The 56,273-nt window shown below is 61.1% G+C and carries 52 protein-coding genes and 1 pseudogene (2 of these 53 only partly in view); 21 read left to right on the top strand and 32 right to left on the bottom strand.

From position 1 onward, the window contains the following. The 5 genes from HGP14_RS22810 to HGP14_RS22790 form a co-directional block, all read right to left on the bottom strand. Positions 1-748, bottom strand: partial view of a LysR substrate-binding domain-containing protein gene (locus HGP14_RS22810; RefSeq protein ID WP_168832163.1) — the 5' portion only. Its footprint begins 149 nt before the window's first position; 748 of the gene's 897 nt are visible here — the first part of the coding sequence; the start codon lies at positions 746-748; the stop codon falls past the left edge of the window. A 199-nt stretch (positions 749-947) separates the two neighbouring features. Beyond that, complete coding sequence (tcuB, locus tag HGP14_RS22805; RefSeq protein WP_205927285.1) at positions 948-2,084, bottom strand: tricarballylate utilization 4Fe-4S protein TcuB; 1,137 nt, start codon at positions 2,082-2,084, stop codon at positions 948-950. Further along, positions 2,081-3,517, bottom strand: a complete 1,437-nt coding sequence (tcuA, locus tag HGP14_RS22800; protein ID WP_205927284.1) for an FAD-dependent tricarballylate dehydrogenase TcuA — start codon at positions 3,515-3,517, stop codon at positions 2,081-2,083. Before tcuA ends, tcuB begins: the two co-directional genes overlap by 4 nt. A 91-nt stretch (positions 3,518-3,608) precedes the next feature. Then, entirely contained in the window at positions 3,609-4,259 is a 651-nt protein-coding gene (locus HGP14_RS22795; protein WP_312862166.1) for a GntR family transcriptional regulator, read from the bottom strand. Positions 4,260-4,386: 127 nt separating this feature from the next. After that, positions 4,387-5,346 carry a LysR family transcriptional regulator gene (locus HGP14_RS22790; RefSeq protein ID WP_168832162.1) on the bottom strand — a complete coding sequence of 320 codons (960 nt, stop codon included), beginning with the start codon at positions 5,344-5,346 and terminating at the stop codon, positions 4,387-4,389. 357 nt (positions 5,347-5,703) lie between these two features. On the opposite strand from HGP14_RS22790, the gene HGP14_RS22785 reads away from it, so the two are divergent. From HGP14_RS22785 to HGP14_RS22750, 8 genes are all read left to right on the top strand, one after another. Then, positions 5,704-6,567, top strand: a complete 864-nt coding sequence (locus HGP14_RS22785; protein ID WP_168832161.1) for an NAD(P)-dependent oxidoreductase — start codon at positions 5,704-5,706, stop codon at positions 6,565-6,567. Positions 6,568-6,609: 42 nt separating this feature from the next. Continuing rightward, the gene (locus HGP14_RS22780; protein WP_168832160.1) at positions 6,610-7,734 is read left to right on the top strand and encodes a mandelate racemase/muconate lactonizing enzyme family protein; all 1,125 of its coding nucleotides are present in this window, start codon (positions 6,610-6,612) and stop codon (positions 7,732-7,734) included. A 5-nt stretch (positions 7,735-7,739) separates the two neighbouring features. Next, positions 7,740-8,942, top strand: coding sequence for a thiolase family protein (locus HGP14_RS22775; RefSeq protein WP_168832159.1), 1,203 nt, complete (start codon positions 7,740-7,742; stop codon positions 8,940-8,942). Then, complete coding sequence (locus HGP14_RS22770) at positions 8,939-9,400, top strand: Zn-ribbon domain-containing OB-fold protein (protein WP_168832158.1); 462 nt, start codon at positions 8,939-8,941, stop codon at positions 9,398-9,400. The genes HGP14_RS22775 and HGP14_RS22770 overlap by 4 nt, the downstream gene beginning before the upstream one ends. 12 nt (positions 9,401-9,412) lie before the next feature. After that, positions 9,413-11,581, top strand: coding sequence for an acetate--CoA ligase family protein (locus HGP14_RS22765; RefSeq protein ID WP_168832157.1), 2,169 nt, complete (start codon positions 9,413-9,415; stop codon positions 11,579-11,581). Next, on the top strand, positions 11,547-12,641 hold the full coding sequence (locus tag HGP14_RS22760; protein ID WP_168832156.1) for an ABC transporter substrate-binding protein: 1,095 nt from the start codon (positions 11,547-11,549) through the stop codon (positions 12,639-12,641). Before HGP14_RS22765 ends, HGP14_RS22760 begins: the two co-directional genes overlap by 35 nt. Positions 12,642-12,747: 106 nt before the next feature. After that, complete coding sequence (locus HGP14_RS22755; RefSeq protein WP_168832155.1) at positions 12,748-14,436, top strand: ABC transporter permease; 1,689 nt, start codon at positions 12,748-12,750, stop codon at positions 14,434-14,436. A gap of 23 nt (positions 14,437-14,459) precedes the next feature. Next, positions 14,460-15,575, top strand: a complete 1,116-nt coding sequence (locus HGP14_RS22750) for an ABC transporter ATP-binding protein (RefSeq protein WP_168832154.1) — start codon at positions 14,460-14,462, stop codon at positions 15,573-15,575. 247 nt (positions 15,576-15,822) lie between these two features. Here the strand turns inward: HGP14_RS22750 and HGP14_RS22745 are convergent, their stop codons facing one another. Then, positions 15,823-16,806, bottom strand: coding sequence for an NADP-dependent oxidoreductase (locus HGP14_RS22745; RefSeq protein WP_246704536.1), 984 nt, complete (start codon positions 16,804-16,806; stop codon positions 15,823-15,825). Between the two features lie 346 nt (positions 16,807-17,152). Between HGP14_RS22745 and HGP14_RS22740 the strand changes: the two genes are divergently transcribed. From HGP14_RS22740 to HGP14_RS22710, 7 genes are all read left to right on the top strand, one after another. Then, complete coding sequence (locus tag HGP14_RS22740; RefSeq protein WP_168832153.1) at positions 17,153-17,875, top strand: FadR/GntR family transcriptional regulator; 723 nt, start codon at positions 17,153-17,155, stop codon at positions 17,873-17,875. After that, positions 17,872-19,038, top strand: a complete 1,167-nt coding sequence (locus HGP14_RS22735; protein WP_168832152.1) for a PLP-dependent transferase — start codon at positions 17,872-17,874, stop codon at positions 19,036-19,038. The genes HGP14_RS22740 and HGP14_RS22735 overlap by 4 nt, the downstream gene beginning before the upstream one ends. Positions 19,039-19,075: 37 nt before the next feature. Beyond that, entirely contained in the window at positions 19,076-20,335 is a 1,260-nt protein-coding gene (locus tag HGP14_RS22730; protein WP_168832151.1) for a sugar ABC transporter substrate-binding protein, read from the top strand. Positions 20,336-20,519: 184 nt separating this feature from the next. Continuing rightward, a complete protein-coding gene (locus tag HGP14_RS22725; protein WP_168832150.1) occupies positions 20,520-21,452 on the top strand; it encodes a carbohydrate ABC transporter permease in 933 nt (310 codons plus the stop codon). A 4-nt stretch (positions 21,453-21,456) separates the two neighbouring features. After that, on the top strand, positions 21,457-22,287 hold the full coding sequence (locus tag HGP14_RS22720) for a carbohydrate ABC transporter permease (RefSeq protein ID WP_168832149.1): 831 nt from the start codon (positions 21,457-21,459) through the stop codon (positions 22,285-22,287). Between the two features lie 4 nt (positions 22,288-22,291). Then, on the top strand, positions 22,292-23,350 hold the full coding sequence (locus tag HGP14_RS22715; RefSeq protein WP_168832148.1) for an ABC transporter ATP-binding protein: 1,059 nt from the start codon (positions 22,292-22,294) through the stop codon (positions 23,348-23,350). A 70-nt stretch (positions 23,351-23,420) separates the two neighbouring features. After that, the gene (locus tag HGP14_RS22710) at positions 23,421-24,059 is read left to right on the top strand and encodes a class I SAM-dependent methyltransferase (protein ID WP_168832147.1); all 639 of its coding nucleotides are present in this window, start codon (positions 23,421-23,423) and stop codon (positions 24,057-24,059) included. A gap of 22 nt (positions 24,060-24,081) precedes the next feature. On the opposite strand, the gene HGP14_RS22705 is transcribed toward HGP14_RS22710, so the two are convergent. The 13 genes from HGP14_RS22705 to HGP14_RS22645 all read right to left on the bottom strand — a co-directional run bounded on the left by HGP14_RS22705 (position 24,082) and on the right by HGP14_RS22645 (position 37,192). Then, positions 24,082-25,119, bottom strand: a complete 1,038-nt coding sequence (locus tag HGP14_RS22705; RefSeq protein WP_168832146.1) for an MBL fold metallo-hydrolase — start codon at positions 25,117-25,119, stop codon at positions 24,082-24,084. 48 nt (positions 25,120-25,167) lie between these two features. Continuing rightward, positions 25,168-25,830, bottom strand: coding sequence for a peroxiredoxin (locus tag HGP14_RS22700; RefSeq protein ID WP_168832145.1), 663 nt, complete (start codon positions 25,828-25,830; stop codon positions 25,168-25,170). Positions 25,831-25,990: 160 nt separating this feature from the next. Then, on the bottom strand, positions 25,991-27,034 hold the full coding sequence (locus HGP14_RS22695) for a sulfate/molybdate ABC transporter ATP-binding protein (RefSeq protein WP_168832144.1): 1,044 nt from the start codon (positions 27,032-27,034) through the stop codon (positions 25,991-25,993). Between the two features lie 10 nt (positions 27,035-27,044). Beyond that, a complete protein-coding gene (cysW, locus tag HGP14_RS22690) occupies positions 27,045-27,917 on the bottom strand; it encodes a sulfate ABC transporter permease subunit CysW (protein WP_168832143.1) in 873 nt (290 codons plus the stop codon). After that, the gene (gene cysT, locus HGP14_RS22685; protein ID WP_168832142.1) at positions 27,907-28,764 is read right to left on the bottom strand and encodes a sulfate ABC transporter permease subunit CysT; all 858 of its coding nucleotides are present in this window, start codon (positions 28,762-28,764) and stop codon (positions 27,907-27,909) included. Before cysT ends, cysW begins: the two co-directional genes overlap by 11 nt. Before the next feature lie 6 nt (positions 28,765-28,770). Continuing rightward, the gene (locus HGP14_RS22680) at positions 28,771-29,796 is read right to left on the bottom strand and encodes a sulfate ABC transporter substrate-binding protein (RefSeq protein WP_168832141.1); all 1,026 of its coding nucleotides are present in this window, start codon (positions 29,794-29,796) and stop codon (positions 28,771-28,773) included. A 186-nt stretch (positions 29,797-29,982) separates the two neighbouring features. Continuing rightward, positions 29,983-31,041, bottom strand: a complete 1,059-nt coding sequence (locus tag HGP14_RS22675; RefSeq protein ID WP_168832140.1) for a LacI family DNA-binding transcriptional regulator — start codon at positions 31,039-31,041, stop codon at positions 29,983-29,985. 170 nt (positions 31,042-31,211) lie between these two features. Continuing rightward, complete coding sequence (locus tag HGP14_RS22670; protein WP_168832139.1) at positions 31,212-32,276, bottom strand: endonuclease/exonuclease/phosphatase family protein; 1,065 nt, start codon at positions 32,274-32,276, stop codon at positions 31,212-31,214. Next, positions 32,273-33,076 carry a glycerophosphodiester phosphodiesterase gene (locus HGP14_RS22665; protein WP_168832138.1) on the bottom strand — a complete coding sequence of 268 codons (804 nt, stop codon included), beginning with the start codon at positions 33,074-33,076 and terminating at the stop codon, positions 32,273-32,275. Before HGP14_RS22665 ends, HGP14_RS22670 begins: the two co-directional genes overlap by 4 nt. Before the next feature lie 24 nt (positions 33,077-33,100). Next, complete coding sequence (locus HGP14_RS22660; RefSeq protein WP_168832137.1) at positions 33,101-33,982, bottom strand: ABC transporter permease; 882 nt, start codon at positions 33,980-33,982, stop codon at positions 33,101-33,103. Next, positions 33,979-34,833 (bottom strand): ABC transporter permease, encoded by an 855-nt coding sequence (locus HGP14_RS22655; protein ID WP_168832136.1) that lies wholly within the window; start codon positions 34,831-34,833, stop codon positions 33,979-33,981. The genes HGP14_RS22660 and HGP14_RS22655 overlap by 4 nt, the downstream gene beginning before the upstream one ends. Before the next feature lie 14 nt (positions 34,834-34,847). Continuing rightward, positions 34,848-35,867 (bottom strand): ABC transporter ATP-binding protein, encoded by a 1,020-nt coding sequence (locus tag HGP14_RS22650; protein ID WP_168832135.1) that lies wholly within the window; start codon positions 35,865-35,867, stop codon positions 34,848-34,850. 74 nt (positions 35,868-35,941) lie between these two features. Next, complete coding sequence (locus HGP14_RS22645; RefSeq protein ID WP_168832134.1) at positions 35,942-37,192, bottom strand: extracellular solute-binding protein; 1,251 nt, start codon at positions 37,190-37,192, stop codon at positions 35,942-35,944. 261 nt (positions 37,193-37,453) lie between these two features. Between HGP14_RS22645 and HGP14_RS22640 the strand changes: the two genes are divergently transcribed. Continuing rightward, positions 37,454-38,224, top strand: a complete 771-nt coding sequence (locus HGP14_RS22640; RefSeq protein WP_168832133.1) for an inositol monophosphatase family protein — start codon at positions 37,454-37,456, stop codon at positions 38,222-38,224. Between the two features lie 45 nt (positions 38,225-38,269). Here HGP14_RS22640 and HGP14_RS22635 read toward each other — a convergent pair whose 3' ends face one another. The 6 genes and pseudogenes from HGP14_RS22635 to HGP14_RS22610 all read right to left on the bottom strand — a co-directional run bounded on the left by HGP14_RS22635 (position 38,270) and on the right by HGP14_RS22610 (position 43,673). Further along, positions 38,270-39,046, bottom strand: a complete 777-nt coding sequence (locus tag HGP14_RS22635; RefSeq protein WP_168832132.1) for an anti-sigma factor — start codon at positions 39,044-39,046, stop codon at positions 38,270-38,272. Next, a pseudogene (locus HGP14_RS22630) lies at positions 39,043-39,569 on the bottom strand (RNA polymerase sigma factor). The gene HGP14_RS22635 and the pseudogene HGP14_RS22630 overlap by 4 nt, the downstream one beginning before the upstream one ends. A gap of 62 nt (positions 39,570-39,631) precedes the next feature. Then, a complete protein-coding gene (locus HGP14_RS22625) occupies positions 39,632-41,086 on the bottom strand; it encodes a YncE family protein (RefSeq protein ID WP_168832131.1) in 1,455 nt (484 codons plus the stop codon). 13 nt (positions 41,087-41,099) lie between these two features. Beyond that, positions 41,100-41,582 carry a DUF305 domain-containing protein gene (locus HGP14_RS22620; RefSeq protein WP_168832130.1) on the bottom strand — a complete coding sequence of 161 codons (483 nt, stop codon included), beginning with the start codon at positions 41,580-41,582 and terminating at the stop codon, positions 41,100-41,102. A gap of 347 nt (positions 41,583-41,929) precedes the next feature. Then, positions 41,930-42,607, bottom strand: a complete 678-nt coding sequence (locus HGP14_RS22615; protein WP_168832129.1) for a 2-dehydro-3-deoxy-6-phosphogalactonate aldolase — start codon at positions 42,605-42,607, stop codon at positions 41,930-41,932. 127 nt (positions 42,608-42,734) lie between these two features. After that, a complete protein-coding gene (locus tag HGP14_RS22610; RefSeq protein ID WP_205927282.1) occupies positions 42,735-43,673 on the bottom strand; it encodes a hypothetical protein in 939 nt (312 codons plus the stop codon). 112 nt (positions 43,674-43,785) lie between these two features. Between HGP14_RS22610 and HGP14_RS22605 the strand changes: the two genes are divergently transcribed. Genes HGP14_RS22605 through HGP14_RS22585 form a run of 5 tightly spaced genes read left to right on the top strand, consistent with a single transcriptional unit; the run spans position 43,786 to position 48,760 of the window. Beyond that, positions 43,786-45,165: a PLP-dependent aminotransferase family protein gene (locus HGP14_RS22605; RefSeq protein ID WP_168832128.1), complete on the top strand. Its 1,380-nt coding sequence runs from the start codon at positions 43,786-43,788 to the stop codon at positions 45,163-45,165. Between the two features lie 19 nt (positions 45,166-45,184). After that, a complete protein-coding gene (locus HGP14_RS22600; RefSeq protein WP_168832127.1) occupies positions 45,185-46,189 on the top strand; it encodes a carbon-nitrogen hydrolase family protein in 1,005 nt (334 codons plus the stop codon). Then, complete coding sequence (locus HGP14_RS22595; protein WP_168832126.1) at positions 46,177-47,607, top strand: cytochrome ubiquinol oxidase subunit I; 1,431 nt, start codon at positions 46,177-46,179, stop codon at positions 47,605-47,607. The genes HGP14_RS22600 and HGP14_RS22595 overlap by 13 nt, the downstream gene beginning before the upstream one ends. A gap of 5 nt (positions 47,608-47,612) precedes the next feature. Then, the gene (gene cydB, locus HGP14_RS22590) at positions 47,613-48,620 is read left to right on the top strand and encodes a cytochrome d ubiquinol oxidase subunit II (protein ID WP_168832125.1); all 1,008 of its coding nucleotides are present in this window, start codon (positions 47,613-47,615) and stop codon (positions 48,618-48,620) included. After that, the gene (locus tag HGP14_RS22585) at positions 48,620-48,760 is read left to right on the top strand and encodes a DUF2474 domain-containing protein (RefSeq protein ID WP_168832124.1); all 141 of its coding nucleotides are present in this window, start codon (positions 48,620-48,622) and stop codon (positions 48,758-48,760) included. Before cydB ends, HGP14_RS22585 begins: the two co-directional genes overlap by 1 nt. Positions 48,761-48,815: 55 nt before the next feature. Here the strand turns inward: HGP14_RS22585 and HGP14_RS22580 are convergent, their stop codons facing one another. The 7 genes from HGP14_RS22580 to cyoA form a co-directional block, all read right to left on the bottom strand. Beyond that, entirely contained in the window at positions 48,816-49,301 is a 486-nt protein-coding gene (locus HGP14_RS22580) for a DUF934 domain-containing protein (RefSeq protein WP_168832123.1), read from the bottom strand. Continuing rightward, a complete protein-coding gene (locus HGP14_RS22575; RefSeq protein WP_168832122.1) occupies positions 49,288-51,300 on the bottom strand; it encodes a DUF2849 domain-containing protein in 2,013 nt (670 codons plus the stop codon). Before HGP14_RS22575 ends, HGP14_RS22580 begins: the two co-directional genes overlap by 14 nt. A 37-nt stretch (positions 51,301-51,337) precedes the next feature. Next, the gene (gene hemA, locus HGP14_RS22570; RefSeq protein ID WP_168832121.1) at positions 51,338-52,561 is read right to left on the bottom strand and encodes a 5-aminolevulinate synthase; all 1,224 of its coding nucleotides are present in this window, start codon (positions 52,559-52,561) and stop codon (positions 51,338-51,340) included. A 67-nt stretch (positions 52,562-52,628) separates the two neighbouring features. Next, a complete protein-coding gene (cyoD, locus tag HGP14_RS22565) occupies positions 52,629-52,997 on the bottom strand; it encodes a cytochrome o ubiquinol oxidase subunit IV (RefSeq protein WP_168832120.1) in 369 nt (122 codons plus the stop codon). Then, positions 52,997-53,620 (bottom strand): cytochrome o ubiquinol oxidase subunit III, encoded by a 624-nt coding sequence (gene cyoC / locus HGP14_RS22560; protein ID WP_168832119.1) that lies wholly within the window; start codon positions 53,618-53,620, stop codon positions 52,997-52,999. Before cyoC ends, cyoD begins: the two co-directional genes overlap by 1 nt. A gap of 3 nt (positions 53,621-53,623) precedes the next feature. After that, positions 53,624-55,600, bottom strand: coding sequence for a cytochrome o ubiquinol oxidase subunit I (cyoB, locus tag HGP14_RS22555; RefSeq protein ID WP_168832118.1), 1,977 nt, complete (start codon positions 55,598-55,600; stop codon positions 53,624-53,626). Continuing rightward, positions 55,600-56,273, bottom strand: the 3' portion of a protein-coding gene (gene cyoA / locus HGP14_RS22550; RefSeq protein WP_168832117.1) for a ubiquinol oxidase subunit II. Its footprint extends 349 nt past the window's final position; 674 of the gene's 1,023 nt are visible here — the last part of the coding sequence; its start codon lies beyond the right edge, outside the window; the stop codon is at positions 55,600-55,602. Before cyoA ends, cyoB begins: the two co-directional genes overlap by 1 nt.

Raw genomic sequence — 56,273 nt, 5'->3', positions numbered from 1 at the left:
CGACGAAGGCATTGGCACTGATCGGATCGATGATCGAAACGCCGTTGCCTGCGGCGACGAGATCGGAAATGATCGCGCTCGTCTGCGCTTCGATGACGATGTGCGGCTCGATGCCCGCTTTTGCGAACGCCCCGTCCACCTTCTGTCGATGCCGGGTCTCCGGTGCCATGGCGACGAACGGAACTCCATTGAGATCCGACGCCGAGATGCGCTCCTTGCCGGAAAGCAGGTGACCGATCGGCATGATGCAGACGCCGCTCGATCTTGCGAGTTCGGCCGTGGCGGACGCCGGGTAGTCGACCGGATAGTTCGTCAAGGCAATATCGAACTGCTGCGTGTCAAGCCACGACCTCACGTCGCGACTGAGAACCGTTTTGACGCTGACGACGGCGTCGGGTTGCACGGCCATGAACCGATTGATGACGGTCGGCAGCACGCCGTGCGCGATCGGCATCGTCGACAGCGTATTGACCGTGCCCGAATACCGCTTCAGCCCCTTTATGTAATTTCCGAGATAATCGAGCCCGACAAAGGTGCGCTCCAGCTCCCTGAAGAGCATTTCCGCCTCGGGCGTCGGTCGCAGGCGGCCTTTCGATCTTGCAAAGAGGTCGAGGCCCGCGTGATATTCGAGATCGGAGACAAGCCGGCTGACTGCGGGCTGCGTCATGCCCAGCATCGCGGCCGCTTGAACCGTCGTCCCGGTCAGCATCAGAGCGCGAAACGCCTCAAGCTGGCGCAAGTTCAACATATGTTTCTTTCGACCTCCGTCGCTATTCCATGCGGGAGCATAAACGGATTTGCTGTGAGATGAAGGACAATAACGCGCTTGAATGGCTGACACCGGGGCAGTGGTGCGAGGAGGGATTTGTAGCCGGCAAGGAGGTGTGCCACGGCGATCTTGAGACGAACGCGTGAAAATGAAGGGCGCGCTCGCCTCGTTTGCGGCCTCAGTGGCCGGTTTCGAGTTCGCGACGTTCCTTGGCATAGCGAACCAGGGCCAGGAAACGGTAGATGCCATGCATGAACTTGCCGTAAGGCATGGTGAAGAACAGGCTGAAAACCACGCCGAGATGCAACGCAAGCAGCAGTCCCATCGCCGGCGACGCGCGGAAGATCATCAACAACAGGCCGGTCAGACTGGTCAGAAACAGCATGACGATAAACGCGACGTCCATGCCCCAGCGCGGCCGATCGAGAAGGAGCGGATCCCGGCGCAACTTTGCCAGAAGGAGACCGCACGGACCAATGACCAAGCCGATACCGCCGGCGGTACCGAGCAGGACGGGAAGATCGTACCATGGATACGGTGCCTCGATGCCGAGCAGATAGTGGTAGAGGGTTGCCGTCGAGGTCGCCGCGAAGCACAGCAGGAAACCATAGAACGTCATGTGGTGATAAAGCCGACGCCGATCCGTCGGCATGTCGTCATCGTTGACGCAGCCGACGCCGCCACCATCGAGATATCGCAGCGTCCCGGCGTCGCGGATCGCCTGCCACAGCGAGACGGGCTGGCGCAGAGTCGCGGCGGGCTCGCCGATATCTTTCCAGAACGCACGACAGCTCATGATGACGGCAACGACCACGTAAAGCGTCACAGCGATGAAAAGGCCGGCCATGGCGTTGTGTGGCATCAGCCTGTAGAAAGCACCCGCTCCGCCATCCGCGCGGAAAAGCGAGGCTTTATCATTCCAGGCCACAAACCCTGCGATGAATAGAAAAACGCTGAGGGCCGCGATTGACGCGATCGCCAAGCCGTTTCGCTCGAAAAGTCCAGATAATGCGCGCGGCCATGCATAGGCCTGATACGTATCGCCTCGAAGTCTCGCAAGGGTCTGCGGGACATTGACGTTGAATTCGTGCGGCGGGGAAAACTGGCAATCCGGCAGGCAGGCGCCGCAACCGTGACACAGGTTGGCCAGATAATTGAGGTCTCCCTCCGAAAATGCTCGCCGCATTTCCATGGCCGGAAAGACGGCGCAAAGCCCTTCGCAATAGCGGCATGAGTTGCAGACGGTCATGAGGCGTTCAGCCTCCGCTACGGTCTTGCTCATGTCGAGAATATCGATCGTCGTATGAATATTCATGCAACCTCCGCCTGCATCGCCCTTGGCCGGCTATTGGTGGGCAAGCAGGCGGCGGCCGCCGCCTGCCCGGCGATCCGTCCGAAGACGCTGCCGATCGTCATGCCGATGCCGGCCGCGTAACCTTGACCGAGCACATTGCCAGCCATGATTTCACCCGCAGCGAACATATTTTCAGCTTCGCTGCCGTTTGCCATGAGCATGCGCGCTTGCTCGTTCACCTTGACGCCGAGATAGGTGAATGTAATGCCCGGCCGCACGGGGTAAGCGTAGAAAGGCGCCTTCTCGATCCGCCGCGCCCAATGGCTTTTTGGCGGCGCAAGCCCTTCGGTGCGACAGTCGTCCAGAACCGTGTGATCAAACTGGCCCGGCCGAACAGCCGAATTGAATGAAGTGACGGTCTCATCGAGCGCTGCGGGGTCAAGACCGAGTTTTTCGGCAAGTTCCTCGATGCTGCCGGCCTTGATTGCAGGGAAAAGCGACGGCATGAAAAGTTCAAGCGAGCTCGCATCGAAGATGATGTAGGCGATCTGGTCGGGCTGGTTTGCCACGAGCCGCCCCCAGATGGCATAGCGCTTCGGCCAAACATCCTCACCCTCGTCGTAAAAGCGTTTGGCATCTTTGTTGACGACGATACCGAAGACCACACAATCCAGCCGGGTGATGATGCCGCCGTCGAATTTCGGCGCTCGCGCATCGATCGCCACAGCGTGACATTGCGTTGGGTCGCCGATCTGTTTGACCCCTTGATCGATCAGCATTCTTGTAACCGTCCCGCGATTGTAGGGCGTACCGCGGATCAGAAAGTTCTCGGCGATCTCACCCCAGCCCTGTTTGAGCCATTCGATGTCGGCTTCAAAGCCGCCGCAGGCCGCTACAAGTGCCTTTGCAGGCACGGTCACGTCGCGGCCGGCATGGCGAATGGCGGCTGACGAAAAACGACCGCGTTCAGTCTGGAGGGCGACAGCTTCAGCGTCGTAGACGACATCGACGCCCAAGCCTTCCGCGGTCCGATAGAGGGCATTCAGCATCGCCCGCCCGCCGCCCAAGAAGAACGAATTCGTCCGTCCGAGACTCAAGGTTCCGCCGAGGGAAGGCTGAAACCGCACGCCCTGTTCGACGATCCAGTTCAGCATGTCCTTCGATTCGCGGATCATCATGCGCGCAAGCTTTTCGTCGGTGTTCCCACCGGTCACACGCAATAGGTCGTCGAAGAATTCTTCTTCGGGATACGGGCCGGAAAGCGTCTCAGTGGCCGCATCATGGGCACAGCGCATGTTACGGGTATGTCGCGTATTGCCGCCCCGATAGAATTTCGGCGCCTTTTCGACGACGAGCACCTTCGCTCCGTTCCGCGTTGCACTGATTGCAGCACACAGCGCTGCATTGCCGCCTCCGATGACAAGCACATCATAATTGCGGGAAATATCGATCATTGTCGTATCCGTCTGAATACAATTGCATGCAAACGGATACGGCATGATTTGGCGCTTGTCAAATCCGACGCGTTCGTCGGGTTTGGTGATGTCAGCCGGGGGAGATGGTGAGCCTGACCTTCAGGGCTTCCTGAATGTGTTCTGCCGCAAGTGCGCTCGCTCCCTCGCCATCGCGTTTGCGCATCGCCATGATGATCGCATTGTGCTCGCGGGCAGCGGTCGCGGTGCGACCCTCGACGGTAAACGTCGTATCTGGAAGCAGCGCGATATTTTCCTGGAGGTCTTCGACAACCTGACGAAGATAGCGATTGCGGGCAGCCTCGTAGAGGCGGGCGTGAAATTCCCGGTTGAGCTGGGCCGCTCTGCGCGCATCACCGGCGGCTTCGGAGAATTCGCGATTGATGCGCTCAAGATTGGCAATTTCCGCTTCTGTCGCATGATGCGCGGCGTAGCGTGCGACAATCCCCTCCAAGGCCTCGCGGATGGCGTAGAGCTCGAAGATTTGCGGCATGGAGAGCACGGCGACTGCAACGCCTCGACCGGGAGCAGCCTCAAGCAAACCCTTTTCCTGCAATCTACCGAGCGCTTCGCGTACCGGCGTGCGGCTTACCCCAAGACGGGCGGCCACCTCTTCCTCGCGCAACGCGGTGCCCGGCCGATAAATGCCTTCGCGTATTGCCGTCAGGATGGCTTGATACGTGTTCTGACTGCGTGAGACGGATTGGCTGTCGATTCTTGTCACGATTCTTTTCCGCGGGTCGAAGAGTGGCAAATCTTATTACAGGGGCTAACGATTTTACGAAAGCCGGACTATCCAAGGGCCACGCAAGGCGTTCCGGAGGTCAAACTGGCACCGCAGGACGTTGAGATCAGCTTTCAGGCACTGACCAAACCGACGACGTCGGCGCAAAATCATCAGTGCCGCTGCGCGTCGCCGCGATGATCTCCTTGATCAGAGCCTGGCTTGCCACGGGGATCGATACGTCCGATCGGAAGATCAGGCCTACTTTTTGCGGCGGAACGAGCTTGTGAATGTCGAGATGGTTCGACAGGTCCACTTCGACAAGCGAGCCGGTCTTCAGTTCCAGGCGAATTGCATCCTGGCGCACCAAGCCGATAAACTCGCTTCTCTGCAGCACATTCTTGACGAACATCGGCGAACCGCTCCTAAGCAGCGACCGGTTGAAGTCGGCACCGACGAGGTTGCGCAAGGCGCCTTCGAGGTCGCGGTTGCCGGTAAGGACCACCCAGGGATACTGGGCCAATTCGCTGACTTCGACCGAATGGCCGTCGAGCAGGGGATGACCGGCGCGGACCGCGAGGATCATCGAATCGAGATAAAGCTCGCGCTGCTCGATGTCGCGCGGCAGGTCTTCCGCATCGAAGAGCGTCGCGATCAGGAAATCGAGATCGCCGAGCAAAAGGGGCCGAATCAGGTCGCTGCGGGTGCCGTTGGCAATGTTGACGGTGATGCACCGCGCTTCGGTCACAAGGCGCAGAATGGCGAAGGCAAGCGTGCGGCTATCTGGGCCAAGCGGTGCCCCGACATTGATCTCGCCGGATCCGAGCGTCCGGATCGCCTCGATATCGCTCTCCATCTTGCGGGTCTCCGCTGCAATGCGCCGCGCATGGTCGAAGACCGTCTCTCCGAATGAGGTGAGGGTGATCCCGCGTGGCCCGCGGTCGAGCAGAGGCACACCAAGCGCATATTCCAGCATCTGGATGCTTTTCGACAGTGCCGGCTGGGACAGGTTCAGGCGTTGTGCAGCCTTGTTGAGGCTGCCCAGTTCCGCGACTGCGAGAAAACGGCTGACGGAACGCAGATCCATATTTCACCTCCCTGAGAAACCGGATTTGACAGCCGCCGAGTTATAACTTTTAGCTTGAACGCTATCAAATCATTCTTCTTGATTTTAGAACTTCGGGATCGCAGTCTTTCATCATTCCCGGCGGTCAAGGAGTAGGTTCCGCAAGGGGAGGCCGAAGCAAAGGCCCTTTTGGGACGAGCATTCTTCAATGCCGTGAGGAGACGGCGTTAAGGGATCTCAGCCTCGGTCAAGGAGGAGCTTTCCCGGAGAGTATCCGGTTTCATTTTTTTATTTGCCTGATCATGGTTGGCCACAGGAGGCGCTTGCGCTGTCTCCGACGATATCGGCTGGCCTGTTGCGGGCGATGGGAGGATTGCGATGTCGGTCAGGGTTGGATTCGTAGGCGTCGGTGCGATGGGGCTCGCCATGGCCTCGCATGTATTGAAGGCCGGTTTTGCCGTTGCGGCCTATGATCTCAATGCGGAATGTCTCGACGCAGCTTCGGCCGCGGGCATAACGTCGGCCAGGAATCTTGCCGATCTTGCGACGATGGCCGATGTCTTCGTTGCAGTCGTTGCGACCGACGACCAGTCACGCAGCGTCACGAAGGAGCTTGCCCCGCTCGTCAAGAAGGGATCGGTAATTACGATTGCTGCGACCAACAATCCGGGCACCATGCATGAACTCGGCAAGTATTGCGACGGATATGGCGTCCGCCTCATTGATGCTCCTGTTGTCTACGGTCTCGACGGCGCCCGCGAGGGTACGCTTCTGTCGCTTTGCGGCGGCCGCGATGAGGACGTCGAGATGGCCCGCCCGGTGCTGATGAGCTACAGCCGCGATGTGCTGCATGTCGGCGAGCTTGGCTCCGGCCAGCTCGCTAAGGCCTGCAACAACCTGCTGCACTGGATCCATTGCATCGGAAATTACGAAGCCCTGCTGCTTGCCAAGCGCTATGGCGTCGATGCCCAGCGTATGCGCGAAGTCCTGCTGAAGAGCCCTGGTTATAACAATACCCTGGAGCGCTGGGACGGAACCCGCTTCACCTGGCAGGAGAAGGACATGGACGTTGTCCTCGACCTTGCTCAGGCCGGCGGGCTGGTGTTGCCGCTCAGCGGTCAGACGGACCAACTGATCAAGCTGCTTTCCGCAACGGACGTGCGCGACCTGCTCTACGGGGCAGAGGCAAGTTATCTCGGGCGACGCGTGGCTCCCATCAACCGCCAGGCCGGGGCAGCCTGACATTCCGCTCTGCCGAAACCACCTGCAGCGAGAGCATTCTCCATGGAAATCACAGCATTCGATATCGAGCCGGTGATCCTGAAGAAGGAGGATCCGGAGTGGAAATTCGCACTCGGCGCCAATCCGAATACGGAAGGGGTCGTCCTGCGCATCGCCACGGCTGATGCAGAGGGCTTCGGTTATGCCTCGGCGACGGCGCATATGGGATCGATCCAGTCGACGCTGGTCGCCGAACTCAACCATTTTCGGTCCTTGGTGATCGGCAGCCGCGCCGACGAGATCGCCGCGATCATGCAGCACCTCGACAGGCGGCTGCGCGGTGCACCACAGGCCAAGGCGGCCGTCGATTGCGCCTTGCATGACCTTCTTGCACGCGGTCTCGGCATCCCACTCATCACCCTGCTTGGCGGCAAGATCAGAAACGAGGTGCCGATTTTGCGCATCCTCGCCATCAAAACGCCGGAGCAGATGGCCGTCCAGGCGCGGCGCCTGGTCGACGAAGGCTATCGCTACCTGAAGATCAAGGTGCACGGAGAGGTCGAGGAAGATGTCGCGCGTGTCGCCGCGATCCGGGCCGAGGTCGGGCCTACCGTGCATCTGACCATCGATGCCAATCAATCCTATTCCCCGAAGGATGCGGTACGCGCCATCCTCCAGATGGTCGATCACGGGATCGAACTCGTCGAACAGCCCGTTCCTGCCGGGGATGTCGAGGGCCTGTCGCTCGTGACCAAGATGGTTCCCATTGCCGTCGAGGCCGACGAAGCGGCAGGCTCTCTCGCCGAAATCTACGAGCTGGTCAGCAACCGGCGCGTTGATGCCGTCAGTCTGAAGATCCCGAAGCTCGGCGGCATCCGCAATACGCTGGCGGCAGCCGCACTCTGCGAGCAGGCCGGCATCCGCTACCGCATGGGAGCGGCCGTCGGCAGCAGGCTGCTTTCCTCCTTCGCCATTCATCTCGCCTGCGCCATGCCCGGCGCCGACTATGCCTGCGAGCTCGGCGAATTCGAAAGATTGCTCGGCGATCCCTTCACCGGCCTCTCCGTCGAGAAAGGCGTATTGCGGCTGCCGCCCGGTCCGGGAAGCGGCGTCCGCAAGATCAATACTGGTCGCGCCGAAGCCGCGGCGAGAGAAAATTCCGAAGCATTGATGATGACGAAAGGATGACTGAGGTGGGAAAACACGCATCTTCCGGGAAATACGCGATCGTCGGTCTCGGCGTCGTAGCTGGCCAGCAACCGGATCATTCCGAGCGCATGATCGCGGCCGAAGCAACGAGGCTGGCGATCGCCGACGCAGGGCTGACGAGGGCCGATATCGGCGGCGCGATCGATCTGAGGCGCACTGGCGGCGGCGGGGACCGGGCCAGCTACTCCGATGCGTTCACCCGCGTGCTCGGTATCAAGAACAACTTCTATTTCACCTGCGGGCGCGGCGGTGCGCTGGCCGGTCTCGGCATGGCGGCGGCCATGTCCTATCTCGACCGCGGCATTGCCGATTATGTCGTGCTGACAGGCGCGGTGACCGACTGGTCGCAATCGCAGGAGACCCGCAAGAAGGGGTTCCGCGGCATGGCACATACCGAAAAGCGTGGCTACTGGGGCAAGCCGCTCGGCGATTCCCGCGCCGTCAGCCATCATAGCTGGATGGCCGCCCGCCACATGGCCGTCTACGGAACGACAAGCGCCCAGCTCGGTGCCATTTCCGTCGCCGAACGCCAATGGGCCTGCATGAATCCGGAGGCCAAGATGTATGGCCGTCCGATTACGATCGAGGATCACCAGAACTCTCCGCTGGTCGCGGAACCCTATCACCTGCTCGACTTGAGCCAGGTGTCGGACGGCGGCATCTCCTTCATTCTGACGACCGCCGACCGCGCCAGGGATTGCGCCAAGGCTCCTGTCTATGTGCTTGGCCAGGGCTTCGGCGAAGTCTCCGCCGACTTGTGGTGGGAGAAGAAGAACTTCACCCATATGGCTGTCGAACCGGCAAAGAAACAGGCCTTCGGCCAGGCCGACATTACGCTCGCGGATATCGATTGCGCGCAGCTCTATGACTGCTTCACGGCGGAGGTGCTCTTCCAGCTGGAAGATTACGGCTGGTGCAAGAAGGGCGAGGGCGGCGCCTTCGTCGCTGACGGTCATATGGCGCCGGGCGGTTCGATCCCTGTCAATACGAGCGGCGGCCTGCTCTCCTGCTACCATCTCGGCGATCTGACAGGCCTTGCCGAGGCCGTCCGGCAGCTTCGCGGCGAAGCCGGCGCGCGCCAGATCGACGACTGCGACATCGTCATGACCACCGGACATGGCGGCGAGCTTGTTTCGCCCGGCATGTGCTCAATCCACACCTGCACGCTGCTCGGGAGGCACGCATGAACGTCAAGCCGGAATCCTTTACCGTCGATCTGGAATGGAAGAAGCCCTATCCGAGCATCGACCATGACAACGAACCCTTCTGGGATGGCCTGAAAGAGCACAAGCTGCTCGTCTGGAAATGCAAGCAGTGCGGCGCAGTTTACTGGCCGAAGGCCTACTGCCAAAACCACGATAACGAGCCCTTCGCCGCAAACTGTGAATGGACTGAGGCGTCCGGGCGCGGCAAGGTCTTTGCTTTCAACATCCATCACTGGGCTTTCCACCCGGGCTTCAAAGAGGAAATTCCCTATACCTATGCTCTGATCGAACTCGACGAAGGGCCGCTGATCAGCTCCCAGCTCCTGGGCGACAATCTGCCGACCGACATACACGATGTCGGGCAGACTGTGGAGGTCGTTTATGAAGACCATCCGGCGCAAGGCTTCACGCTTCCGAAGTTCCGTATCGTGAGTGAATAGGAAAGAGCGACGATGATCGGCCAGAGCCATTCCCTTCCGACCAGCAGCCTGCTTGCGCCTCGTTCCGTCGCTTTTGTCGGCGTGTCCGCGAAAGGCGGCGCCGGCACCAAGATGCTGAATTCGCTGCTTCGCTCCGGGTTCGGGGGCAAGATCTGGCCGGTCAACGCCAATGCCGCCGAAATTGCGGGCGTTCCGTGCGTGCCGAATCTCGACGTGCTGCCCGCCACCCCCGATTGCATCGTCATTTCCATTCCGGCGGAGGGCGTGCTCCCCGTCGTGGAGGAGGCCGCATCGATCGGCATCCGCGCGGCTCTCATCGTTTCCGAAGGCTTTGCCGATGACGGCACTGCTGAAGGCAAGGCGCGGCAGGAACGCCTCGTCGCGATCGCCAAGGCCTCGGGCATGGCGGTTGCCGGGCCGAACTGCATGGGGATTGCCAGCCTCGGCCATGGCTTTGCAACGACGATGGCGGATATTCCCGAAAAGCTGGGCGCGGGCGGGATATCGCTTGTCTCCCAGAGCGGCGGCCTACTCAACGCCGTCGCCGAGCTCAGCGCCAATCGCGGCATTGGAATGAATTATCTGATTTCGATCGGCAACCAGGCGGTGCTCGATCTTGCGGATTATATCGACTTCCTGGCCGACGATCCGAAGACCAGCGTCATCGCCTGCATCATGGAAGGCGCCAAGGATGGACGGCGCTTCCGTGCCGCTGTGGACCGGGCCTCCAGGATCAAACCCCTGGTCATCCTGAAGCTCGGAAAGAGCGCTGCCGGGCAGGCGGCAACCTTCGCGCATACCGGCACGCTTGCTGGCAAGCACGAAGCCTATGAAGCCCTGTTTTGCGCAAACGGCGTCGCCTCGGTGATGAGCCTCGATGAGCTGGTGGAGACAGCTGCGCTTCTAGCAACGGCACCTTTGCCGAAGGGAGATCGCGTCTGCTTGCTCACCGTCTCTGGTGGGGCCACCTCGCTGATCAGCGATCTTGCGGAGCGCGCAGGCGTGAATTTCGGCCGGATCGACGATGAGACGAGCCGGCGGGTCGGCGAGGCACTCGGCGTCTCGCGCCATTTTGGAAATCCTCTCGATACGGTCGGCATGCCGCGGCTGTGCCGTGACGGCGCGATCGAAGGCGTTGTCGGCGCGCTGCTCGACAATGCGGAGATCGACGTCATCGGCCTTGTGCTCGGCATGCGAATGGAAGGCGCCGAAAATCATGACAAGCTCGTTGGCCGGATGGCCGATATGGCCAGGACGGCCGGCAAGCCGCTGCTCGTGCTCTCCTTCATCTCGAACAGCCTGACCGGGCATTGGCGCGGCTATGCGAGCGCACAAGGTCTGCCGTTGGTGGAAGATGTCGAGCTCGGCCTGCGCGCCATCCGCCACCTCACGGATTACGCTACCTTCCGCAGCAGCGTGCCCATTACAGAGAGCCCGCCGAAAATCGCCAGCACAGTCGGCAAGACAAGCACACGTGGCGTTTTGAGCGAAGCCGACAGCAAGGAGATCCTTGGCAAAGCCGGCCTTCCGGTCACGCGCGAATATCTCGCAGCGACGATCGCGGAAGCAAAGATGCTGGCCGAGAAGATTGGCGGTCCGGTCGCCCTCAAGGTTCAGTCGCGCGACATCCCGCATAAATCGGATGTCGGCGGCGTCCATCTCGGCGCCACCGCCGAGGATGCAGAAATTATGTCAGCCAAGATCTTGAAGAGTGCCAGAACCGCCTGTCCGGACGCTGCCATCGACGGTATCCTCGTGCAGGAAATGGTTGATGAAGGCGCGGAGTTCATTATCGGGATGACGTATGACGAGCAGTTCGGCCCTCTTGTCGTCGTAGGAGGCGGCGGTGTGATGGTCGAGGTGTTCAAGGATGCGAGCGTCGGTCTAGCTCCGCTTACACGCCACCAGGCAATGGAAATGGTTGCCAGGCTCAAGGTTGCCGTCCAGCTTGACGGTTTCCGCGGTGCTCCCCCGCTCGACAGAGATGCCCTGATCGATTGTCTTGTCGCATTCTCGAACTTCGTGGCCGCAACCGACGGCCAGTTCGAAGCGATCGATCTCAATCCCGTTTTCGTTCGCAGCCGGGGGAAGGGCGTGAAGATAGCGGACGCCCTCATCATCACTAGAGGTCCGTGGGAGGAATATAATGAACAGACGGAGTCGCATTACGCATTTAGTTAGTGTCCTTGCAGTTCTCCCGCTCGCGGCGGGATTGGCAACGCCGGTATGGGCGCAAACGCAGGAGGAAATTCTGCACTATACCGGGGCTGACCGCGAAAAAATCCTGGCCGACGGTGCCGCAAAGGAAGGCGAGCTCGTCGTCTATTCGGCGATGATCGTCGATCAGGCGCTGCAGCCGCTTGCCGATGCCTTCATGAAGAGATATCCGTCTGTTACGCTCACTTATTGGCGCGGTGACTCGGAAGACATCGCGCAACGCGTCCTTGCCGAAGAGCGGGCCAAGAACGTGGTGGTCGACGTGGTCGAAGGCACGAGCGTCAGCGAAAATCTCATCAAGGCGAATGTCGTTCAGACCTTCAGCTCGCCCATGCTGGAGCAATATCCAGAATCCTACCGCGACCCCGATCACCTCTGGGCCGCAACGCGTGTCAGCTACTACTGCATGGCCTACAACACCGACATGGTGAAGGCCGAAGACGTGCCGAAGAGCTATGACGATCTGCTCAATCCGAAATGGAAGGGCCAGATCGCCTGGCGCATCGGTAGTGAAAGCGGCACGCCGCTCTTCATCACCAATCTTCGGTCTGCCTGGGGCGAGGACAAGGCGGAAGATTATCTGAAGAAGCTTTCCGGCGAGAAGATCGTCAACTTCGGCGCCGGCAGTGCCCGCACGCTGGTCGATCGCGTGATTGCTGGCGAATATGCGATGGCGCTCAACATCTTCTGTCACCATCCGCTGATCAGTGCCGCCGACGGCGCACCGGTGGCATCGCAGCTGATGAGCCCGGTTGCCTCGACGACGGCAACTCTTTTGATACCGAAGAATATCCGCCACCCCTATGGCGCGGCGCTCTTCACCGACTTCCTGCTGTCGGAAGACGGCCAGAAGATCCTGCTCGGTGCGGATTATTTCCCGGCCCATCCGAAGGTGCTGCCGTCCAAGATGCTGCAGGCGATCGTGCCGCATGCGGCCGGCTTTGACGAAAACCTCGTCCGCCCGGAAACGCTCGTTAACGACGGCGTTCGATCCGACGAACTCTATCAGAAATATTTCCGATAATCCGAGGAGGCCGCCACCCGTGTGGCGACCTCCGTGACCGGCAATAATCGAGAAAGTTCAAGGCGATATGAAAACGCTCCAACTCACTGCAGCAACGATGCCGACAATGAAGAAGATCACCTTCTCGCCCGTTGTATTGATCCTTGCTGCCATTCTGCTCATCGTCATCGTTCCGCCGGCCGCCTATCTGGTCGCCTCCAGTTTCTATACGACGAATTTCGACGGTTCATTTGATCAGTTCACTTTCCAGTTCTTTGCCGATCTCGTCCAGAACCCGTATTTTCTGCGCAGCCTGCTGCATACGGCGATCTATTCACTCGGTTCGGCGGTCGTCGGTATCGTGCTTGGTACCGTTCTTGCGATCATCGTGGAGCGGACCGATACGCCCGGCCGCAAATATGCCTTTCTCGGCGCCGTCATCTCGCTTGCCATTCCGCATGTGCTCTATACGGTCGCCTGGCTGCTGATCCTCGGCAAGTCGGGCCCCTTCAACCAGATCCTGAAGGCAATTTTTGGCGCCTCCGCACCGGTCTTCGACGTCTATTCCCTGCCGGGCATGATCCTCATCGAAGGTGTCGGCTTCGTGCCGCTGACATTCCTGATGATGTCGGCGATCCTGCGCTCCACGGATGCCGCCTTCGAGGAAGCATCGATGATGAGCGGCGCCGGGCCGGTCGCGACCTTCTGGAAGATTACGCTTAGAATGGGCATGCCCGGCGTATTGGCACTGTTGCTCCTCAGCTTCATCCGCGCCTTCGAATCCTTCGAGGTGCCGGCGATCGTCGGCCTGGCAGGCAATATCGAAGTTTTGACCACGAGCATCTACCAGAGTTCGCGGGCAACGACGCCGCCGAATTTCGGACAGGCAGGCGCCTATTCAGTCTGTCTCTTCGCCTTCCTCGCCTGCCTTCTCTATTTCTACGGACGGCTGTCCCGGCATGCGCATCGCTACCAGACAATTACGGGCAAGGGCTATCGGCCGCGCGTCATTCATCTCGGCCGCAGCCGGTATATCAGCACGCTTCTGCTCGTCGCCATCCTGCTCCTCGTCATCGGCCTGCCGCTTGCCATCATCGTCTTCGCCTCGTTCAAGCCCTTCTTTGGCGCCTTCACGCTGGCGAGCTTTTCGCATTGGACGCTGAAAAACTACACGACCGTCGTCGGCCCCGGACTTGTGCGCTCGACCCTTATCAATACGCTGAGCCTTGGGGTCGTCACCGCAAGCATCGTCGTTCCCTTTACAGCTCTCTGCGCCTGGCTGGCGGCCCGGCGCAAGCCAGCCGCCTGGGTTCTCGACCAGCTTGCCACCGCGCCGCTGACCTTTCCCTCGATCGTCATGGGCGTCGCCTTCCTGCAGGTTTTCGTCAACCTGCCCTTTCCGTTCTACGGCACGCTAACCTCGGTCATCCTGGCATCCACAGTCGCTTACCTGCCTTATGGAATGCGTTATGCCTATGCAGGCGTATTGCAGATCCATTCGGACCTTGAGGAAGCCTCGACAGCCTCCGGCGCGCCGCAGATGCGGACTTTCATCAAGATCGTCTTCCCGCTGCTGTCCGCCTCGATGATCAGCTGCTGGCTGTTCGTTTTCCTGCTGGCCGTACGGGCGATGTCCCTGCCGCTACTGCTGGTCGGGCCGGGAAGCTCCCTCGTCGCCGTCAGCCTGTTCGATCTCTGGCAGAACGGCCAAGTGACGGAGCTCGCCGCCATGGGCACCGTCTGGGTCGCTCTGATGACCTGCGTCAGCGGATGTTTCTATCTGGTGGCGCGCCGCTATCGCATCGTCGCCGCTTAAGCCAATTCCAGGGAGGTGGAATCATGCTCAGAGTTGCCAATCTCGTAAAGCAGTACATCAACGAAACTGGGGAACGGAAAGGCGGCGTGTCGAATGTCAGCTTCGACGTCAAGGAAGGCGAGCTATTCACCCTTCTTGGCCCGTCCGGCTGCGGCAAGACGACGACGCTGCGCTCGATCGCCGGCCTCGAACATCCGGAAAGCGGGCAGATCCAGCTCGACGGCCGCGACCTCTTCGACAGCCGTTCGGACATACAGCTGCCGATGTATGAACGCGATATCGGCATGGTCTTCCAGTCCTATGCGATCTGGCCGCATATGAACGTCTTCGAAAATGCGGCCTATCCTCTGCGGACGCGGCGCAATGGCCATGTTTCGCGCGAGGACATCGAAACTCGGGTCATGCGGTCGCTCGAAATGGTCGGCTTGGCGGAATATCGCAATCGATCAGCGACGAAGCTGTCCGGTGGTCAACAGCAGCGTCTGGCACTTGCCCGCGCACTGGTGCGCGAGCCGAAGCTCCTCCTGCTCGACGAACCGCTCAGCAATCTCGATGCGCTGCTTCGCGAACAGATGCGCGCCGAAATCAAGCGGCTACAGAGTGAATGGGGCGTGACGACAATCTACGTGACCCACGACCAGAGCGAGGCGATGGCGCTGTCCGACCGCGTCGCGGTGCTCAACAACGGCATGATCGCACAGATGGGTACGCCGTTCGACATCTATGACAGGCCACGATCGGAATTTGTCGCAAATTTCATTGGCAGGACCAACCTCCTGAGAGGCAGGCTCGCGAGCCGGGTGAGGGCAGGCGATATCGCGCCCGTCGATACGTCGATCGGTTCGATAAGATGCATGTTTTCTTCAGGCATGCCGGCTGGCAACCAGATCTCCTTCGTCATCCGTCCGGAAAACATTCAGCTCCATACAGCCGAAGGAGCGCCCGCAGATGCCATGCCCAACTGCATCGACGGTCTCGTGCGCAACAAGGTCTTCCTCGGGGAGGTCGCTGAATATTCGATCGATATCAACGGCGGTCTCAATATCATCGCTCGCACGCATCCCTCGATCAGCCTGAACCGCGGTGACAGGGTGCGCGCGTCGTTCCCGGAAAATAAGGTGATTGCGATTTGTAGCTAGGTCGGACACTTCGGCCGCGGGAATATCACGCAAATCAAAGGATCCCTCCAGCGGCCATTGTCATGTTGTTCCGCAGGCTGATGCCGCGGATACTGCTTCGCTGGCCGGCGGCGGCAACGGTCGGATGTCGTCCTGACCCCGGTCGAAGCCCATTTCGAGAGGAGGAGGCAACGTCCATCGATCGCCGTCGCCGCTACCGTACTCGTCCGAAGGCTCCATGCGGGTGTTTAGCCGCCCGGCGTCTAATTCAGTCGCGAACCTTGAGAACGATCTTTCCCTTTGGGCGGGGGCGTTGGCCCTCGAGCATCTCATGCGCTGCAACGGCCTCCGAGAGGGGAAGGACCAAGCCGATGTTCTGACGGAGTTCTCCCTTATCGATCGCAGCCGCGATGTCGACGAGGTCCGCAGTGTTGACGGCGACAAGGAAGAAGAACGCCTCGACGCCGGCAGACTTTGCAAGTTCCTGATCAGGTTGAGAAACGGCCGAAACCAGCTTGCCGCCGCGCTTCAGCACACCAAAGGATCTGGTCTGAGTGTCGCCCCCGACCAGATCGATGACGGCGTCCACATTGCTGACGCTGTCCTCAAAACGTTCCCGCTTGTAATCGAAGACCTTGTCGGCGCCTAGCTCCTTCACACGGTCCACATCGTCGCTGGCCGCCGTCGCTATGACGTTCAGATTGGCCTTCCGGGCGAACTGCAGGGCGTAGGCACCGACGCTGCCTGCTGCGCCGTGGATCAGCACGCTATCGCCTGCCTTGAGCTTGCCATGCTGGAACAGAGCCTGGTGTGCCGTGACGGCAATCACTGGAACGGATGCAGCCTCGACATGGTCGATTGTCGTTGGCTTCCGCGCGACCATTCCTGCCGCCGCAATGGCATATTCGGCGTAGGCACCAATGAAACGCGGATTGGTGACGCCGTAGACAGCGTCGCCCGATCTTAGGCTGGTGACGTTTGGCCCGACGGCTTCGACCACGCCGGAAAGATCCGATCCTAAGGTGAGGGGCAGGGGCTGCGGCAATGCGCTCTTGCCCGATCGAATCCAGCCGTCCCAAGGGCCGACACCGGCCGCGAAGACCTTGATGAGAATCTCGTTTTGACCCGGCACGGGCTTTTCGAGCACCTCCGCGCGGATGATCTTCGGCGGCCCGAACTCGTGCACGGTATATGCGGTCATCACCGCATCAGAAGATCTCTCGATGTTCTTGCTATCCTCGGTGGGGTTCATTTGGATGACTCCCTTCTTTCGCGATCGATGCATCGATCTTAGAGGTTGCTCATGCCGCCGTCGATGAAGAACCGCATCGTCAGGGCATCCATGACGCGCACGCGGACGTTCGATGGCGACGTCCCCTAGTGAGCTGATGGCCACCTATTATGGCAAAGCGCCACAGCCTGCCTGGGAAAAGCGGAAGGGCGGAGCTAAGGCGCATCTGGTTCGATCAGCGGGCAGTCAGGAAGATTCTAAAGTGCATCGCTACTGACTGGCAAACTGGCCTTGACGGTTTCCAATCTTTCCGAAATGCTAAGATGTCAGACCAATTCTGGGTCTGCCGGAGGGGAATTGGAAGAGTATGAAGGCAAATGTCAGCGACAGGCCGTTGATCAGGCCGCTTCCGGCGATAGATCGCGCGCGCCAGGTCACCGACGCGCTCGCCCACTATGTCGAGGACGCGAAATTGCAGGCCGGCGACAAGCTGCCGGCGGAGCGCGAGCTGATGGCCGCGCTCGCCGTCGGGCGCTCGACCATTCGCGAAGCAATCCGCCACTTTCAGGCGCTTGGCGTCATCGAATCCCGCAAAGGAAGCGGCACCTATTTGCTGAAGCCCGTTTCGGCGGCAACCATCCACGTGCCGCTTTCCTTCGAGGGTGCCAATCTGCGCGATGCCTTGCTGCAGACGCTGGAGGTTCGGCGCGGGATCGAATGCGAGGCGGCCATGGTCGCGGCCCGCAAGCGGACGGCGAAAGACCTCATCATTATCGAGGAAAAACTCGGCGAGATGGAGCGCGTTCATCACGCGAAAGGCGCCTCTGGTCCGGAAGATCTTGCTTTCCACATGGCCGTATATGACGCGACCCATAACCCGCTGTTCGGACAGCTTCTGGAACAGATGCGTGAAACCTTCATGCGCTTCTGGAGCCATCCGTTCGACCGGCAGGATTTTGCCCGCCGGTCCTTCCCGTTTCACCGCACGCTTTTCAACGCCATCGCTGCCCAGGACACTGAAGCGGCGCGGCGCGAAACATTAAAGATCCTCGACGTTGTCGAGGAAGACATCAAGGAAATGTCCAGATGACTGACGGCCTCGAACCGTTCGAACTCGCTTCGCTGATCACCGCGCATGACGAAGGCAACTTCGCCGAAGCGGTGGTTCCGCCAATTTTTCAGGCATCGCTTTTCACCTTCTCCGATTACGACGACATGATCGCCTCTTATCGCGGCGAAAAAGTACGGCCGATCTATACGCGCGGGCTCAACCCGACGGTGCGCATGTTCGAGGAGATGCTGGCAAAGCTCGAAGGTGCGGAAGACGCGCTCGGCTTTGCAAGCGGCATGGCGGCGATCTCATCGGCGGTGTTGAGCTTCGTCGAGCCGGGCGACCGGATCGTCGCGGTCAAGCACGTCTATCCCGATGCCTTCCGGCTGTTCGGCACGATCCTGAAGCGGATGAAGGTCGAGGTGACCTATGTCGACGGCCGTGACGAGGAGGCGGTTGCCAGGGCGCTGCCGGGTGCCAAGGTCTTCTACATGGAAAGCCCGACGAGCTGGGTGATGGAAGCTCATGATGTCGGCGCGCTTGCGGCGCTTGCCAAGCGGCATGGCGTCGTTACCATGATCGACAACAGCTGGGCGAGCCCCGTCTTCCAGCGCCCCATAACGCTTGGCGTCGATCTCGTCATCCATTCGGCATCGAAGTATCTCGGCGGTCACAGCGACGTCGTCGCCGGGGTGGTTGCCGGCTCGAAAGAGATGATCGCCCGGCTGAAGGCCGAAGCCTATCCTTATCTCGGCGGCAAGCTTTCGCCTTTCGATGCATGGCTTCTGATCCGCGGGCTGCGCACCCTTCCGATCCGCATGAAGGCGCATGAGGCAGCGGCGATGACGATTGCTCAGCGTCTGCAGGCGCTGGATGTGGTGGAGCAGGTCTGCCATCCGGGCCTTACCAACCGTCTGCCCGCAGGCCTCAACGGCACGTCGGGCCTCTTCTCCTTCATCTTCCGCGAAGGCGTTGACGTGCGTACCTTCGCCGATCACCTCAAGCTCTTCAAACTGGGCGTGAGCTGGGGTGGACATGAAAGCCTGATCGTACCGGGCGAGGTTGTGCTTCAGCAGAAAGCGCAGCCGAATTCCGCGCATGCCTTCGGCATCAATCCGCGGTCCGTACGCCTCCATGTGGGCCTCGAAGGAACCGAGGCGCTGTGGAGGGACATCGAAGAGGCGATTGCCGCCGCTTCATAATCTTCAACCGAGAGGACACCAAAAAGGGGAACCGAGCATGAAAAGACTGATAACCGCAACCCTCTTCGCCACGATGATGGCGGGCACCGCCTTTGCCGATACGACGCTCAAGCTCGTCGAGGTGATCACCAGCCCAGAACGCACCGAGACGCTGAAGTCGATCGTCGGCAAGTTCGAGGCGGCAAATCCCGGTACGAAGGTCGAGATCATTTCACTGCCGTGGAACGAAGCGTTTCAGAAATTCGCGACGATGGTTTCGGCCGGCGATGTGCCGGACGTAATGGAAATGCCCGACACCTGGCTGTCGCTTTATGGCAACAACGGCATGCTCGAGAGTCTCGAGCCTTATCTGGAAAAGTGGGAGCACACGAAGGAGCTGACGCCGCGGGCGCTCGAACTCGGCCGTGACGTGAAGAACACCGCCTACATGCTGCCATATGGCTTCTATCTGCGCGCCATGTTCTACAACAAGAAGCTCCTGCAGGAGGCAGGTGTTGCCGAACCGCCGAAGACGCTGGAAGAATTCACGAAGGCTTCCGAGGCTGTCTCCAAGATCCCCGGCAAGTACGGCTACTGCATGCGCGGCGGCCCGGGCGGTCTGAACGGCTGGATGATTTTCGCCGCGTCGATGGCTGGCGACAACAAGTACTTCAAGGATGACGGCACCTCGACCATGAACAGCGAAGGCTGGGCGAAGGGCATCGAGTGGATGGTCGACCTCTACAAGAAGGGCTATGCGCCGAAGGACAGCGTCAACTGGGGCTTCAACGAAGTGGTCGCCGGCTTCTATTCCGGCACCTGCGCCTTCCTAGATCAGGATCCGGATGCGCTGATCGCCATTGCCGACCGCATGAAGAAGGAAGACTTCGGCGTAGCCCCGCTGCCGAAGGGACCGGACGGCAAGTCCTTCCCGACCATCGGTTACGGCGGCTGGTCGATGTTCACGACGAGCCAAAACAAGGACCTTTCCTGGAAGCTGATCGCGACGCTTGAAGGCCCGGAAGGCAACCTCGAGTGGAACAAGAAGATTGGCGCACTGCCGGCTTATACGGCTGCGGAGAAGGATCCCTTCTATGCAGGGGATCAGTTCAAGGGCTGGTTCCAGGAACTCGCCGACAAGAACACAGTTCCGACGGTGATGCCGACCTACCTCGAAGAATTCGCCTTCTTCAAGGATTCTCTGGCGATCAAGACCTCGCAGCAGGCGCTGCTCGGCGACATCTCGCCGAAGGATCTTGCCGACCAGTGGGCCGATTACCTGACGAAGGCGCAGCAGAAGTTCCTGGCCAAGAAGTAAAGCGGACGCAGAGGAAGCAGCCCCCTCATCCGGCCCTTCGGGCCACCTTCTCCCCCAGGGGAGAAGGCACGGAGGCGCCGCGGCACAATCCCTTCTCCCCGCCGGGGAGAAGGTGCCGGCAGGCGGATGAGGGGGTGGCACCTCCTTAGGGCCCCTATAGTCAAAACACGAAAGCCGACCACCGATGACCATGACCGCCGAAACGCTGGATGGGCGTCACGACCGCAGGCCGTGGCTGAAGCGCCTTGCCGATGCCTCGGAACCCTATCTCTACAGCGCCCCCTCGCTGATCCTGATCATCGCGGTGATGCTTGTGCCGTTGGTGGTGGGGATTTCCTATGCGTTTCGCGATATCCAGCTCCTGAACCCGTTTTCTGGCGGGTTCATCGGGCTTGAGCATTTCCGCGTGCTTTCGAAGGACGCGGCCTTTTACGGCGCTCTCAGGAATACGCTCTGGTGGACCGGGGCTTCGGTCATCCTGCAGTTCGTCTTCGGGCTCATCCTGGCGCTGCTGCTCGACAAGCCGTTCTGGGGCAGAGGCATCGTGCAGGCGCTAGTCTTCTTGCCCTGGGCGGTTCCGTCCTTTCTGGCTGGCCTCAACTGGGCATGGCTCTTCAATCCGGTGATCGGCCCGATCCCGCACTGGCTCTTCGGCCTTGGCCTGATGAGCGAGCCGGGCAATATCCTCTCCGATCCGCACTACGCAATGTGGGGGCCGATCATCGCCAATGTTTGGTGGGGCATCCCGTTCTTCGCGATCACGCTGCTCGCCGCCCTTCAGGCGATCCCGCGCGATCTCTACGAGGCGGCCTCGATCGATGGAGCCGGCTGGTTCCAGCGCTTCGGCTCGATCACGCTTCCGTTTCTAGCGCCGACGATTGCCATCACCGTGTTGCTGCGCACCGTCTGGGTTTCGAATTTTGCCGACCTGATCGTCGTCATGACCGGCGGTGGACCGGCGGACCGGACGCAGATCGTCGCCAGCTACATCTTCACCCAGGCGTTCAGAGCGCTCGATTTCGGTTACGCCTCGGCGATCGCTCTGGTGCTGCTCGCGCTGCTGCTCGCCTATTCGATGCTGATCATCCTGCTGCGGCAGACCCTGCTGAAGGATTGAGGCCATGAGACGATCCATCATTCCAACCATCGCGCATCGGCTGGCACTCCTCTGCTACATTGCCTTCGCGCTCTTTCCGCTGTTCTGGCTGCTGAAGGTCTCGGTGACGCCGAACGATCTGCTCTACACCGAAGGTGTGCGCATGTGGCCCTCGCGTACGACATGGGACCATTATGCCTTCGTGCTTCAGCACAGCGCATTCCCGACCTTCTTCAAGAACAGCCTGATCGTGTCGGCCTCGACCGCGATTGCGGTGACGTTCTGCGCCTCGCTGTCAGGTTACGCGCTATCGCGCTTCAATTTCCGGGCGAAGTACTGGATCGTGGCACTGATGCTGCTGACGCAGATGTTTCCGCTGGTCATGCTCGTTGCACCGATCTTCAAGATCCTCTCGCCCTTGCACCTGACGAACAGCCTGACCGGCCTCGTCGTCGTTTACACGGCATTCAACGTGCCCTTCGCGACCTTTCTGATGCAATCCTTCTTCGACGGCATTCCGAAGGATCTGGAAGAGGCGGCGATGATCGACGGAGCGACACAATTCACCGCCTTCCGGCAGATCATCCTGCCGCTGACGCTGCCCGGGATTGCGGCGACACTCGGTTTCGTTTTCACGGCGGCATGGAGCGAGTTGCTCTTCGCGCTCATGCTGATCAACGGCAATGACGCAGCAACCTTCCCGGTGGGGCTGCTCACCTTCGTTTCGAAATTCTCCGTGGATTTCGGGCAGATGATGGCAGCGGGCTGCTTGGCGCTCATTCCCGCCGGCCTCTTCTTCCTGCTCATCCAGCGGTATCTCGTCCAGGGCCTGACGGCCGGCGCGGTCAAAGGGTAATCACATGGCATCGATCGATGTTAAGAACATCAAGAAAGCCTACGGCCACGTGCAGGTGCTGCATGACGTCGACCTGCGCATCAAGGACGGCGAGTTCGTGGTGCTCGTCGGCCCTTCCGGCTGCGGGAAATCGACGTTGCTGCGCATGATTGCGGGACTGGAGGACGTCACCGGCGGTGAAATCCGCATTGCCGGCAACCGGGTCAACGAGTTGCACCCGAAGGATCGCGACATCGCCATGGTGTTCCAATCCTACGCGCTCTATCCGCACATGAACGTCGCCGGCAACATGAGCTACAGCCTGAAGCTTCGGAAGACGGCGAAGGAAAAGATCGCAAGTGCCGTCGCGAATGCGGCCTCGAAGCTCGGTCTCGATCCATTGCTCGAACGCCGGCCGAAAGCGCTATCGGGCGGCCAGCGCCAGCGTGTCGCCATGGGCCGCGCGATCGTGCGCCAGCCGAAGGCGTTCCTTTTCGACGAACCGCTCTCGAACCTCGATGCTCGCCTGCGCGAGCAGATGCGCGCGGAAATCAAGAAACTGCATGGCGACCTGAAGGCGACTTCGATTTACGTCACCCACGACCAGATCGAAGCGATGACGCTGGCAGACCGGATTGTCGCGATGCATGGCGGCGTGGTCCAGCAGGTCGGCAGTCCTCTGGAGCTTTACGATCGCCCCGCCAATCTCTTCGTCGCCGGCTTTATCGGGTCGCCGGGCATGAACTTCCTCGAGGCTACTTATGAAGCAGGCGCCGTGAAGCTGAAGGACGGCACGGTGGTCCCGCTTACCGCGCCCTTGTCGGTCGCCAATGGATCAAAGGTAACGCTCGGCATCCGGCCGGAACATGTGGTCATGTCTTCGAATGGTACCGGCATGAGCGCCGATGTCGAACTCGTCGAACCGACAGGCTTCGGCATCATCCTGCATCTCTCGTTGCACGGCCTGCCGTTCAAGGTCTTCACACTGAACCGCGAGGCGTTGACCGCGGGGCCTCGGGTCAGTGTTTCCTTCCCGGCCCAGAACCTGCATGTATTCGATGGCGAAGGGAACAGGGCCGGGTGATTTCATCAGGAAGCGTCGGTGATCCGCAGTTCGCCCGTGGTAAACTTGCTTGCTGAGCCGAGGTGATTTCATGAATGCGACCGACCGCCAGGCGCATTGGGAGAATGTCTACACCACCAAGGCAGCGACCGAGGTGAGTTGGTATGAGGCCGCGCCGGAATTGTCGCTCGCCCTGATGCGCGAGGCCGGGCTGACGCCGGAAATGTCGGTCATCGACATCGGGGGCGGCGCGTCGCGGCTGGTTGATGCTCTGGAGGCCGTCGGGCAGGCTCATGTGAGCGTCCTCGACCTCTCAGCCGCAGCTCTCGAAACGGCAAAGTCGCGGCTGGCGGACGCCGAACGGGTGCACTGGATCGTCTCGGATGTGACCGCCTGGACGCCCGACCGCCAGTATGATTTCTGGCATGACCGCGCCGCCTTTCATTTCCTGACATCGGAGGCGGATCAGCAGGCCTATGTTCGCGTGCTGTCTCGGGTTCTGAAAGACGGCAGCAAGGCCGTGATTGGCACCTTTGCACTCGACGGCCCGGAGAAGTGCAGCGGCTTGCCGGTCGCCCGTCACGATGCCGAAAGCCTTCAGGCGGTCCTCGGCAGACAGTTCAAGCTCGTCAGGACGCAGCAGCACGAACACATAACCCCATGGGGGGCGGTGCAGAAGTTTCAGTTCAGCACGTTCGAGAAGGTTGCTAACGCGGACTTGCTTCCGTAGCTCCAAGGGTCAGGATCGCCGCTTACCGGATCAGCGGTCCGTCTGCCTTTTTCCAGGCGTCGATGCCGCCCTCGATGTGACAGGCGCTCGTCAAGCCGGCGTCCTGGGCGGCCTGCACGGCCATCGCCGAGCGCTCGCCGAAGGCGCAGTAAAAGACGATCCGCTTGCCGGTCGCGGCTGCCAGTTCGTGCAGCATGCCGCCGAGGCTGATGTTTTCCTGTAAATCCGGATAGGGGGCGTGGATAGAGCCAGGGATAGTTCCGTGTTTTTCCCGTTCTGCCCTCTCGCGGAGGTCGATGATTGCAATGTCGGGGCGACCGTGTAGCGCCAGCGCCTCGGTTGCGGAAACCGCCCAGCCTCTTCGCGCGATTTCGTCCTGATGCAGGCCGATATGAACGTTGGCCGGCACAGCCACATCCATCATCTTCGGGTTGGGAAGGTGCAGGTTGTTCATGAGGTCGACATACTCGTCCACGGAGCTGACCAGCAGGCGCGGATTGAAGAGCTTCTCCTCGCCGATGGTGGAAACGGTGTCGCCCTTGTAGTCGTGCGCCGGATAGACGAGCGTTTCGTCCGGCAATTTGAGGAGCTTGTTGAAGATGGAGTCATATTGCTGGCGCGGGTTGCCATTCTGGAAATCCGTGCGGCCCGTTCCGCGAATGAGCAGCGTGTCGCCCGTGAACACGCGGCCATTCATGAGAAAAGAATAGGAATCGTCCGTATGGCCTGGCGTATAGAGTACATCGAGACTTAGTCCCTCGATCGCGACTCGGTCGCCCTCGGCCACGCGCATGGAGACGACATCGGCAAGCGTCTGCTCGCCCATCACCGTGATGCAGTGGGTGCGGTCACGCAGCGCACCCAACCCGGTAATATGGTCGGCGTGCAAGTGGGTGTCCACGGCTTTGACCAGTTTGAGATCAAGCTCCTCGACGAGCTTGAGGTAGCGGTCGACCTTCTCGAGTACGGGATCGATGATGAGTGCCTCACCGCCCTGCCGGCTGGCAATGAGGTAGGTGTAGGTGCCGGACACGCTGTCGAAGAGCTGGCGGAAGATCATCGGCACCTCCCTTTCACAAATTGTTTCGCGGGTTCCCGGATGTCCTTATCAGCTTTCCGGCTGCGGAACGATCCGGATATAGGGCTTCGGCGAGTTCCATCCGTTAGGATATATCGTTCTGGCTTCGTCGTCGCTCACCGAACCGGCGATGATCACGTCCTCGCCCTGCTTCCAGTTCACCGGAGTCGCCACCCGGTGCTTGGCGGTCAGCTGCAGCGAGTCGATCACACGCAGGACTTCATCGAAATTACGGCCGGTCGTCATCGGATAGACGAGTATCAACTTGATCTTCTTGTCCGGGCCAACGACTAAGACGTTGCGCACGGTCTGATTGTCGGCCGGGGTGCGCTGGGTCGGATCGCCCGAGACCGCCGCAGGCAGCATGCCATAGAGCTTCGACACATTATAATCGGTGTCGGCGATCATCGGGAAGTTCGGGGCGATGCCCTGTGTCTCCTTGATGTCGTCTGCCCAGCCGGAATGACGGTCGAGCGGATCAACCGACAGGCCGATGATCTTTACCCCACGCCTGTCGAATTCGGGCTTGATCTTCGCCATGTAGCCCAGCTCTGTGGTGCACACCGGCGTGAAATCCTTGGGGTGCGAAAACAGGACTGCCCACGAATTGCCGATCCAGTCGTGAAACCGGATCCTGCCTTCCGTCGTTGCTGCCTCAAAATCGGGTGCGGTATCGTTGATCGCGAGAGACATAGCCCCCTCCCACCTGGCATCTGGTTGCCAAAACGTTGTTTCGTACGTTTATTCTACATTTTGCTAATTTAGGCAACGCGAAATCAATGGCGGAACCAACGCTCCCGAACGCTTCCGCAATGATGCTTGCACTTCCAGCCAGTCACCCTTCAGGCGTGCGTCACGCGCTCCTGAACAGCTTCCAGCGGGTCGGACGGAACGCGATCCGGTTGCGGTCGAGACTGTCGACCTGCGCGGGCGGCAGTTCCAGCTCGATCGAAGGATGGCCCTTGCCGATGTCGACCTCGATATGCCGGGTTCCGGCCACGCGGCGGCTGGAGACCAGCAGGCCGGCAATGCAGCCACCGCAGCCGTCACGCAGTTCGATATCGTGCGGGCGGAAATAGAGCTGCGCATCGCCCTCCGGCTCGTTCTCGACCTTCAGGCCGAGCGGGCGGTCTTCGAACCAGATGTCGCCCCCAGCGACGCGCACTTTCAGACAGTTCGACTGACCGACGAAACCGAAGACGAAGGGCGAATTCGGATTGTCGTAGACCTGGTCCGGCGTGCCGACCTGCTCGATCGCGCCCTGGCTCATGACGACGACGCGGTCGGCAAGCTCCATCGCCTCGTCCTGGTCGTGCGTGACGAAGACCGTCGTATGGCCGGTGCGGTCATGGATTTCGCGAAGCCACTTACGGAGATCCTTGCGGACTTGCGCATCCAGCGCCCCGAAGGGCTCGTCGAGAAGCAGTACGTTCGGCTCCACCGCCAGCGCGCGAGCGAGCGCGACGCGCTGGCGCTGGCCGCCCGAGAGCTGGGCCGGGTAGCGTTTCTCGAGGCCGGAAAGCTGCACGAGATCGAGCAGTTCCAGTGCGCGGCTGCGGATCTCGGCCTTCGACGGGCGGCGTGCGGCATCGCGCACCTTGAGCCCGAAACCAATGTTGTCGAGAACCGTCATGTAGCGGAAGAGGGCGTAGTGCTGGAACACGAAGCCGATATTGCGCTGCTGCACGGTCTTCTTCGAAGCATCTTCGTCGCCGAAGTAGATCAGGCCTTCGGTCGGGCTTTCGAGGCCGGCAATCAGGCGCAGCAATGTCGTCTTGCCGGAGCCGGACGGCCCGAGCAGTGCGATCAGTTCGCCGGAGCGGATATTCAATGAAACATCATGCAACGCCGGAAAGCGGTCGAATTCCTTGCGCAAGTTTTGGACGCGAACTTCCATTCTATTTCCTTCAGTGCCGCCGGCTGGCGGAGATTTCTGCGCTGTATCGCAGTTCGAGCAGCGTCTTCAAAACAAGGGTCACAAGGGCAAGCAGGGTCAGCAATGCCGCAACGGCAAAGGCGCCGGTGAAATTATACTCGTTGTAGAGAATTTCCACTTGCAGCGGCATGGTATTCGTCTGGCCGCGGATATGCCCGGATACAACGGAAACGGCACCGAATTCGCCCATGGCGCGGGCGTTGCAGAGCAGAACGCCGTAGAGCAGCCCCCATTTGATATTCGGCAGCGTGACATGCCAGAAGGTCTGCCAGCCGCTGGCACCCAGTGAAAGGGCCGCCTCCTCATTCGCCGTCCCCTGTTCCTGCATCAGCGGGATCAGCTCTCGTGCGACGAACGGGAATGTGACGAACATGGTGGCAAGGACAAGCCCCGGCACAGCGAAAAGGATCTTGATTCCGTTGGCATCGAGCCACTTTCCGAGATAGGCGTTTGCGCCGAAAAGCAGCACGAAGACGAGGCCCGAAATAACCGGTGAAACGGAAAAGGGTAGGTCGATCAACGTCGTCAAGAAGGCTTTGCCCTTGAACTCGAACTTGGCAATCGCCCAGGCTGCAGTCACCCCGAAGATGAGGTTCAACGGCACGCTGATCCCGGCGACGATGAGTGTCAGCCAGATGGCAGAGAGTGTTTCGGCATCTTGCAGCGCCTCGAAGAACGCACCCCCGCCCTTACGGAAGGCCTCGACGAAGACCGCAGCCAGCGGCAGTAACAGCATGAGCAGCAGGAAGACCAGGGACAGGGCGATGAGCATCCAGCGGGCGAACCTGGTTTCGGTGATAACCGAGCGCACCTTGGCCGAGCGAGCGATTGTGTCAAATGCCATCGCCATACCTCCGCCGGCTCCAACTCTGGATGAGATTGATGACAAGCAGCATGCTGAACGAGATGATCAGCATCACCGCGGCAATGCCGGTCGCTGCCGCATAGTTGTATTCTTCCAGCTTAATGACGATCAGGAGCGGTGCGATTTCCGATTTGAACGGCAGGTTGCCGGCGATGAAAATAACCGAGCCGTATTCGCCGACGCCGCGGGCGAAAGCCAGCGAAAAACCCGTCAGCGCGGCAGGCGCGAGACCGGGAAGCAGGACGCGGAAGATCGTCTGGAAGCGGTTGGCTCCGAGGGTCGCGGCCGCTTCTTCCACCTCCTTGTCGATCTCTTCCATCACCGGCTGCACGGTACGCACGACAAAGGGCAGCCCGACAAAGACAAGAGCGACGACGATACCAGCCGGCGTAAAGGCGATCTTGACGCCGAGCGGCGTCAGAAACTGGCCGACCCAGCCGTTCGGGGCATAGAGCGTCGTCAAAGCGATGCCGGCGACGGCGGTCGGAAGCGCGAACGGCAGATCGACCATTGCATCGATCAGGCGCTTGCCGGGAAAGCGATAGCGCACGAGTACCCAGGCAAGGATGACGCCGAAAACTGCATTGATGCAGGCCGCGACAAAGGCGGCGCCGAAGCTGATGCGAAGTGCGTTCAGCGTGCGCGGGTCAAAAGCGATCGACAGGAACTTTTCCCAGCCCAGTTCGCTCGAACGCCAGGCGAGGCCCGAGAGCGGGATGAGGATCAGAAGGGTGAGCCAGGTCAAGCTAAGGCCGAGCGTTATTCCAAAGCCTGGAATGACGCTCGGCTTTCTGAACCGCCACCACGTGGGGCTATGTGCTCTCATGCGATATTATTGGGCCGGCTTGTAGATTTGGTCAAACACGCCGCCATCCGCGAAGAATTTCGGCTGCGCTTCTTTCCAGCCGCCGAAGTCATCGATGGTTGCAAGCTTCAGGTCCTTAAAGCGGGCAATGTCCGCCTTGTCGGCTGCTTCGGGCTTGGTCGGGCGATAGAAATGCTTGGCAGCGATCTTCTGCCCTTCGTCCGAGTAGAGATAGTTGAGATAGGCTTCGGCAACCTTGCGCGTGCCCTTCTTGTCGGCGTTGGCGTCGACGACTGCGACCGGCGGATCGGCGCGGATGGAAAAGGACGGCGTGACGATTTCGAACTGGTCCGGACCGAGTTCCTCCAGCGAGAGATAGGCTTCGTTCTCCCAGGCGAGTAGAACATCGCCCAGACCGCGCTGGACAAAGGTCGTCGTTGCACCGCGAGCGCCGGTGTCGAGAACCGGAACATGCTGCAGGAGTTTCGATACGTACTCCTGGGCCTTGGCGTCATCACCACGGTTTGCCTGCTTGGCCCATGCCCAGGCAGCGAGGAAGTTCCAGCGTGCGCCACCCGAGGTCTTCGGGTTCGGCGTGATGACCTGAACGTCATCCTTGATCAGGTCGCCCCAATCCTTGATGCCCTTGGGGTTGCCCTTGCGAACGAGGAAAACGATCGTGGAGGTGTAGGGCGTGGAGCTATTCGGAAACTTGGTCTTCCAATCGGCGGGGATCTTTCCCGTAGCCTTGGCGATGGCGTCGATGTCGCCCTCGAGCGCCAGCGTCACCACATCGGCCTCAAGGCCATCGATGACCGATCGGGCCTGTGCCCCGGAACCGCCATGCGAAGTCTGGATCGTAAGGGTTTCGCCAGTGTCCTTCTGCCACTTCGCGGCAAACGCGGCGTTGAAATCCTTGTAGAGTTCACGCGTTGGGTCATAGGACACGTTGAGAAGCGTCTGATCGGCCAGAGCCGGGGCGGCGCCGCCGATTGCGACGCTTCCCGCAAAGACCGCGGCCGCGAGGAGCCGGGTAATCCGAATTGACTGCATGGGAACCTCCTTCGTTTCTGCGGAAACTCTATCAACTTAGTCGTATAATGAAACGAAAGTTCTTCCGGTTCCAGAAGGGCCGCTAGAATGCCATGCCATTTGAAGGGCAAATCTGAAATGGACTTCCCGTACCCACGGTTGCCAAGCTAACCACCGGGAAGTCGCTGCGGTCTCAGTTCGAATCCGTCAAGGGGTCGGTTTCGTCGTTGAACGTTGAATGATTTTTGGCAGGCAATAGACGACCCCGTCCTCACCGATCCGGTGAGGACTAGTCGAACAGAAAGCGTCCTGCGGCCTGTTTTGATGCAGGTTAATATAGTGGACCATCCGGCCCACCATTTCGCTGAGCGGCTGTTCGAACGTGGTCAGCTGATAGGGCAGCCAGGAAGAAGCCGCGAGATTGTCGAAGCCAAGGAGCGATAGGTCGGCAGGAATGCCTGTCTGTCCGCGCACGCCATCCATGAAGCCGAGGGCCAAAGCATCATCGGTCGCAAAGACCGCATCCGGCCTTTCATGATGGCGAAGCCCATGAAATGCCGCGGCGCATTCCTTGCCGGCTTCCATCGTCATCGCTTCGTTGTGCCAGATGATCACGGATTCGCCACGTGAACGGATGGCCTCGACGAAGCCCTGAGTACGGAGCGCGCTTGCCCAGTTGTTCTGCGGCCCGCTTAGAACAAGGAATTTTCGCCGGCCCTCGTCAACTAGGAGCGAAGCTGCCATAGCGCCGCCTTGCTGATTGTCGGTCGCCACGGAAAAGGCATCGGGATGGTTGGCGGGGCGGTTGAGGGTTGCCAGAAACTGGCCACCGGAGATAATCGCCTCGGCCCGGCGCGCCCGAATATCACCTGCCATGACAATGACGCCGCGCGTCCGCCATTCCATCGTTTCGCCAAGCAGACGATCCACGTCATCATCATTCTCGGCATAGAAGAGCAGCGGCTTTAGATGCCATGCTTGAATGGATTTCAGCAGATGGGAGAGGACCTGGGCTCTCCAGTCGAAATTCAATCGCGCCGTGACGACGGCGACAAGCGGCGCGTCTCCGGTGACCACGCTGCGAGCCAGCGCATTTGGATGCCAGCCAATGTCTTCGGCTACTTTCAGAATCCTGGCACGTGTTTCGGGCGATATGCGGCCTTTTCCGGAGAATGCCCGGCTAACAAGGGCCTGTGACACGTTCGCCACCCTGGCGACGTCGTGAGAGGTGACAGAGTTGGATTCTTTGTTTTTATTCTGAACCATTGCTTTGCACCCCGGCAGTTATTCCCGTCACCATTCATTGCTGCCGGCAGTCGTCCGCATAACGCTCATTCCCGACAAAGCCGCCGGGCAAGAATCGTCTCATAACGCGTAGAGTACCATGGTTGTAGAGGGATGTCGTGACAACCGTGTCACGACATCCGGTCAGCAACTTAGATCAGCTCGATTTGCACCATCAGGCACTCGTGATCCGAGGAGGGCGTCCCGTCTGCCTTCAGCGCAGGGATGACGGCCGGAAGAGATGCCTTCAGACCGCGACTGAAGAACCAGTCGATCTTGCCGAGCACGCGTTCGGCCGGATCGTCCGGCCGCTCGGTCGGTGCACCCGGAACATTGCATCGCGTCCAGTCATATCCTCGCTGGGCCATCAGCGCGAACAGCGGCTCGTACGGCTCGACATCCACGCGCCGCCGGGGATCGGCGGCAAGCGCTGCCGCAAGCGCCGATGCAGTCTCCCGCCGGGAGAACGTCGACGTGTTGAAATCGCCGCCGATCAGAACCGGGGCACCCGGGTCATAGCGGTCGATCACATCAAGAAGATGTCCAGCCTGAGCGGCTCGATGCTCCGGGTCGGAATGGCTTTCGAAATGCGCCGCAACCAGAGTCACCTTGGTGCCGTCGAGCTCGATTTGCCCACCGATCGCCATCCGGCCCCCGACACGCGGTTCCTCCCGCTCCCAACCGAACCATTTCCCTTCGGCCTCCAGCCTGATCAGGAACGGCCGGCTCAGGGTCAGATCGGTGACGATGCCGTTGCCGTGAAAGCCGAGAAGGTTGGTCTCATGCGCGTGGGTGACCCGCTCTTCCGGGTCGCCGCGATCGAGCTCGATGAATTCGACGCCGTAAGCGTAGCCATGGCCAAATCGGCCCGCGAGCTCCGCGATCCGATGGCCGTTGCCCGATCGCGCCATGCCCTTGTCGATTTCGGTCAACAGCATGACGTCCGGAGCGAGCTGCGCCAGGGTATCGCCGATTGCTTGAAGATGGCGCAGCCGCTCCACGTTCCAGCTTGCCACCTTGAGCGAGCCGCGCGCGGCCGTGCGCTGCGGTGGCTTCCCACCGGTTTCGATCTGGCGCAGTGCAGGAATGGAATCGAAGGCGGCGGCAAAGGTTGCCGCATCGGTGGGGCCATCGCGGAGGCGCTCCCGCTTATCGAGAGGGACCACAGCCAGTTCGGACACCTGTTCGCTCGCGGGAAAGGCGATCCATTCGCTCATTTTGCGACACCTGCTGCCTTGAGCTCTGCCAGAAAACCGACATCGTCACCGGAAATGGTATCGATCACGCCGTCTGCGACATAGGACGAAACCGGTGCAAGCAGATCGACGCCGAGCGCCTTGTAGCGGTCGTAATAGGCCGGCCGCTGCAGGTGGAACCGCACGGCGACGCCGGCCTTGTGCAGGGCGACCCCGTCCTCCGGCCTGAACATCTGATGCTCGATCGAAAGGGAGTCGAGACGCGCTGCTTTCGCGACGCCGACGAAGTCGGCATGGCGGGCATGGGTGATGCCTTCGGTGCGAACGCCGGGCAGGGCATCCTTCATATCCCGCAGGAAAGCGTGGTCAAACGAGATCATGACGAGATGGTCGGCGCCAGCGGTCTCGGCGAGAACCGCGCCGAGGCGCCGGACGAACCGGTCCGTCTGGCGGGCTTCCTTCACCTCGACTACGAGACCGAAATCATAAGTCTTCGCAAATTCAATCGCTTCGGCAAGCGTCGGGATACGTTCGCCGGAAAATCGGCCGTCCAACCAGCTGCCGGCGTCCAGCTTCCGGATGTCGGTGAGGCTTTTGGCGGAGACCAGACCGGTACCGTTGGTGGTGCGGTCGACCGTCTGGTCGTGCATCAGAACAATCTCGCCATTTTCCGTCAGCACGCAGTCGATCTCCGCTGAATCGCCGCCGTGCTCGCGGGTGGCGACGAAGGCCGCGATGGTGTTTTCCGGCGCGCCGATGGAGTGGCCGCGGTGGCCGCAGACATGAACGTCGGCAGCGTTCTGCGCGAGAAGTTTGAACATTGAATTCTCCTGTATGTGAAGGGATTAGAGTTTGCCCATGCCGGCGGCGAGCGCGCTTTCGTTGCGCAAGGCACGTTCGGCAAGCATGAAAATGACGACGGTGGGGGCGAGCAGGATGAAGGTCACCACGGCCGCGTTCGGAAAGATCAGCACCTTCCCGCCGAGGACCGCCCAGAGCTTTACGGTCAATGTCTCGACCTGCGGGGCGCCGACGATGAAGGTCTTCTCGAACTCCTCGAAGCTCGAAATGAAGGATAGAAGGCCGCCGGCGACGAAGCCCGGCCAGGTGAGCGGCACGACGATTCGAAGCGCAACCTTGAGCGGGCTCGCGCCGAGTGTACGGGCAGCATGGATGAGATCCATCGGCAGATTCTCCAGGGTCGCCGCCAGAATTCGGATCATGAAGGGAAGCGTGCCGATGGTTTGCGCAAGGATGACGCCGGGGATGGTATAGGCGAGGCCGATGCGGAAGAAGACAAAGCCGATGCCGATGCCGACAACCAGGCCGGGAACGATCAGCGGCGCCAGCACGAACATCTCGACCGCGCGCTTCGCCTTGAAGGGGATCTTCGCGAGCGCGAAGGCGGTTGGGAGGGCAAGGATGGCCGAGAGGACCATGACCACGGCCGATATCGAAAGACTCGTGAGGATGCTCGCAATCAGGCTGCGGTCCTGAGTGATCGCCTGCCAATGCACGAGGGACAGACCGCGCGGCAGGATATCGGGCGCAAACCATCCGCCCTTGGGATCGACCAGCGACCACAGGAGTGCGACGACCAGCGGTGCCAGCAGCGTCAGGGCGAGAGCGGTATAGAGGCCGACAGACAACCACCATCCCTCTGGGACTCGACTGCGCCTGATAGCTGCCCGATCCAGGCGTGACGGAAGTGAAACGGCAATCGTCATCGGGTCTCTCCGCTGATGCCGGTGCGCATACCGGACGTGATGCGATAGTAGATGACCAGCACGAGGCATGCGACGATCGAGAGCATGATGCCCATCGCCGATGCGCTCGCCCAGTCGTTCTTCTCCAATGCGTTCTGGTACATCCAGATCGACAGGGGCTTCGGATATATCGGCCCGAGCAGGGAAGGCACGGCGAAAGCCCCGGTCGTTCCAACGAAAACAAGCAGCGTAGCAGCTGTGATCCCGGGCAGCGCAAGCGGCAACTCGACCCGGCAGAAGACGGTGAGGCGATTGCCGCCGAGCGTGCGCGCGGCATGCTTCAGATCGTGTGGGATCGCGGCAACCGAGCCGCCGATGATCAGCGTCATGAAGGGGATCGATTTCCAGGCCGTGGCGATGATCACCCCCAGCGCCCAGGGGTCGCGCACCAGCTTCGGCAGCTGCAGGTTAAGGGGCTGCAGCAGCCGCGGGATCTCCCCGCCGCGGTCGAAGAGCGTCATGACGATGAAAGCGGCCACGATTGCCGGTACGACGAGCGGTATCTTGTAAAGTGTCTGGAACAGCCGCTTGCCGGGAAAACTCTCCTGCAGGAGAACGGCGAGCGGCACGGAGATGACGAGGCTGACCAGGGTCGGCGCAACAGAAATATAGATCGAGAACAGCAAACCGTCTCGATAGACGCTGTCGGTGAATAGTGACCGGTAGTGCTCCAGTGTGAAGCCGTTGCTGTCCCCGAGCGCGCCGAGACCGACGCTTGCCAAAAACGCGAGGGCAAGTGGCAGCCCAAAGAAAAGAACAAGAAATCCGACACCGGGCAAAAGCAGCAGCAGAAGGGCAGCCGTACGGTTCATTCCATTGCCTCCCTTTAGGACAGCACGTGCAGATCGTCGGGAAGGCCAATGGCGACGCGCGTCCCGACCGGAAGGATTTTCGCGCCGCGCCCGCTCGCCCGTGCCCGCATCGTCAATCCGCCGACATCGAGCTTGTGTTCGATATCCGCGCCGAGGAAGGTTACGTCGGTCACGACCGCGGGGCCCATGCCTGCCGCTTGGATGGAGATGTCTTCCGGTCGGATCGAGAGGTCGAGCCGGCCGCTCTGGCCGTTCCATCCGGCCTGCTCCTCGCCCCACGGGAAATGGATGGTGCCGTCCGAAGCCGTCGCGGCGAGAATATTTGTCTGGCCGAGAAATTCGGCGGTGAAACGCCGCCTCGGCGTCTGGTAGAGGTCGCGTGGCCCACCTTCCTCGACGATGCGCCCGCCGTTCATGACGACGACGCGATCGGCAAGGGCGAGCGCCTCGGATTGGTCATGCGTGACATAGATCGTCGTGATGCCGAGGCGACGCTGCAGATTTCGAATATCCTCACGCAGGTGCTCGCGCAATTTGGCGTCGAGATTGGAAAGCGGTTCGTCAAGGAGCAGGACATCCGGTTCGGTAACCAGTGCCCGGGCGAGGGCGACGCGCTGCTGCTGACCGCCGGAAAGCTGGCGCGGATGACGCTTGGCGAGTTTTGCAAGATCGACCGTCTCGAGAACGGCCGCAACGCGCCGGCGCATCTCGTCGCGCGGGACGCGGCGCATCTGGAGTCCGAAGGCGATATTGGCTTCGACCGTCATATGCGGAAAGAGTGCGTAGGACTGGAAAACCAGGCCAATATTGCGATGCTCGGGCGGCAGGCCATCGACGCGCCGTTTCCCGATCGCAATCTCGCCGCTGTCGGGTTCCGCGATGCCGGCAATCATCCGCATCACTGTCGTTTTGCCGCACCCCGAAGGCCCGAGAAGGGCAACGAATTCGCCCTCGGCGACATCGAGGGAGAAATTGTCGACCGCCAGCGTGGCGTTGAATCTCTTATGGAGGTTGGCGAGGACAACATGCGCCATGATCTGCAGCTCCAAGGATGAAGAAGGATGGAAGGGCCGCGGTCGGCGGCCCTTCCCTGAGGTTTCGAAGAGAATCAGCTGCCCTGCAGGATGGTCTCGACAAAACGCTTGGCGGCGGCGTCGGAGATCGTGCCGACGATGCGCGGGCGCGCATAGTTCAGATACTGTTCCTGCGGCACGAGGCGGTTGGTCACGTCCGACGTCAGGGCCTTGTCGATATCGAGCTTCGTACGGGCCGAGCGTGATCCGTTGACGGTGAGCTTGTAGAGCTGGATCTCGTCCGACATCAGGAAGTCGAGGAAGAGAAGGCCGCCGGCGACGTGGGTTGCGCCAGACGGCATCATGGCGCCATCGCCGTCGCCGACTTCGCCATCGGTGAGGAGGCGGGCCTTGACGGTCGGCGGCAGCAGACCGCGGCCGGTGAAGTCATAGACCTCGTCTTCCCATACAGTCGCCACTTCAGCCTGGCCGTTTGCCATCAGATTGAGCGAGTCCGTATTGCCGTTGGTGAACTCGACGTTGGGGCGCAGCTCCTTGAAATAGGCAAGGACCGGGTCCAGGCAGGGGCCGTTGGCCCAGGCAGCCGCGTCGGCTTCCGTGACGGTGTAGTCATAGAGGCGAGCCTGACAGTCCTTGGTCGTCATCGCCAGGATGGCGCTTTCGAGGAAGCCGATACCGGAACCGCCACGCGTCGGGTCGGTGACGACCATCTTCTGCGGGTTTGCCTTGGCGAAGGCGAGCAGTTCGGCAAAGTTCTTCGGTTCGGTGCCATTGGGGAAGGCTCGCGTATCGTAGCCGATTGCAGTGACGTTGCGGTGGTAGGGCGCGACCTTGCCGCCGTGGACGTAGCCGCGCGAAACGGTCGCCGCATTCTGCTCAAGGTCCGGGGCGCTCGGCAGCATGGTGTTAAGCGGCAGATTGGCGATTATGCCGGCCTGATCGGCGACGCGAACCGAGCCGTTGGGCATCCAGAAGACATCAACGGGAGAAGGCTGACCGGCCTGCTTGGCGGCGATCAGCTGCTGTACGGCCTGTTCGCCGTCGACCTGATGATATTCGACCTTGACGCCGTATTTCGCTTCGAAGCGGCGAATGATCTCGGCAAAGATGACGTTTTCCGATTCGCCGAAATCATAGAAGCTGATCTGGCCTTCCGCCTTGGCGGCCGGGACAAGCACGTCGTAGAAATTTGCGGGTGTCAGTGCCTTCAGATCCACATTGGTCTTGATGTTGAAGTCGGGCCCGCCCACGGGTTCGGTTGCGCCCGCCTGTGCATAAGCCGCACAGAGAAGCGTTGCTGTCATGAGTGCAGTGCGAAGTTTCATTGCGTCCACCTTTTGCGCTGTTGGCACGTTTTGATGACGCCAACGAATAACGTGGTAATACGAATTACCGTTGAAGGTTCGGTGACAATTTGATGAATAATGCAGGGTAAGCCGGACCCTTTGAAGGTAAGACTTTCATCAAACTGTCATTTGACAAACCGCCTACTTTAGGCGCCAGTCGCGCCCCTACGACATTCATGCATACGTATGAGCATGGCTTTTGTACTTACGTCACTGCTTCAATTCAAAGCGAGATACCCGATGCTAGTCCACGAAATCAGCGAGTTGGCTGCTCAAGCAGGAAACTTGGCACTGTCGCGTCAAAAGGCGCTGTCAGAACTATCCGTAACGGCCAAGGGCCACCTTGATTTCGTCACCGATGTGGATCGCGCGGTGGAGGAGATGATTGCGGCCGGGATCGGCCGACTCTTTCCTGATGATGGCATCCTGGGAGAGGAAGGACGAAGCCTGTCGGGCATATCCGGCCGTACCTGGATCATCGACCCGATCGACGGAACGCATAACTTCGTTCGGGGTGGTTCCTCCTGGGCCGTGTCCATCGGCCTGGCGTCGGATCGCCCGGTCGCCGCAGCCCTGAATGCCCCAGTTGAGGGAACCATGCTCGTGGCCGAAGCGGGAAAGGGCATCTGGCGAAATGGGGAAAAGCTACCGGCACACCGCAGACCCGCCGAGCCCAGTATCGCATACACCGGCGTTTCGACCTGGATGTCGACGGACAACGATCGCTGGCTGTCAGGTTTCGTGCGCGACGAACTGGGGCTGGCCGATCGGCGGACGGGATCGGCGGTGACCGGTCTGATCCCTGTCATTCTCGGCGAGGCCGATCTCTATATCGGCTTCGGGGAACATATCTGGGACGTGGCCGGCGCGGCGATCATAGCGGCGGAGGCCGGCTGTGCTCATTCGCTCGACTGGTCTGCCGGTCTGCCGCAGGGGCCGTTTACCTTTGTCTGTGGAGAGCCGGCATTGGTGGAGCGCACGTCGAGAGCGCTGGAGATGCGGCGTACTTGAATGGATCATGCCCAGTGGGCCTTCTCACGGGTAAGAAGTCGCCGATCAAGCACCTAGCTCGGCCTGGCGACGAATGTCGTCTGCGAGCGGGTGCAATAGATCGGGTGGTAATGCGCCGACAAGGCTATAACCCATTCCGTTCGCCGCCCAGCTCCATCCGCCGACCTCGCCCTTGGAAAGTGCCGTCATCGTCTTGTTCTGGTCGACTACCATCGGACGGGTCAGCATGACGAGACGAGAGCCACGGTCGTTGTCGTACATCAGCATAAGCCCGGCGCCGTGCGGCGTGGCGATGAGACGGCCGCCCATAAGGCGATAGCCGGACTTCGAAAGGTCCGGCAGCACCGGCTTGCGGCCCATGCGCTGCGTCGCCCAGTCGACCAGTTCGCCCATGTTGTCGGCGCGCAGCTCGACCGGCCTTACCCTGTCGGAGGCATAGGTCGCAAAGCTGTCGGATGCTTCGCGTGCGAGCGCCAGAACGCCCTCGCTCGGCGGCTGGTAGAAATCGTGCGATATCCAGCCGCCGGAACCGCCCGCCACGAGAAGCACGGTCGCAGCGGCGGCCATGCGCCAGAACGGAGCCCGGCCTCGAGTGCGCGTCTCCATCATATGGCTCAGGTTGAGGCGGCTCGGTACCGGCTCTTCCAGAACGGGATCGAGCGCTGCCCGCAAATCAAGACGCTGCCTGCCGTAGCTTTCGATCCGCGCGGCAATTTCCGGATGCGCTTCCAGATAGGCCGAAACCTCGGCTTCACGCACCTCGTCGAGCGCACCGTCGACAAAGCCGTGAAGATCGTCCTCGGAGATCGGTTTCACGCTCATTTCACTCTCCGAAGGTGGGCGGCAGGCCCCTTTGCTGCCTGTCCCGGATTTTCCAGTATCTGCCGCAGCCGCTCGCGCGCCCGCGACAGGCGTGACATCACAGTGCCGACGGGGATCGCCAGCACGGCGGCCGTTTGCGAATAGGACAGATCCTCGACGGATACCAGCAGAAGCACGCTGCGCTGTTCTTCCGGAAGCTGCTCGAGCGCCTGGAGGATATCCCGGCGCATCAGGCTGTCCTCCTGCGTCGGCTGCCGGGCGAAGGCGGTTCATCCACCTTTTCAAATGGCACATGCTCGCCGCGACGGACGGTCTGCCTCAGGCGGTTGATGGCCAAATTATGAAGAATGGCAAAAACCCAGGTGCGCGGATCGTCGCTGCGGCGGCGATGCCAATGGGCAATGACCCGCTCCAGGCAATCCTGGACGAGATCGTCGGCCGCAACCGTATCCCGCAGCAGGCCTCGCGCATAGCGGCGCAGTGCCGGTATCATCGGTTCGACAAGCTGCAGAATATCACTCATGAGAGTTTCGCCTTCAGGAGCTTCCGCCCGCCACCCTATCACGGGCGGCGGGCAGAAGGGATTTACTTCGCCTCGACCTGAACGACGTCGCCACGCCCTTTTTCAACAGCCGCCGCGACGACGAGATAGCGGCGCTCGGCCTTCCCGGTGCTTTGGACTATCTGACGGATTGGTCCGACGGCGTTGACGATCGCCGAGCCGGCCGGATTCGTCATGAACGAAGCCAGCGGCTGAAGGTCACCGGTGCCGTCGGCCCCGGTCGAGAGCGCAAGAATGTAGGGCTTCTTGGGCTGTAGACCGGTTACCGATGCCTGCAGCACCTGCGACAGGCCCTGATCGAAGAGGGAGACGCTGGTAGGTGCGACGGCTTCCTTCGTTTTCGGGGCTCGCAATGTCAGGTGAACCGCCTGTCCGGCAACACCGAGCGGCTGCAGGTTCTGCATGCCATCGCCCTCGGGCACGGCATTTGGAACATAGTTGACCGCCTGCGGCGCCTGTCCGATCGGAATGGTGGCGATCACCTTGTTCGTCAGCGTGTCGATGGCGGCAAGCGCATCGGCATTTTCGAGACCGACATAGACTCGCGTGCCGTCGCCGGATGGCCAGACGCCGTGCGGAAGGTTGCCGACCGGAATGGTAGCAACCTGCTCGAAATTGTCGGTGCGGTAGACCTTCACCTGGTTGAGGCCGCCGACAGTGATATAGGCGAAGTTGCCGTCGGCGTTGTGAACGATGTTGACGTGGTTGGTGATCGGTCCGGTATCGATCGTCTTGATGAGATCGAAAGGCGCCTCGGCATTGAAGACCTGTGCCTTGCCGACATCCTTCAGCGTGAACCAGACCTGCTTGCCATCAGGCGTCGCCGCAATGTTCGGGCAGAACGGGCTTTCCTGCTTGATATGGCCGACGATCTGATGGTCGGCGACGGAAACGACGACGGTCTCCGGATTGAACGAGGAGCAGATGTAGCCGTATTTGCCGTTCGGCGAAAAGATCTGCATGCCGGGACCGGCCGGAACCTTGATCTGCAGCTTTTCCTCATAGGTATGCGCATCGATGACGGAGATATAGTCCTCGCCGCGAACCGTAACCCAGACCTCGTTGCCGTCAGGTGTGAAGAAGGCTTCATGCGGCGAGCGGCCGACATAGGTGGTGTGCTTGACGGTGTTGGTCGGCGTATCGATGAAGGTCACCGAATTGGAGCCGATGGAAACGACAGCCAGTGTCTTGTGATCTGGCGAGAACCCCATCCCGTGGACGAGGACCTGCCCCCGGTAAAGCGGGCTCAGATTGCCCGGTTGCGGATCGCCGAGCTTGATGACGCCGAGAAGCTTGTTGGTGGCGGGATCGGTGACGGAAACCGTGTTGGAGAACTGCTCGGCCGCATAGACACGATCCTTGCTGCTGACCGGGATATCCGGATCGGAGGCAGCACCCGGCGCCTGGCCGGCGAAGCTCGCCAGGGGCGCCAGCATCGTGCCGGCGAGAAGGCTGAGAGCAAGAAGGGTAGGCTTCATGACGGGGTCCTTTTCAATTGCCCATTTTCATGTCGGGGTCCATGCCCGGCATCATCGGTATGCCGGGCATGGAGGAGGGGGCCGGCGGGGAGACCTGCGTCGGCGCGGGATCCGACGGAGGGGGCGGATCGCCGAGGGCCAGCCGCATGGCGGCGATTTCCTGCTGCTGGTCAACGATGATTTCCTGAGCGATCCGCTTCAGCTGCTCATTGCTGCCATAACGCAGATAGGCCTGCGCCATATCGATCGCGCCCTGGTGATGCGGAATCATCATCTCGACGAAATCGCGATTGACGTCACCGGTCGGCTCGACCGCCATGCCGTTCATCATCCTGGTCATCGCCGCGTCGTTTTCGCTGACGAACGGGGCTTCGTCGCTAGTGGTGGACGATGCTGTGTGCTGAGCATGCTCTGCCGGGTCATGGGCAAAAGCGGGGAACGCAAGCGAGACCACAAGCGCGGTGGCGGTGATCCGTCTCGTATGTCGTGCAATCATGCGGGTCTCCCTGAGGGCTGAAGAGCGGGTTCAGGGAGGTAGACAATGCGGGAGCCGGATTATTCCGCCGGATCACAAATTTTCCGGCGCGGACGAGATGCTGCCTACCGAAGCGGGCGATGGCCGCATCGCGTAAGAGATACGATCGCGCTTATCCCGCCAGGTGCTTTCGCGTATCAAGTACTTTCGGAGTTCGTTTCCGTCAGAGCAGTCCAGACAAAGGCGGTCGCTGATCGCGGCCAGCCTTGGATTGCCAGTGACTGCTCCTTTGGGCCTCATCCAGAGTGCGTGACCGACGCTTACAGCCGCTGTAGCCGGTATTCGGTATCGTCGGGCGCTACTCTTTCTTATGCGCGTGTCTGGTGGTGGGAGACCTCACGCCAGGTGCTGACGAAGGCGACGGCGCTGTCGGCTATTTCCTTCAGTGATTTCCCTGGGCGGTAGAGATTGCCGCCAACACCGAAGCCGCTTGCGCCGGCCTCAACCCAGGAAGCCATCGCCTCCGGCGTGATCCCTCCTGTCGGCAGAAGCGGAATGTCGTTGGCGAAGACGGCGCGCCAAGCCTTGAGAACAGACGGCGAGATAGCCTCGGCCGGAAAAATCTTGAGACCATCGGCGCCGGCATCGAGCGCCGCAAAACCCTCAGTTGGCGTGGACACGCCGGGAAAGCAGGCAAAGCCATGCTCTCGCGCCGCGCGGACGACGGCCGTATCCGCATGCGGCATCACAATCAGCCGGCCACCGGCATTGCCGACACGAGCAACGCTGTCCGCCGACATGACCGTGCCGGCACCGACCAGCACTTCGCTGCCGAAGCGGCGGGCGAGCCGTTCGATGCTGACATAGGGGTCCGGCGAGTTCAATGGCACCTCGATCAGCCGAAAGCCGACCTGGACGAGGGTTTCCGTCACGCTCTCAACCTCTTGCGGCGTGATCCAGCGCAAGACCGCGATGAGAGGGCAGGTCTGCAGCGCTTCGCGCAGTGCGCTGCTGACGATTGATGACGGTTGCAAGGCGGTAGTCATTTTGTACGGTCCTTTTTATGTTAGCCATACATGCTGGAAGCCTGCACGGCCGCGATCGAATGCTTCGCACTTGGGCTGCCTGGCCGACGAAGATCTGAGATGACGATCGCCGCGCGATCGACCGGGCCTACCCAATCGACGGTGTTGCGATAGAGGGAGGGCCATCAATGTCGCCGTCCGTAAGGGCATCCATGGCGGCATGGCGCTGCGTCAGGAAGCCCGTCATCCACCGCACGCTGTCGAGGATACCCCCGAAGGGATAGAGATGGAAAAGAACTGGACCGAATTGGCGACCTTCAAGACCGTCAATAAGCCGGTCGGCAAAGCGCTCCGGACCGGCTCGATGAAGCAGGTTCGTCAATGAGAGACCGTATTGACGAAGAACTGCCGCCGATGTGACGACACCGAATTGCCGGGCAAAGCGGGTCAGCTTGCCGACGTCGGCCGGTCCCGGCACGCCGACCCTCACGGGAACGTCGATGCCGAAAGTTCGAAGCTTTGCGATCCAATCTACGATGGCGCTCGCGTCGAATCCGAATTGCGTGGTGATCTCGATCGAGCAGCCGGCGTCCTTCAGAAAGGCGATCTTCCACCGGAGCGCATCCCACAATCTGTCGTTTTCGATCTTCGGATGCCCTTCCGGGTAGCCAACGATCCCTACATGCCGGATCGCGTGACGCTGGAGCACCCCGCTTCCAAGAAGGGAGAGGGAATCCACGTATGGGCCGGCCGGCACCGCCGGGTCTCCTCCCACGAACATGAACCGTCGTGGGTGTGTTGCGCGGATCAACCCGGCGATCAGATCATCCAGGTCCTCGCGGGATCGGATCCTCCTGGATGAGATGATCGGGACCGGCTCGAAACCGCAGTCGCGAATGATCCGGGCGGCCTCGATGCGCTGCTGATGCGTTTCGTTTCCGAGGAAGGCTATGTTGATCGGCGTTCCTGCCCGGATACCCTCTCTGGCCGACTTGATTTGGGCAATATCTTTGCCGGTTATCTCCAGCGTATAAAGCGGACGCTTGGCGGCCCATCGCTCTTGAGCATCTCTATGGAGGTCGTGCATCCTCATCTCCGCGCGTTGCCGAGAAGTGATCCTAAATTTATTGCTTTCATCGATGTCCCATACATGGTAGAGATAATGTATGTCAATAAGCCATACATATGGAGTGAGCTAGATGTGGCGACCGCGGTTGGTTGAAGGCGCCCGCATGAAATATCTCGGGATCGTCGAGGCGCTCGAGGCCGATATTCGGTCGGGCCGCGTCGGGCGCGGCGAGCGCCTGCCGCCGCAGCGGGCGATTGCCGAGGTGCTGAATGTCGATCTGACCACCGTCACGCGGGCTTTCAACGAGGCCCGTAGGAGGGGGCTGGTCGAGGCCCAGGCCGGAAGAGGAAGCTTCATCAGCGAAACTCTGGAGGCGAACAGTTCGTCCGAGGGCTCGCCGCCCTTGATCGATCTCAGCATGAATATCCCGCCTCAGCCGCAGGTCGCGAACCTGCGGAAGATTTTTCCGCAGGGGATTTCCGATATATTGGCCGGCTCGCGAGGCTTGCTGAGCCTCCACTATCAGGAGAGCAATGGCGCGGAGCTGGACAGGCAGGCGGGAGCCAATTGGCTTGGGCAGAGGATTGATGGCGCGACTGCCGATCGCATCGTCGTTGCCGGAGGCGCGCAGAGCGCCCTGTTCGGAATTTGCGATCTGCTGCTCCGCCGCGGTGATGTCATTGCTGCCGGCGCGGTCACCTATCCCGGCCTGAAGGCCGTCGCCATGCAGAAAGGAATTCTCCTGGAGCCGCTCGCCATGGACGAGCAAGGCATCATTCCTGACGCCTTCGAAAAGGTCTGCCGCGAGAAGGGACCGAAAGTCCTCTATTTGATCCCGACGATCGACAATCCGACGACGGCCACGTTGACGGAAGAGCGGCGGCGGGCGCTTGCCGCGCTCGCGCGCAGGCATGGTGTTGCGATTGTCGAGGACGATCCCTATGCGCCGCTGCGTCCTGAGCGTCTCGTCGCCGTGGCGGAACTGGCGAGCGACATCACCTGGCACATCGCCACGCTCTCGAAATGCGCAACGCCCGCGCTGCGGGTTGCCTATGTGGTGGCGCCGAATGCCAGCCAGGCACTCAGGCTCGCCGGCGTGCTGCGTGCGACGATCCTTATGGCGCCGCCTCTGATGTCAGCGTTGGCAAGCCGTTGGATCTCGGACGGCACCCTCGAGGGGATTGCGAATGCCATCCGGGCAGAGAACGTCGAGCGCCAGAAGCTCGCGTCATCCATCCTCAGGGACATTCCCTTTGCCGCCGATCCGCATGGGCATCACCTCTGGCTGCGTTTGCCCGATCATTGGCGTGCGGCCGATTTCGCCGAACATGCCGATCGCGCCGGGGTCTCGATCGTAGCGAGCTCTGCCTTCGCAACGAGCGCCCATCCGATCGAGGCTGTGAGAATATCGCTCGGCGTCGCTCCGGATCGCGGCGCGCTGGAAGACGCGCTCACGCTGCTTTCCGGCCTGATTGCACAGCCATCGCTGGCATCCAGAGCCGTCGTTTAGGTTTTGGGGGATCATCGTCATGTCCGATATTTTCAAAGCCGCCGTCATCCAGGCCGCACCGGTCCTATTTGACACGCCGAAAACGATCGCGAAACTTGCCGATCTTACGCGCGATGCCGCAGGGAAGGGGGCTCAGCTGGTCGTGCTTCCCGAGGCTTTCGTCGGAGGCTATCCGAAGGGGATCGATTTCGGAGCGCGGCTCGGCATGCGCAGCCCCGAAGGCCGGGAGGACTTCCGACGATATTACGAGAGCGCAATCGACGTGCCCGGCCCCGAGGCGGCACGGCTCGGCGAGGTCGCCCGTGACAACGGTGTTCATCTGGTCGTCGGCGTGATCGAGCGGGACGGCGGAACCCTTTACTGCACGTCTCTCACCTATGGACCATCGGGCCGGCTTCTCGGCAAACATCGCAAGCTGATGCCGACAGCGCTCGAACGCCTTGTCTGGGGCTTTGGCGACGGATCGACGATCGGTGTCACCGATACGCCGCTCGGCCGCATTGGCAGCGTCATCTGCTGGGAAAACTACATGCCGCAGCTGCGCATGGCGATGTACGCGCAGGGGGTCGAGCTCTATTGCGCGCCGACGGTGGATGACCGCGATACATGGCTGCCGACAATGCGGACGATCGCGCTCGAAGGGCGATGCTTCGTCATCTCGGCCTGCCAGTATTTCAGGCGCGACAACGCGCCGCTGGACTACGCGCCCATTCAAGGCGATGATCCTCAAACAGTGCTCATTCGCGGCGGCTCCTGCATCATCGACCCACTCGGAAATATCCTCGTCGAACCCGACTTCACGGGAGAGACCATCAAACTTGCCGAGATCGACCGGCGGGTGATTGCGCGCGGCAAGTATGACCTCGACGTCGTGGGGCACTACGCCCGTCCCGATGTTTTCCGGCTGTCAGTCGACACGCGGCCGAAGTCGGCGGTGGAGTTCGAGCCGCAATCGAACAAGGGCTCCGACCTGGGATCTGCCACCCCTGTCGAGCCGAAGGAGGATACGCTATGTTCGGATTGACGGCACTGGAACTGGCGCGCATCCAGTTTGGCTTTACGATTTCCTTCCACATCGTCTTCCCCGCCATCACCATCGGGCTCGCCAGCTATCTGGCCGTGCTCGAAGGTCTCTGGCTGTGGCGGCAGGAGGCGGTCTACCGCGACCTCTATCATTTCTGGTCAAAGATCTTCGCTGTCAACTTTGCGATGGGCGTCGTCTCCGGCCTGGTCATGGCCTACCAGTTCGGCACCAACTGGAGCTATTTCTCGTCTTTCGCCGGCAGCGTCACCGGACCACTTCTCACTTACGAGGTGCTGACGGCCTTCTTTCTCGAGGCCGGCTTTCTCGGTGTCATGTTGTTCGGCTGGAACAAGGTCGGGCCCGGGCTGCATTTCTTCGCGACGATCATGGTGGCGCTCGGCACGCTGATCTCGGCCACCTGGATTCTGGCCTCCAACAGCTGGATGCAGACGCCGCAGGGCTTCGAGGTCATAAACGGTCGCGTCGTGCCGGTCGATTGGCTGAAGGTGATCTTCAATCCGTCCTTTCCCTACCGCCTGGCGCATATGACGATCGCCGCCTATCTCACGACCGCGCTTTTCGTCGGCGCCTCTGGCGCCTGGCATCTGCTGCGGGCAAACGCTACGCCGGCGGTGCGCACCATGCTCTCGATGGCGATGTGGATGGTGCTCGTCGTGGCGCCGATCCAGATCCTGGTCGGTGACCAACATGGCCTCAACACTCTGGAACACCAGCCGGCCAAGATCGCCGCTCTCGAGGGCCACTGGGAGAACATACCCGGCGAAAGCGTGCCGCTCATCCTCTTCGGCCTCCCCGACATGGCGGCGGAGACGACGCGCTTTGCGATCGAGATCCCCTATCTCGGCAGCTTGATCCTCACCCATGATATCAACGGCCACATTCCGGGCCTTAAGGAGTTCGCGCCGGAGGACCGGCCGAACTCGACGGTCGTCTTCTGGACCTTCCGGCTGATGGTCGGTCTCGGCGTGCTGATGCTGCTGCTCGGCCTCTGGAGTCTCTATCTGCGCTGGCGGGGCGGACTTTATTACTCAAGACCGTTTCTGCGCTTCGCGACGCTAATGGGCCCAGCCGGCGTGATCGCCATCCTTGCCGGCTGGCTCACCACGGAGATCGGGCGGCAGCCATGGGTCGTCTACGGCGTGATGCGGACGAAGGATGCGGTCTCGAACCATTCGGCACTGGCGCTCTCGACGACGCTGATCATGTTCGTCATCATGTATTGCGCCGTCTTCGGCACGGGCGTCAGCTACATGCTGAAACTGGTCGCCAAGGGACCGCAGCCCTTCGACGAACATCCGCCGCACGACAAGATACAATCGCAGCGGCCGGCGCGGCCGCTTTCTGCGGCACCCGACAACGTCGAATCGGCGGCGGATGCCGGACGGAAGGAGGCTTGACGGCTATGGGCATCGATCTTCCCCTCATCTGGGCCATCATCATCGGCTTCGGTCTTATGATGTACGTCATCATGGACGGTTTTGACCTCGGCATCGGCATCCTGTTTCCATTCGTCACGAGCCGCGAGGACCGGGATACGATGGTCAATACCGTGGCGCCGGTCTGGGACGGCAACGAAACCTGGCTCGTCCTTGGTGGCGCGGCCCTGCTTGCCGCCTTTCCGCTCGCCTATTCGGTCATCCTCAGCGCGCTGTATCTGCCCCTCGTCCTGATGCTGGCGGGGCTGATCTGGCGCGGCGTCGCCTTCGAATTCCGCTTCAAGGCAGATGAGGCCCACAAACCCTTCTGGGACAAGGCCTTTGCCTGGGGCTCGTATATCGCTACCTTCTCGCAGGGCGTGTCGCTCGGCGCCTTCATCAACGGTTTCGAGGTTACCAATGGCGCCTATTCCGGCGGGCTGCTCGACTGGCTGACGCCGTTCAGCCTGTTCACCGGTGTCGGCCTGCTCGTCGCCTATGCGCTGCTCGGCTCAACCTGGCTCGTCATGAAGACGGAAGGGCCACTGCAGCAGCGCATGAAGGACCTTGCCCGGCCGGTGACGCTCGGCCTGCTTGCCGTCGTCATCGTCGTCAGCGTTTGGACGCCGCTTGCCCATGCTCCGGTTGCCGACCGCTGGTTCTCGCTGCCGAACATGATCTTCTTTGCGCCGGTGCCGGTCCTCGTGCTGCTTGCGACGCTCGCGACCCTCAGAACCTTGCAGCGCGACGCCCACGCCGCACCCTTCTTGCTGGCGCTCGTCATGCTGTTTCTCGGCTATAGCGGCCTGGGGATCAGCCTGTGGCCGAATATCATCCCGCCTTCGATCTCGATCTGGGATGCCGCCGCGCCGCCGCAGAGCATGGGCTTCACGCTGGTCGGCGCGCTCTTCATTATCCCCTTCATCCTCGCCTATACCGCCTGGTCCTATTACGTCTTCCGCGGCAAGGTGAGGCCGGGCGAGGGCTATCACTGATGCCGGACGCCACCACCCGCAAAGGCTGGTTGCGCCGGTTTGGCTGGCTCGTGCTGATCTGGACCGCGAGCGTCGTCGCGCTTGCGGTCGTTGCCATGCTATTCAGGCTGATAATGGGTTTTGCCGGATTGACCGTGTAGCCTTATGGCGGCGGGTGCGACTGGAGGCGGCTCATCGCACGCCTCCCGAATGGTTTCAATTCCCGCGTTTCACGAGCCGCTGCAGGAGCGGCTGAGGACGTTCGCCTTCCGCCGTGCTGGCAGAACTTGCCTGCTGCCATTGTGCAGGTGGATGCTCGGCGGGGGTTACGATAGACGTGAAACCACATTGCGCCAGCAATAAAAGCTGATCCGGGAGGATGTGGCCGATGGCTCGAACATCGCCCATGAAGCCATGGCGCTGCCGCAGCGAACGGGCCGCCGTAAAACCGCGTCCGTCGCGGAACTTCGGAAATGGAATGACCACTAGATCAATCTGATCGAGAAACGGCGCCAGAAGGTCCGGCGAGGTCTCCGGCGACAGCAGAATGCCGGCCGGTCGTGCCTCGATGGATACCGCACCGAATTCCTGCAACACATCGAACGATGCGATCCGGTACGGCCCGAGCGAACCTTGCTCACCTGCCTCCGGATAGATCCAGCGGTCGGGAATCTCGTTCCCCAGCTGATTAATCAGCGCCATAGACGGCCTCCTTGAAGGGGGTTGCGCCGAGCCGCCGGTAAGTGTCGATGAACGCTTCGCCCTCGATGCGGTTGCCGAGATAGGCATCGACGATCGCCTCGATGGCATCGACGACATTTTCGGAGGAGACGGAAGGGCCGATGATGCTGCCGATCGACGCCCTGTCGTCGGCCGAGCCGCCGAGGGTGATCTGGTAGACTTCCTCGCCGTTCTTGTCGACGCCGAGCAGGCCGATATGGCCGACATGGTGATGACCGCAGGCATTGATGCAGCCGGAGATGTTGAGATCGATCGCCCCTATCTCCTGCTGGCGTTCGGGATCGGCGAAACGCTCGGCGATGCGCTGCGCGACGGGAATGGAGCGTGCGGTGGCAAGGCTGCAATAGTCCATGCCGGGACAGGCGATGATATCGGTGATCAGCCCGACATTGCCGCTCGCAAGCCCGGCTGCAACCAAGCCCTTCCAGAGGGTATGCAGATCGTTCTTGCGCACATGCGGCAACACGAGGTTCTGCTCGTGGGAGACGCGGATCTCGCCGAAGGAATGCCGGTCGGCAAGATCGGCGACAGCCTCCATCTCTTCGGCACTGACGTCGCCTGGGATGCCGCCGACGGGCTTCAGCGAAACGACGGCTGATATATAGCCCGCCTGCCGGTGCGGATGCGTATTGGTTTTCACCCAGGCGCGGAAGGCGCGGTCCTCGGCGAGAGCGTGGTCGAGCGTGGCCGAATGGCGCGGCAGATTCTCGAAAGGCGGCGGAACGAAGCGGGCGGCGACGGCTTCCACGATCTCGTCTTCCAGCACGCAGTGATCCGCCGGCAGACCAGCGAATTCCTCCTCTATCATCCGGATGAAATTTTCGGGCTTCATCTCGCGCAACAGGATCTTGATGCGGGCTTTGTAGATGTTGTCGCGCCGGCCGAGCGCATTGTAGACGCGCAGGATCGCCTCGACATAGCGCAGGAGGTCGCGAACGGGCAGCCAGTCGCGCACCTTGGTGCCGACGACTGGCGTGCGGCCGAGACCGCCGCCGGCATAGATGGTGAAGCCCGGTTCGCCAGCGGCATTGCGGCTTGCCAAGATGCCGATGTCGTGTACGCGCACGGCCGCCCGGTCCTGAGGGCTGCCGGTGATGGCGATCTTGAACTTGCGCGGCAGGTAGGTGAACTCCGGATGATCGGTCGACCATTGTCGGAGGATCTCGGCATAAAGCCGCGGATCGACCACCTCCTCGGCGGCGGCCCCGGCGAAATGGTCGGTCGTGACATTGCGCACGCAATTGCCGCTGGTCTGGATCGCATGCAGGTCGGCTTCGGCCAGGATCGCCAGGATATCCGGCGCATCCTTGAGCCGCGGCCAGTTGAACTGGATGTTTTGCCGCGTGGTGAAATGTCCGTAGCCGCGGTCGTAGTGCCGGGCGACATAGGCGAGCTGGCGCATCTGCGCGGCGCTGAGCACGCCATAGGGCAGGGCGACCCGCAGCATGTAGCCATGAAGCTGCAAATAAAGACCGTTCATCAGCCTGAGCGGCTTGAACTCCTCCTCGCTGAGTTCGCCGGCAAGCCGCCGGTCCACCTGCCGGCGGAACTGTTCGGCGCGGTCGCGTAGGAACTGCCGGTCGTACTCGTCATAACGGTAGATGCCGGCGTAGGGCGAAACCGAGGAGGCCGAGGGCGGCTCCGGAAAGGGCGGCTCCGCCCATTGCGCGGCCGGTGCCTTCTTCGCCAGGTCGGGGCGCACGCTCGGGCCGCTGCCGCGCAGGCGTTCGCGCCTAACGCTCGCCCTCCATTCCCCGTCTGTTTCATCGGCGCCGATCTCGCGCACGTCGACGACGATATTGCCGCGTTCGCTGAGGCGGGCGGTCTCCAAAGATGCGGCAAGCCCTTCCTCATCAACGGGCATGGCCCTCTCGATCTCTTCGGTCCAGCGCTCTCTGGCGTCGAGCCAGACGGCAACGCCATCGGCGAGCCGGTTGGCGGTAATCAGGTGTGCGGGCATATCCGTCCCTCCCTTTGCAAGAAACCAACGTAAGAAATCAGGCTGCCGCCCGACGGCCGTGCCAGCCGAGCCGGTCGCGAACGTCGACGAGGCCTTCGACAAGGGCGCGCATGTGCGGTTCCGTGTGGAAGGGCGTCGGCGTGATCCTCAGCCGTTCCTGGCCCCGCGCCACCGTCGGATAGTTGATCGGCTGGACATAGATGTTGTGACGGGCGAGCAGCAGCTCGCTGGTCTGGCGGCACAGATGCGCATCGCCGATGATCAGCGGCAGGATGTGGCTCGGGCTGTCGAGGACCGGCATGTCGGCTTCCGCCAGCATCGCCTTCAACTGCCGGACATTCGCCTGCTGCTCCGCCCGCTCCTCGGGATGCGCCTTCAGGTGCTGTACGGCCGCAAGCGCGCCTGCGGCGAGATGCGGGCACATGGACGTAGTGAAGATGAAACTGTCGGCAAAACTGCGCACGACGTCCATCAGCAGCGCCGGCCCGGTAATATAGCCGCCCATGACGCCGAAGGCCTTGGCGAGCGTCCCCTCGATGATCGTCAGCCGCGCGGCGACGCCCTGTTGCTCGGCAACGCCGCCGCCATGGGCACCATAGAGACCGACGGCGTGAACCTCGTCGAGATAGGTGATGGCACCATGCTTTTCGGCGACGTCGCAGATGGCGGCGATCGGCGCGATATCGCCGTCCATGCTGTAGACGCTCTCGAAGGCGACGATCTTCGGCCGTGCCGGATCGATCTCGCTCATCAGCTCGTCGAGATGGGCGGGGTCGTTGTGGCGGAAGATGAAGCGCTCCGCGCCGGAGCGGCGGATGCCCTCGATCATCGAATTGTGGTTCAGCGCATCGGAGAAAATGGCGCAGCCGGGCAGCAGCTTGCCGAGCGTGCTGAGAGCAGCAAGATTCGAAATCCAGCCCGAGGTGAAGATCAGCGCCGCCTCCTTGCCGTGCAGGTCGGCGAGTTCCGTTTCCAGCGCAACATGCTGGCGGTTGGTGCCCGAGATGTTGCGCGTGCCGCCGGTTCCGGCGCCGAAATCGTCGATCGCCGCATGCATGGCGGCAAGCACGTCCGGGTGCTGGCCCATGCCGAGATAGTCGTTGCTGCACCAGACGGTCACGCGGCGGGTCTCGCCCGTCGGGCCATGCCAGAGTGCGCTCGGGAATTCGCCGGCGATCCGTTCCAGCTCGGCGAAGGTCCGGTAGCGGCCGTCGAGCTTCAGTTCCTTGATGAGGGCCTCAAATCTTGCGGCATAGTCCATGGCCTTGCTCTTTTCTGCCGCCTCGCAACACAGGCGATCCAGCGGCTTTTGGGGATGTGAACGGTTGCTAGTCGCGTACCTTCGCGCGTTCGATCGTCATGCTTGTCGGCATCATGTTGACGTTGGCGTTGTGGATGACCCAGAGCGAGCCACTGACGATGATGGCGATCAGCATGATCGTCAGGAGGAAGATCGTCGTGTTGTTGCGCTGCTCCGGGCTGGTGCCGAGATGCAGGAAGAAGACGAGTTGCACGATGAGCTGCACTACGGCGAGGACGGTGATCGCCGGCAGGATGGCATCACCGGGAACGAGGCCGCTCATGACGGCGCCGAAGGAGAGGCCGGTCAGCAAGAGCGACAGCACGAAACCGATCACATAGGATTTCAGGCTGGCGTGCGATGCCCCGGAACTGGTGTGGGAAGAGGGATGAGACATTACAGAACCCCGCGCAGATAGACGAAGGTGAAGACGCAGATCCAGACCAGGTCGAGGAAGTGCCAGAAGAGGCTGAGGCAGGCGAGCCGGCGGCGGACGACATGATCGAGGCCGAAGCGCGAGACCTGGTGCATCATCGTTGCGAGCCAGAGGAGACCGGCCGTCACATGCAGGCCGTGCGTGCCGACCAGCGTGAAATAGGCCGACAGGAAGGCGCTGCGGTCCGGGCCGGCGCCTTCCTGGATGAGAGCCAGGAATTCATGCACTTCCATGGCGATGAAGACGGCGCCGAAGACGAAGGTGATGGCGAGCCACTGAATGACCTTCTCCTTCGCACCGGCCTGCATTTGCAAGCCGGCCATGCCGAAGGTGAAGCTGCTGACCAGTAGCACCACGGTCTCGATCGCCACATACGGAAGATCGAACAGTTCCCTCCCGCCGGGCGCCCCGGCGGTGTTCGCGGCGAGCACGCCGAAAGTGGCGAACAGCGTCGCGAAGATGAGGCAGTCGCTCATCAGGTAGATCCAGAATCCGAGCACGGTGTTGGCACCGCTATCGTGTTCATGGTCGTGCTGAACCGGTGAGTGGCTGCTTCCGTGGGTGGATTTAACGAGGATGTTCATCGGTCATGCTCCCTTTCGCAACAGGGCGAAGCGTGCGTTTTCGATGCGGGCGACTTCCGCCGCCGGCACGTAGTAGTCGACGTCCCGGTCGTAGGACCGGGCGATGAAAGTGCCGACCATGCCGAGCAGACCGATGGCGGCGAAGACCCACATGTGCCAGATGAGCGCAAAGCAGAGGACGAAGCTGAAGGCGGAGATCACGAAGCCGGCCCCTGTGTTGCGCGGCATATGGATGTCCTCGTATTCCCACGCCCGCTCGTTGGCGCGGCCGGTCTGCTTGTTTTCCCAATGCTGTTCGAGCGAGGTGATCCTTGGGACATGGGCGAAGTTGTAGAAGGGGGCCGGCGAGGCGGTCGCCCATTCCAGGCTGCGCGCGTCCCAGGGATCGCCGGTGACGTCGCGGTTCTGCTTGCGGTCTCGGATGCTGACGAAGAGCTGGATCAAAATGGCGAGGATGCCGACGCCGATGATCACTGCACCGATCAGCGCCACCACCAGATAGGGGTGCCACCCGGGCACGTCATAATGGTTCATGCGGCGCGTCATTCCATCCAGGCCGAGGATGTAAAGCGGCGTGAAGGCGAGCCAATAGCCGATCATCCAGCACCAGAAGGAGACCTTCCCCCAGAATTCGTTCAGGGTGAAGCCGAAGACCTTGGGGAACCAGAAGCTCATACCGGCGAGGCAGCCGAAGACGACGCCGCCGATGATGACGTTGTGGAAGTGGGCGACCAGGAACAGGCTGTTGTGCAGGACAAAATCGGCGCCGGGGACGGCAAGCAGCACGCCAGTCATGCCGCCGACGGTGAAGGTCACCATGAAGCCGATGGTCCAGAGCGTGGCCGAATGGAAGCGGATGCGGCCGCGGTACATCGTGAACAGCCAGTTGAACAGCTTCACCCCGGTCGGGATGGAGATGATCGTCGTCATGATGCCGAAGAAGGCATTGACGTTGGCCCCCGAGCCCATGGTGAAGAAGTGGTGCAGCCAGACGAAGAAGGAGAGGATGCCGATCGACGAGGTGGCGTAGACCATTGACTTGTAGCCGAAGAGCGGCTTGCCGGAGAAGGTCGCGATCACCTCGGAATAGACGCCGAAGCAGGGCAGGATCAGCACATAGACCTCGGGATGGCCCCAAACCCAGATGAGGTTGATGTACATCATCGCATTGCCACCAAGCTCGTTGGTGAAGAAATGCATGTCGAAGTAGCGGTCTGCGGCAAGCAGCGCGAGGGTCGCGGTCAAGACCGGGAAGATCGCGACGATCAGGATGTTGGTGATCAGTGCCGTCCAGACGAACACCGGCATTTTCATCAGGTCCATGCCCGGCGCGCGCATGCGCAGGATGGTCACCACGAAATTGATGCCGGCAAGAGTCGTGCCGAGGCCGGAGACCTGCAGCGACCATATGTAATAGTCGACCCCGACCGTCGGGCTGTAGCCGAGCTCGGAGAGCGGCGGATAGGCAACCCAGCCGGTAGCGGCGAAGTCACCGACGAACATGGAGATCATGACCAGGGCGGCACCGACTGCCGACAGCCAGAAGCCCAGCGAGTTGACGAAGGGATAGGCGACGTCGCGAGCGCCGAGCTGCAGCGGCACGACAACGTTCATCAGGCCGAGGATAAAAGGTGTCGCCACGAAGAAGATCATGATCACGCCATGGGCGGTGAATATCTGATCGTAGTGATGCGGCGGGAGATAGCCGGCGGCATCGTTGCTGGCGATCGCCTGCTGGGCGCGCATCATGATGGCGTCGGCAAAGCCGCGCAGCAGCATGACCAGCCCGAGGCCGAAATACATCACGCCGATCTTCTTGTGATCGACGGAGGTGATCCATTCTGTCCAGAGATATTTCCACCAGCCGTTATAGGTGATCCAGGCGAGGAGGCCCACGCCGAGAAGGGCGACGACTGCGCCAGTCCCCATGATGATGGGCTCATGGAGGGGGACGGCATCGAGAGTGAGTTTACCAAGCATCAGTTCTTGTTCCAGGCGAGCGGATAAGGGGTTTCAGCGGTGCAGATGTCGGTGCTGGCGTCGCGCGCCATCTCCGGCATGCGGTCGGCCATGTACCGGTTGACAACCGTGTCGAAGAGGCCGGGCTCGACGCTGGCATAGAGCGCGACGGGGTTCTTGATGCTCGGCTGCTCCAGGGACTGGTAGTTGGCGGCGTCGAGTTTCAGCGGCGAGGTCTTCACCTGATTGACCCAATCCGCGAACGTATCCGCACTTGTTGCAGCGACGTCGAAATGCATGTCGGAGAAGCCGGGGCCACTGAAGGCCGAGGACAGCCCTTCATAGGTGCCCGGCTCGTTGGCGATGAGGTGCAGCTGGGTCTGCATTCCGGCCATGGCATAGATCTGGCTGCCGAGCTGAGGGATGAAGAAGGAGTTCATCATCGATTCCGCCGTGAGCTTGAAACTGATCGGCGTATCGACCGGGATTGCCAAGTGATTGACGGAAGCGATGCCGTAGTCAGGGTAGATGAACAGCCATTTCCAGTTCAGCGCGACAACCTCGACGCGAACGGGCTTGGCGTTCGATTCGAGCGGCTTGTATGGATCGAGTGAATGGGTCGTCTCCCAGATCATCACCGCGAGAATGCCGACAATCAGGCACGGGATCGTCCAGACCACCGCCTCGATGGCGG

Origin of the sequence: Rhizobium sp. P32RR-XVIII (genome assembly GCF_012641395.1) — a bacterium.
In the GTDB taxonomy this organism is placed as follows: Bacteria; Pseudomonadota; Alphaproteobacteria; order Rhizobiales; family Rhizobiaceae; genus Rhizobium.
This window is presented reverse-complemented; position numbering and strand designations above follow the sequence as displayed.

What these genes read in the sequence shown, in the direction of transcription:
- tcuB (WP_205927285.1), bottom strand. Translation starts at nt 2,084, where the DNA reads ATGAATATTCATACGACGATCGATATTCTCGACATGAGCAAGACCGTA.
- tcuA (WP_205927284.1), bottom strand. Translation starts at nt 3,517, where the DNA reads ATGATCGATATTTCCCGCAATTATGATGTGCTTGTCATCGGAGGCGGC.
- HGP14_RS22790 (WP_168832162.1), bottom strand. Translation starts at nt 5,346, where the DNA reads ATGGATCTGCGTTCCGTCAGCCGTTTTCTCGCAGTCGCGGAACTGGGC.
- HGP14_RS22785 (WP_168832161.1), top strand. Translation starts at nt 5,704, where the DNA reads ATGTCGGTCAGGGTTGGATTCGTAGGCGTCGGTGCGATGGGGCTCGCC.
- HGP14_RS22780 (WP_168832160.1), top strand. Translation starts at nt 6,610, where the DNA reads ATGGAAATCACAGCATTCGATATCGAGCCGGTGATCCTGAAGAAGGAG.
- HGP14_RS22770 (WP_168832158.1), top strand. Translation starts at nt 8,939, where the DNA reads ATGAACGTCAAGCCGGAATCCTTTACCGTCGATCTGGAATGGAAGAAG.
- HGP14_RS22765 (WP_168832157.1), top strand. Translation starts at nt 9,413, where the DNA reads ATGATCGGCCAGAGCCATTCCCTTCCGACCAGCAGCCTGCTTGCGCCT.
- HGP14_RS22760 (WP_168832156.1), top strand. Translation starts at nt 11,547, where the DNA reads ATGAACAGACGGAGTCGCATTACGCATTTAGTTAGTGTCCTTGCAGTT.
- HGP14_RS22755 (WP_168832155.1), top strand. Translation starts at nt 12,748, where the DNA reads ATGAAGAAGATCACCTTCTCGCCCGTTGTATTGATCCTTGCTGCCATT.
- HGP14_RS22750 (WP_168832154.1), top strand. Translation starts at nt 14,460, where the DNA reads ATGCTCAGAGTTGCCAATCTCGTAAAGCAGTACATCAACGAAACTGGG.
- HGP14_RS22745 (WP_246704536.1), bottom strand. Translation starts at nt 16,806, where the DNA reads ATGAACCCCACCGAGGATAGCAAGAACATCGAGAGATCTTCTGATGCG.
- HGP14_RS22740 (WP_168832153.1), top strand. Translation starts at nt 17,153, where the DNA reads ATGAAGGCAAATGTCAGCGACAGGCCGTTGATCAGGCCGCTTCCGGCG.
- HGP14_RS22735 (WP_168832152.1), top strand. Translation starts at nt 17,872, where the DNA reads ATGACTGACGGCCTCGAACCGTTCGAACTCGCTTCGCTGATCACCGCG.
- HGP14_RS22730 (WP_168832151.1), top strand. Translation starts at nt 19,076, where the DNA reads ATGAAAAGACTGATAACCGCAACCCTCTTCGCCACGATGATGGCGGGC.
- HGP14_RS22725 (WP_168832150.1), top strand. Translation starts at nt 20,520, where the DNA reads ATGACCATGACCGCCGAAACGCTGGATGGGCGTCACGACCGCAGGCCG.
- HGP14_RS22720 (WP_168832149.1), top strand. Translation starts at nt 21,457, where the DNA reads ATGAGACGATCCATCATTCCAACCATCGCGCATCGGCTGGCACTCCTC.
- HGP14_RS22715 (WP_168832148.1), top strand. Translation starts at nt 22,292, where the DNA reads ATGGCATCGATCGATGTTAAGAACATCAAGAAAGCCTACGGCCACGTG.
- HGP14_RS22710 (WP_168832147.1), top strand. Translation starts at nt 23,421, where the DNA reads ATGAATGCGACCGACCGCCAGGCGCATTGGGAGAATGTCTACACCACC.
- HGP14_RS22705 (WP_168832146.1), bottom strand. Translation starts at nt 25,119, where the DNA reads ATGATCTTCCGCCAGCTCTTCGACAGCGTGTCCGGCACCTACACCTAC.
- HGP14_RS22700 (WP_168832145.1), bottom strand. Translation starts at nt 25,830, where the DNA reads ATGTCTCTCGCGATCAACGATACCGCACCCGATTTTGAGGCAGCAACG.
- HGP14_RS22695 (WP_168832144.1), bottom strand. Translation starts at nt 27,034, where the DNA reads ATGGAAGTTCGCGTCCAAAACTTGCGCAAGGAATTCGACCGCTTTCCG.
- cysW (WP_168832143.1), bottom strand. Translation starts at nt 27,917, where the DNA reads ATGGCATTTGACACAATCGCTCGCTCGGCCAAGGTGCGCTCGGTTATC.
- cysT (WP_168832142.1), bottom strand. Translation starts at nt 28,764, where the DNA reads ATGAGAGCACATAGCCCCACGTGGTGGCGGTTCAGAAAGCCGAGCGTC.
- HGP14_RS22680 (WP_168832141.1), bottom strand. Translation starts at nt 29,796, where the DNA reads ATGCAGTCAATTCGGATTACCCGGCTCCTCGCGGCCGCGGTCTTTGCG.
- HGP14_RS22675 (WP_168832140.1), bottom strand. Translation starts at nt 31,041, where the DNA reads ATGGTTCAGAATAAAAACAAAGAATCCAACTCTGTCACCTCTCACGAC.
- HGP14_RS22670 (WP_168832139.1), bottom strand. Translation starts at nt 32,276, where the DNA reads ATGAGCGAATGGATCGCCTTTCCCGCGAGCGAACAGGTGTCCGAACTG.
- HGP14_RS22665 (WP_168832138.1), bottom strand. Translation starts at nt 33,076, where the DNA reads ATGTTCAAACTTCTCGCGCAGAACGCTGCCGACGTTCATGTCTGCGGC.
- HGP14_RS22660 (WP_168832137.1), bottom strand. Translation starts at nt 33,982, where the DNA reads ATGACGATTGCCGTTTCACTTCCGTCACGCCTGGATCGGGCAGCTATC.
- HGP14_RS22655 (WP_168832136.1), bottom strand. Translation starts at nt 34,833, where the DNA reads ATGAACCGTACGGCTGCCCTTCTGCTGCTGCTTTTGCCCGGTGTCGGA.
- HGP14_RS22650 (WP_168832135.1), bottom strand. Translation starts at nt 35,867, where the DNA reads ATGGCGCATGTTGTCCTCGCCAACCTCCATAAGAGATTCAACGCCACG.
- HGP14_RS22645 (WP_168832134.1), bottom strand. Translation starts at nt 37,192, where the DNA reads ATGAAACTTCGCACTGCACTCATGACAGCAACGCTTCTCTGTGCGGCT.
- HGP14_RS22640 (WP_168832133.1), top strand. Translation starts at nt 37,454, where the DNA reads ATGCTAGTCCACGAAATCAGCGAGTTGGCTGCTCAAGCAGGAAACTTG.
- HGP14_RS22635 (WP_168832132.1), bottom strand. Translation starts at nt 39,046, where the DNA reads ATGAGCGTGAAACCGATCTCCGAGGACGATCTTCACGGCTTTGTCGAC.
- HGP14_RS22625 (WP_168832131.1), bottom strand. Translation starts at nt 41,086, where the DNA reads ATGAAGCCTACCCTTCTTGCTCTCAGCCTTCTCGCCGGCACGATGCTG.
- HGP14_RS22620 (WP_168832130.1), bottom strand. Translation starts at nt 41,582, where the DNA reads ATGATTGCACGACATACGAGACGGATCACCGCCACCGCGCTTGTGGTC.
- HGP14_RS22615 (WP_168832129.1), bottom strand. Translation starts at nt 42,607, where the DNA reads ATGACTACCGCCTTGCAACCGTCATCAATCGTCAGCAGCGCACTGCGC.
- HGP14_RS22610 (WP_205927282.1), bottom strand. Translation starts at nt 43,673, where the DNA reads ATGCACGACCTCCATAGAGATGCTCAAGAGCGATGGGCCGCCAAGCGT.
- HGP14_RS22605 (WP_168832128.1), top strand. Translation starts at nt 43,786, where the DNA reads ATGTGGCGACCGCGGTTGGTTGAAGGCGCCCGCATGAAATATCTCGGG.
- HGP14_RS22600 (WP_168832127.1), top strand. Translation starts at nt 45,185, where the DNA reads ATGTCCGATATTTTCAAAGCCGCCGTCATCCAGGCCGCACCGGTCCTA.
- HGP14_RS22595 (WP_168832126.1), top strand. Translation starts at nt 46,177, where the DNA reads ATGTTCGGATTGACGGCACTGGAACTGGCGCGCATCCAGTTTGGCTTT.
- cydB (WP_168832125.1), top strand. Translation starts at nt 47,613, where the DNA reads ATGGGCATCGATCTTCCCCTCATCTGGGCCATCATCATCGGCTTCGGT.
- HGP14_RS22585 (WP_168832124.1), top strand. Translation starts at nt 48,620, where the DNA reads ATGCCGGACGCCACCACCCGCAAAGGCTGGTTGCGCCGGTTTGGCTGG.
- HGP14_RS22580 (WP_168832123.1), bottom strand. Translation starts at nt 49,301, where the DNA reads ATGGCGCTGATTAATCAGCTGGGGAACGAGATTCCCGACCGCTGGATC.
- HGP14_RS22575 (WP_168832122.1), bottom strand. Translation starts at nt 51,300, where the DNA reads ATGCCCGCACACCTGATTACCGCCAACCGGCTCGCCGATGGCGTTGCC.
- hemA (WP_168832121.1), bottom strand. Translation starts at nt 52,561, where the DNA reads ATGGACTATGCCGCAAGATTTGAGGCCCTCATCAAGGAACTGAAGCTC.
- cyoD (WP_168832120.1), bottom strand. Translation starts at nt 52,997, where the DNA reads ATGTCTCATCCCTCTTCCCACACCAGTTCCGGGGCATCGCACGCCAGC.
- cyoC (WP_168832119.1), bottom strand. Translation starts at nt 53,620, where the DNA reads ATGAACATCCTCGTTAAATCCACCCACGGAAGCAGCCACTCACCGGTT.
- cyoB (WP_168832118.1), bottom strand. Translation starts at nt 55,600, where the DNA reads ATGCTTGGTAAACTCACTCTCGATGCCGTCCCCCTCCATGAGCCCATC.